52 protein-coding genes (1 of these 52 only partly in view) are annotated in these 56,658 nt (G+C 75.0%); 16 read left to right on the top strand and 36 right to left on the bottom strand.

Going from position 1 to position 56,658, the window contains the following annotated elements; all coding sequences use genetic code 11:
* Positions 1 to 603, top strand: a 603-nt coding sequence (locus WJX68_RS08650) for a hypothetical protein (RefSeq protein ID WP_340287808.1), incomplete at its 5' end; no start/stop codon positions are given.
* A gap of 12 nt (positions 604 to 615) precedes the next feature.
* Here the strand turns inward: WJX68_RS08650 and WJX68_RS08655 are convergent.
* Both WJX68_RS08655 and WJX68_RS08660 read right to left on the bottom strand, forming a co-directional pair.
* The gene (locus WJX68_RS08655; protein ID WP_340287810.1) at positions 616 to 1,167 is read right to left on the bottom strand and encodes a TetR/AcrR family transcriptional regulator; all 552 of its coding nucleotides are present in this window, start codon (positions 1,165 to 1,167) and stop codon (positions 616 to 618) included.
* A gap of 71 nt (positions 1,168 to 1,238) precedes the next feature.
* Positions 1,239 to 1,604 (bottom strand): SPW repeat domain-containing protein, encoded by a 366-nt coding sequence (locus WJX68_RS08660; protein WP_340287812.1) that lies wholly within the window; start codon positions 1,602 to 1,604, stop codon positions 1,239 to 1,241.
* A gap of 179 nt (positions 1,605 to 1,783) precedes the next feature.
* Between WJX68_RS08660 and WJX68_RS08665 the strand changes: the two genes are divergently transcribed.
* Positions 1,784 to 2,458, top strand: coding sequence for a hemerythrin domain-containing protein (locus WJX68_RS08665; protein WP_340287814.1), 675 nt, complete (start codon positions 1,784 to 1,786; stop codon positions 2,456 to 2,458).
* Here the strand turns inward: WJX68_RS08665 and WJX68_RS08670 are convergent.
* From WJX68_RS08670 to WJX68_RS08685, 4 genes are all read right to left on the bottom strand, one after another.
* A complete protein-coding gene (locus WJX68_RS08670; RefSeq protein ID WP_340287816.1) occupies positions 2,419 to 5,823 on the bottom strand; it encodes an ATP-binding protein in 3,405 nt (1,134 codons plus the stop codon). The two genes, WJX68_RS08665 and WJX68_RS08670, sit on opposite strands and share 40 nt — an antisense overlap.
* Positions 5,824 to 5,902: 79 nt before the next feature.
* Positions 5,903 to 7,345 (bottom strand): vWA domain-containing protein, encoded by a 1,443-nt coding sequence (locus tag WJX68_RS08675; protein WP_340287818.1) that lies wholly within the window; start codon positions 7,343 to 7,345, stop codon positions 5,903 to 5,905.
* Between the two features lie 145 nt (positions 7,346 to 7,490).
* Positions 7,491 to 8,381: a serine protease gene (locus tag WJX68_RS08680; RefSeq protein ID WP_340287820.1), complete on the bottom strand. Its 891-nt coding sequence runs from the start codon at positions 8,379 to 8,381 to the stop codon at positions 7,491 to 7,493.
* Positions 8,382 to 8,545: 164 nt separating this feature from the next.
* Complete coding sequence (locus tag WJX68_RS08685; protein ID WP_340287822.1) at positions 8,546 to 9,439, bottom strand: AAA family ATPase; 894 nt, start codon at positions 9,437 to 9,439, stop codon at positions 8,546 to 8,548.
* A 91-nt stretch (positions 9,440 to 9,530) separates the two neighbouring features.
* Here WJX68_RS08685 and WJX68_RS08690 point away from each other — a divergent pair, with 91 nt between their 5' ends.
* Positions 9,531 to 11,657: a RecQ family ATP-dependent DNA helicase gene (locus WJX68_RS08690; RefSeq protein WP_422785674.1), complete on the top strand. Its 2,127-nt coding sequence runs from the start codon at positions 9,531 to 9,533 to the stop codon at positions 11,655 to 11,657.
* Positions 11,658 to 11,718: 61 nt separating this feature from the next.
* A complete protein-coding gene (locus WJX68_RS08695; RefSeq protein ID WP_340287826.1) occupies positions 11,719 to 12,153 on the top strand; it encodes a nitroreductase/quinone reductase family protein in 435 nt (144 codons plus the stop codon).
* Between the two features lie 83 nt (positions 12,154 to 12,236).
* On the opposite strand, the gene WJX68_RS08700 is transcribed toward WJX68_RS08695, so the two are convergent.
* From WJX68_RS08700 to WJX68_RS08730, 7 genes are all read right to left on the bottom strand, one after another.
* Positions 12,237 to 13,475 (bottom strand): methyltransferase domain-containing protein, encoded by a 1,239-nt coding sequence (locus tag WJX68_RS08700; protein ID WP_340287828.1) that lies wholly within the window; start codon positions 13,473 to 13,475, stop codon positions 12,237 to 12,239.
* Positions 13,476 to 13,497: 22 nt separating this feature from the next.
* Positions 13,498 to 14,610, bottom strand: coding sequence for a glutamate 5-kinase (gene proB / locus WJX68_RS08705; protein ID WP_340287830.1), 1,113 nt, complete (start codon positions 14,608 to 14,610; stop codon positions 13,498 to 13,500).
* 7 nt (positions 14,611 to 14,617) lie between these two features.
* Positions 14,618 to 16,117, bottom strand: coding sequence for a GTPase ObgE (gene obgE / locus WJX68_RS08710; RefSeq protein WP_340287832.1), 1,500 nt, complete (start codon positions 16,115 to 16,117; stop codon positions 14,618 to 14,620).
* Between the two features lie 93 nt (positions 16,118 to 16,210).
* Complete coding sequence (gene rpmA / locus WJX68_RS08715) at positions 16,211 to 16,468, bottom strand: 50S ribosomal protein L27 (RefSeq protein WP_340287834.1); 258 nt, start codon at positions 16,466 to 16,468, stop codon at positions 16,211 to 16,213.
* Between the two features lie 12 nt (positions 16,469 to 16,480).
* Positions 16,481 to 16,786, bottom strand: coding sequence for a 50S ribosomal protein L21 (gene rplU / locus WJX68_RS08720; RefSeq protein ID WP_340287835.1), 306 nt, complete (start codon positions 16,784 to 16,786; stop codon positions 16,481 to 16,483).
* Positions 16,787 to 16,967: 181 nt separating this feature from the next.
* A complete protein-coding gene (locus tag WJX68_RS08725) occupies positions 16,968 to 20,291 on the bottom strand; it encodes a translation initiation factor IF-2 N-terminal domain-containing protein (protein WP_340287837.1) in 3,324 nt (1,107 codons plus the stop codon).
* Between the two features lie 170 nt (positions 20,292 to 20,461).
* Positions 20,462 to 21,280, bottom strand: coding sequence for a TIGR03936 family radical SAM-associated protein (locus WJX68_RS08730; protein WP_340287839.1), 819 nt, complete (start codon positions 21,278 to 21,280; stop codon positions 20,462 to 20,464).
* Positions 21,281 to 21,392: 112 nt separating this feature from the next.
* On the opposite strand from WJX68_RS08730, the gene WJX68_RS08735 reads away from it, so the two are divergent.
* Both WJX68_RS08735 and WJX68_RS08740 read left to right on the top strand, forming a co-directional pair.
* Positions 21,393 to 22,217 (top strand): class I SAM-dependent methyltransferase, encoded by an 825-nt coding sequence (locus tag WJX68_RS08735; RefSeq protein ID WP_340287841.1) that lies wholly within the window; start codon positions 21,393 to 21,395, stop codon positions 22,215 to 22,217.
* Positions 22,218 to 22,296: 79 nt separating this feature from the next.
* Entirely contained in the window at positions 22,297 to 22,791 is a 495-nt protein-coding gene (locus tag WJX68_RS08740) for an AfsR/SARP family transcriptional regulator (protein WP_340287843.1), read from the top strand.
* Here the strand turns inward: WJX68_RS08740 and WJX68_RS08745 are convergent.
* Positions 22,734 to 23,276 carry a GNAT family N-acetyltransferase gene (locus WJX68_RS08745; RefSeq protein WP_340287845.1) on the bottom strand — a complete coding sequence of 181 codons (543 nt, stop codon included), beginning with the start codon at positions 23,274 to 23,276 and terminating at the stop codon, positions 22,734 to 22,736. The genes WJX68_RS08740 and WJX68_RS08745 overlap by 58 nt on opposite strands.
* Positions 23,269 to 25,239, bottom strand: coding sequence for a TIGR03960 family B12-binding radical SAM protein (locus WJX68_RS08750; RefSeq protein ID WP_340287847.1), 1,971 nt, complete (start codon positions 25,237 to 25,239; stop codon positions 23,269 to 23,271). Before WJX68_RS08750 ends, WJX68_RS08745 begins: the two co-directional genes overlap by 8 nt.
* A gap of 42 nt (positions 25,240 to 25,281) precedes the next feature.
* On the opposite strand from WJX68_RS08750, the gene WJX68_RS08755 reads away from it, so the two are divergent.
* Complete coding sequence (locus WJX68_RS08755) at positions 25,282 to 26,181, top strand: alpha/beta fold hydrolase (protein WP_340287849.1); 900 nt, start codon at positions 25,282 to 25,284, stop codon at positions 26,179 to 26,181.
* Positions 26,182 to 26,185: 4 nt separating this feature from the next.
* Here the strand turns inward: WJX68_RS08755 and WJX68_RS08760 are convergent, their stop codons facing one another.
* Complete coding sequence (locus WJX68_RS08760) at positions 26,186 to 26,983, bottom strand: helix-turn-helix domain-containing protein (RefSeq protein WP_479692288.1); 798 nt, start codon at positions 26,981 to 26,983, stop codon at positions 26,186 to 26,188.
* 143 nt (positions 26,984 to 27,126) lie between these two features.
* On the opposite strand from WJX68_RS08760, the gene WJX68_RS08765 reads away from it, so the two are divergent.
* On the top strand, positions 27,127 to 27,504 hold the full coding sequence (locus WJX68_RS08765; RefSeq protein WP_340287851.1) for a nuclear transport factor 2 family protein: 378 nt from the start codon (positions 27,127 to 27,129) through the stop codon (positions 27,502 to 27,504).
* 10 nt (positions 27,505 to 27,514) lie between these two features.
* On the opposite strand, the gene WJX68_RS08770 is transcribed toward WJX68_RS08765, so the two are convergent.
* From WJX68_RS08770 to WJX68_RS08780, 3 genes are read right to left on the bottom strand one after another with little or no spacing between them, the layout of a single operon-like run.
* A complete protein-coding gene (locus tag WJX68_RS08770; protein WP_340287853.1) occupies positions 27,515 to 27,955 on the bottom strand; it encodes a hypothetical protein in 441 nt (146 codons plus the stop codon).
* Positions 27,956 to 28,012: 57 nt separating this feature from the next.
* Complete coding sequence (locus tag WJX68_RS08775; RefSeq protein ID WP_340287856.1) at positions 28,013 to 29,194, bottom strand: fatty acid desaturase family protein; 1,182 nt, start codon at positions 29,192 to 29,194, stop codon at positions 28,013 to 28,015.
* 29 nt (positions 29,195 to 29,223) lie between these two features.
* A complete protein-coding gene (locus WJX68_RS08780; protein ID WP_340287859.1) occupies positions 29,224 to 30,282 on the bottom strand; it encodes a ferredoxin reductase in 1,059 nt (352 codons plus the stop codon).
* Between the two features lie 87 nt (positions 30,283 to 30,369).
* Here WJX68_RS08780 and WJX68_RS08785 point away from each other — a divergent pair, with 87 nt between their 5' ends.
* Positions 30,370 to 31,191, top strand: a complete 822-nt coding sequence (locus WJX68_RS08785; protein WP_340287862.1) for a MerR family transcriptional regulator — start codon at positions 30,370 to 30,372, stop codon at positions 31,189 to 31,191.
* A gap of 19 nt (positions 31,192 to 31,210) precedes the next feature.
* On the opposite strand, the gene dapA is transcribed toward WJX68_RS08785, so the two are convergent.
* The 7 genes from dapA to WJX68_RS08820 form a co-directional block, all read right to left on the bottom strand.
* Positions 31,211 to 32,089, bottom strand: a complete 879-nt coding sequence (dapA, locus tag WJX68_RS08790; protein WP_340287865.1) for a 4-hydroxy-tetrahydrodipicolinate synthase — start codon at positions 32,087 to 32,089, stop codon at positions 31,211 to 31,213.
* A gap of 81 nt (positions 32,090 to 32,170) precedes the next feature.
* Positions 32,171 to 32,947 (bottom strand): hypothetical protein, encoded by a 777-nt coding sequence (locus tag WJX68_RS08795; protein WP_340287868.1) that lies wholly within the window; start codon positions 32,945 to 32,947, stop codon positions 32,171 to 32,173.
* Between the two features lie 107 nt (positions 32,948 to 33,054).
* Positions 33,055 to 33,579: a GNAT family N-acetyltransferase gene (locus tag WJX68_RS08800; RefSeq protein ID WP_340287871.1), complete on the bottom strand. Its 525-nt coding sequence runs from the start codon at positions 33,577 to 33,579 to the stop codon at positions 33,055 to 33,057.
* Positions 33,576 to 33,986 (bottom strand): nucleoside-diphosphate kinase, encoded by a 411-nt coding sequence (gene ndk / locus WJX68_RS08805; protein WP_340287874.1) that lies wholly within the window; start codon positions 33,984 to 33,986, stop codon positions 33,576 to 33,578. The genes WJX68_RS08800 and ndk overlap by 4 nt, the downstream gene beginning before the upstream one ends.
* Before the next feature lie 45 nt (positions 33,987 to 34,031).
* Positions 34,032 to 34,388 (bottom strand): DUF4233 domain-containing protein, encoded by a 357-nt coding sequence (locus tag WJX68_RS08810; RefSeq protein WP_340288544.1) that lies wholly within the window; start codon positions 34,386 to 34,388, stop codon positions 34,032 to 34,034.
* Between the two features lie 50 nt (positions 34,389 to 34,438).
* The gene (locus WJX68_RS08815) at positions 34,439 to 35,836 is read right to left on the bottom strand and encodes a bifunctional folylpolyglutamate synthase/dihydrofolate synthase (protein WP_422785685.1); all 1,398 of its coding nucleotides are present in this window, start codon (positions 35,834 to 35,836) and stop codon (positions 34,439 to 34,441) included.
* A gap of 283 nt (positions 35,837 to 36,119) precedes the next feature.
* The gene (locus tag WJX68_RS08820) at positions 36,120 to 38,756 is read right to left on the bottom strand and encodes a valine--tRNA ligase (RefSeq protein WP_340287877.1); all 2,637 of its coding nucleotides are present in this window, start codon (positions 38,754 to 38,756) and stop codon (positions 36,120 to 36,122) included.
* 106 nt (positions 38,757 to 38,862) lie between these two features.
* Here WJX68_RS08820 and WJX68_RS08825 point away from each other — a divergent pair, with 106 nt between their 5' ends.
* Complete coding sequence (locus tag WJX68_RS08825; protein ID WP_340287880.1) at positions 38,863 to 39,615, top strand: alpha/beta fold hydrolase; 753 nt, start codon at positions 38,863 to 38,865, stop codon at positions 39,613 to 39,615.
* Positions 39,616 to 39,631: 16 nt separating this feature from the next.
* Here the strand turns inward: WJX68_RS08825 and WJX68_RS08830 are convergent, their stop codons facing one another.
* Positions 39,632 to 40,180 (bottom strand): hypothetical protein, encoded by a 549-nt coding sequence (locus WJX68_RS08830; protein WP_340287883.1) that lies wholly within the window; start codon positions 40,178 to 40,180, stop codon positions 39,632 to 39,634.
* A 65-nt stretch (positions 40,181 to 40,245) separates the two neighbouring features.
* Here WJX68_RS08830 and WJX68_RS08835 point away from each other — a divergent pair, with 65 nt between their 5' ends.
* Positions 40,246 to 40,668: a PPOX class F420-dependent oxidoreductase gene (locus tag WJX68_RS08835; RefSeq protein ID WP_340287886.1), complete on the top strand. Its 423-nt coding sequence runs from the start codon at positions 40,246 to 40,248 to the stop codon at positions 40,666 to 40,668.
* A gap of 98 nt (positions 40,669 to 40,766) precedes the next feature.
* Positions 40,767 to 42,305, top strand: coding sequence for an MFS transporter (locus tag WJX68_RS08840; protein ID WP_340287889.1), 1,539 nt, complete (start codon positions 40,767 to 40,769; stop codon positions 42,303 to 42,305).
* Positions 42,306 to 42,606: 301 nt separating this feature from the next.
* Here WJX68_RS08840 and WJX68_RS08845 read toward each other — a convergent pair whose 3' ends face one another.
* The 8 genes from WJX68_RS08845 to WJX68_RS08880 form a co-directional block, all read right to left on the bottom strand.
* Positions 42,607 to 42,756, bottom strand: coding sequence for an MFS transporter small subunit (locus WJX68_RS08845; RefSeq protein WP_340288595.1), 150 nt, complete (start codon positions 42,754 to 42,756; stop codon positions 42,607 to 42,609).
* Complete coding sequence (locus WJX68_RS08850; protein WP_340287892.1) at positions 42,753 to 44,129, bottom strand: OFA family MFS transporter; 1,377 nt, start codon at positions 44,127 to 44,129, stop codon at positions 42,753 to 42,755. The genes WJX68_RS08845 and WJX68_RS08850 overlap by 4 nt, the downstream gene beginning before the upstream one ends.
* A gap of 132 nt (positions 44,130 to 44,261) precedes the next feature.
* Entirely contained in the window at positions 44,262 to 45,551 is a 1,290-nt protein-coding gene (gene clpX / locus WJX68_RS08855) for an ATP-dependent Clp protease ATP-binding subunit ClpX (protein ID WP_340287895.1), read from the bottom strand.
* 170 nt (positions 45,552 to 45,721) lie between these two features.
* Positions 45,722 to 46,375: an ATP-dependent Clp protease proteolytic subunit gene (locus tag WJX68_RS08860; RefSeq protein WP_340288550.1), complete on the bottom strand. Its 654-nt coding sequence runs from the start codon at positions 46,373 to 46,375 to the stop codon at positions 45,722 to 45,724.
* Between the two features lie 38 nt (positions 46,376 to 46,413).
* Complete coding sequence (locus tag WJX68_RS08865; RefSeq protein WP_340288553.1) at positions 46,414 to 47,013, bottom strand: ATP-dependent Clp protease proteolytic subunit; 600 nt, start codon at positions 47,011 to 47,013, stop codon at positions 46,414 to 46,416.
* A 297-nt stretch (positions 47,014 to 47,310) separates the two neighbouring features.
* The gene (gene tig, locus WJX68_RS08870) at positions 47,311 to 48,738 is read right to left on the bottom strand and encodes a trigger factor (protein WP_340287898.1); all 1,428 of its coding nucleotides are present in this window, start codon (positions 48,736 to 48,738) and stop codon (positions 47,311 to 47,313) included.
* 210 nt (positions 48,739 to 48,948) lie between these two features.
* Positions 48,949 to 49,284, bottom strand: a complete 336-nt coding sequence (locus tag WJX68_RS08875) for a hypothetical protein (RefSeq protein WP_340287901.1) — start codon at positions 49,282 to 49,284, stop codon at positions 48,949 to 48,951.
* Between the two features lie 85 nt (positions 49,285 to 49,369).
* Positions 49,370 to 49,543, bottom strand: coding sequence for a CsbD family protein (locus WJX68_RS08880; RefSeq protein ID WP_340287903.1), 174 nt, complete (start codon positions 49,541 to 49,543; stop codon positions 49,370 to 49,372).
* Between the two features lie 115 nt (positions 49,544 to 49,658).
* Between WJX68_RS08880 and WJX68_RS08885 the strand changes: the two genes are divergently transcribed.
* Genes WJX68_RS08885 through WJX68_RS08895 form a run of 3 tightly spaced genes read left to right on the top strand, consistent with a single transcriptional unit; the run spans position 49,659 to position 51,210 of the window.
* Positions 49,659 to 50,291: an RNA polymerase sigma factor gene (locus WJX68_RS08885; RefSeq protein WP_340287906.1), complete on the top strand. Its 633-nt coding sequence runs from the start codon at positions 49,659 to 49,661 to the stop codon at positions 50,289 to 50,291.
* Positions 50,282 to 50,851 (top strand): Asp23/Gls24 family envelope stress response protein, encoded by a 570-nt coding sequence (locus WJX68_RS08890; protein ID WP_340287909.1) that lies wholly within the window; start codon positions 50,282 to 50,284, stop codon positions 50,849 to 50,851. The genes WJX68_RS08885 and WJX68_RS08890 overlap by 10 nt, the downstream gene beginning before the upstream one ends.
* On the top strand, positions 50,848 to 51,210 hold the full coding sequence (locus WJX68_RS08895; protein ID WP_340287912.1) for an Asp23/Gls24 family envelope stress response protein: 363 nt from the start codon (positions 50,848 to 50,850) through the stop codon (positions 51,208 to 51,210). The genes WJX68_RS08890 and WJX68_RS08895 overlap by 4 nt, the downstream gene beginning before the upstream one ends.
* 24 nt (positions 51,211 to 51,234) lie before the next feature.
* Here WJX68_RS08895 and WJX68_RS08900 read toward each other — a convergent pair whose 3' ends face one another.
* Entirely contained in the window at positions 51,235 to 51,987 is a 753-nt protein-coding gene (locus WJX68_RS08900; RefSeq protein WP_340287915.1) for a (2Fe-2S)-binding protein, read from the bottom strand.
* 673 nt (positions 51,988 to 52,660) lie between these two features.
* Between WJX68_RS08900 and gltB the strand changes: the two genes are divergently transcribed.
* Positions 52,661 to 56,658, top strand: partial view of a glutamate synthase large subunit gene (gene gltB, locus WJX68_RS08905; protein WP_422785675.1) — the 5' portion only. The gene runs 487 nt beyond the window's last position; only the first 3,998 of its 4,485 coding nucleotides appear in the window; its start codon is at positions 52,661 to 52,663; its stop codon lies off the right edge, out of view.

A 56,658-nucleotide genomic window follows, 5' to 3' on the forward strand; every position in this document is an offset into this window, starting at 1 on the left:
GCCACCGCCGGCGGTGCGTGGCCCACGGTGCGGCCGCCCTCGACCCGCGCGGTGGTGCTCGGGCGGATCGGCGCCGGAGTCGCCCTCGCCTGGTTCGGGGTCGTCTACTCGATCACCACCGACGTGCACGCCCGGGCCGACCACCTGCTCGCCGCGATCGTCACCGGCGGGGTGCTGAGCCTGGTCGGCGTGGTGCTGCTCTGGCTGTCGGCGTCGCGCGTCCCGACCCGGGTGGCGCCGGCGCGCGGACCGGAGATGGGCCTGGTCGCCGACCGCGCCGCCGCCCGCCGGGTGCTGCGCTCCGGCGGCACCCCCGACGGCGAGCAGCGCCGCCTGATCGCCGTCGACGTCCTGGCCGACGCCCGGGTCCCGCAGGTCGCCGGCGCGGTCTTCGCGCTGCTCGGCCCGCTGGTCACCGCCGCGGTCAACGCCAGCGGCCCGCTCGGCTGGGCCGGACCGGCGACGGCGGCGCTGATCGTCGTCGTGCTGGCGCTGGTGGGGTGGCGGACCTGGGCGGCGCACGCGCTGCACCGTGCCGCGGACCGCCGCCACACCGTCCCGCGGTTCGAGCACACCGGCACCCCGTGGCGCCCCTGGCCGTGACCGGCCCGCCGCTCAGAGGCCGTCGGCCACGAACGCGAGCTCGGCCTCCATGTCGGCGGGCGCGTCGTCGGCGTGGCGGGCCAGCGCGTGCCGGTGCCCGATGGCCGCGGCCAGCAGCCGCGCCGCGCCGCGGACGCGCCCGGGGGCCCCGCCGCCGGTCGTGAGGACCTCGTGCACCGCGTCCTCCAGCTCGCCGGTGCGCCGCTGCAGCGCGGCCCGCACGGCGGGGTGGGTGTCGGCCTCGCGCCAGAGCAGGTGCGACAGGACGGCCGAGCCGTCCAGCGCCCGGTCGAGCGCCGTGACCAGGGCCCGCAGCCCGGCCAGGACGTCGCCGGCCACGGCCACGTCCGCCCCGCGCACCGGGTGCGGCAGCCGCTCGACCAGCGCCTCCAGCAGGTCCGGCTTGCGGCGGAAGTAGTAGTGCACGAGCCCCTTGGGCACCCCGGCCAGACCGGCGATCCGCGAGGTCGGGGTGGCGTCGAAGCCGTGTGCGGCGAACAGCTGCTCGGCCGCGTCGAGGATGCGCTCGCGGGCGGGCACGTCCGGGTCGGGGGGTGCTGCCACGGCCCGATCCTCCCCCGGTCGGGGCGGGGGCCGCGACCCCGCCGGGTCGCGGCCCCCGTCCGTACCGGTGCTCAGCGTGCGGCGAGGGTGCGGTGCTCCGCGTTCGCCGCGGGCAGTGCCGAGACCGCCACGACGGCCGCGAGCACGCCCGCCACCCAGGACGTCCACGACGCCCCGGCCAGCGCGCTGTAGCCCATCACCCAGGGGGCGAGGAACAGCAGCACGCCGAGCACGCCGTGCACCCACTCGCTCGCGACCGAGCCCGGTACCGCGAGCGACCAGAGCGACGCGGCGGCGAGCACCACGCCCAGTACGACCATCGTCCACGCGGCGGCGGCGTCCGTCGTCGTCACGAGGGGCGACAGCGCCGTCAGCACTCCGATCACGAGAGCGGCCCAGTCCTGCCACCGCTGCCACGTCCGAGACGTCCCAGCCATCGTCGGTCACCTTCTCCTGTCGATTCCCTGTGGGGGACACCTCCGGTCTACGCTTGACTGGCCGGCCGGTCAAGGCCGTTCGGCCCGGGGGTCAAGCGAGGTGCAAGTGACCCGTCGGCGGACCGGCGCACGGTGGCCACCGTCCGAGTCCGACCCCGTACGACCCCCTGGAGCACCCGGTGGCCACCGCCCGCGACACCCGCACCGCCGACCTCGTCGGCATCACCCTCGCCCACCGCGTCATGCGGACCGATCTGCACCGGCTCACCGACGCCGCCCGCGCCGTCGCCGGCGGCGTCCCCTGCCCGGACCGCCGGGCCCGTGCGCTGCAGGTGTGGCTGGGACACCTGGAGCACGAGATCCACGGCCACCACACGGCCGAGGACGACATCGCCTGGCCGGTGATCGCCCGCCACGCCGGGCACGCGGTCGACCTGGACGAGCTGAGCGACGACCACGGCCGCCTCGACCCGCTGCTGGCCGGGGTCCGCACGGCCGCGGCCGCGGTCGTCGCCGCACCGGAGGGGGCCGGCCGGCGCGCGGCGGCCGCGGTGCTGGGCGACCGGCTCGCGACCGTCCGCGACGAGATCGACGAGCACCTCGACGCCGAGGAGCGCGACCTGTTCCCGGTGATCGAGCGCCACGTGCCCGCCGCGGAGTGGGACGCCGTCGTCGCGCAGGTCCAGAAGTCCGGGCCCGGCCTGCGGTTCATGCTGCCGCGCATCATCGAGGTGACCACACCCGAGGAGTGGGCGGGGATGCGCCGCGAGGCCGGCCCGATGATCGGGCTGATGGAGCGGGTGCTGCGCAGCGGCTACCGGCGCCGCTGCGCGCTGGTGTTCGGGACCCCCTGACCGGCGGCGCGCCGGGCGCGCTCGTACCAGTGCGGTGCGCCCAGCTCCGCGGCGACGCGGGCGGCCTCGCGCAGGTGGTCCTCCCGCGCGCCGCCGTCGTGCTCGAGCAGCCCCTCCAGCTCGGCGAGGACCAGGTCGGTGGGCCCGAGTGCGATCGTGCCCGACGACAGCCCGGCCACCGACCCCGTCCAGGGCCGCAGCGCGTCGCGGCAGTCCGCCGCGACCGCCCGGTCGCCCAGCCCGACGGCGACCTGCGCGCGCACGCACGTCCAGATCAGCCAGTAGTAGCTGCGGGCCAGCTCCGCGTCCGGCGCCCACACCGCGCGGGCCCGCTCCGGGTCACCGGCGTGCAGGTGCGCCAGCGCGAGGAAGTCACCGAAGGTCGGCGGCAGCTGCGGGGCGAGCGCGTCGAGCTCCGGGGCGAGCTCGCCGAGACGGCCCTGGGCGTGCCGGACGGCGAAGCGTCCGAGCAGCCCCATCAGCGCGCCGTTGACCTGCCCGGCGCCGGCCAGCCGGGTGGCGAGCGCGGTGTAGCGGGCCTCCGCGGTGTCCAGCTCGCCCGCGACGAGCGCCCGCAGCGCGGAGAAGATCTCGGCCCAGCCGAGCGTGAACTCCAGCTGCCCGCCCGGCGCCCCGGCGACCGCGGCCTCCGCGTGCCGCGACGCGGCGTCGAGGTCGTGCGCGCCGGCGGCGACCATCAGCTGCAGGTGGTGGGCCTGGGTGCGGTAGCCGGCGTGCCCGGCGCGCGCGCCCAGCTCGGCCAGCTCCGCCCCCACCGCCGCGAGCTCGTGCCACAGGTCCGGGGCGAGGACGGCGAAGAAGCGTCCGTTGAGCGCGCGGCAGCGCAGCAGCGGGTCGGCCGCACCGGCCGTGCCGGGCGCGGTCAGTGCCATCGCCTCGGCCGAGGCGGAGCGGACGCGCTCGTCGTCGTGGCCCTCGACCTCGAGCACCAGGGCGACGAGCAGCCGAACCCGGTGCGCGGTGTCCCCGGGCGGGGTGGCGGCCAGCTCGGCCTCCAGCAGTCCGATCAGCTCGGCGTCGATGTTCTGGCCGGGCCGGATGGTCCAGCTGACCGGTGCGTCCAGGCTGGTCAGTGCGGCGCCGAGCCGGTGCGGGGCGACGGCGAGGGCCCGCGCGACGGCCGCGGAGCGCTCGGTCAGGGCGGTGCTGCCGTCGCCACCGCGGATCAGCTCGGCGACGAGCGCGCACCGCAGGTCGAGCTCGTCGCCGGGCCCCGCACCGGCACGCTCGGCGAGCGCGACGGCGCCCGCGTACAGGCGGGCGGCCTCCCGGTGGGCGCCGAACCCGGCGGCCGCGGCGGCGGCGTCGCGCACCGGGCCGAGGGCACGAGCCGGCTCGACCGCCGAACCGGCGGCGAGCGCGTGGTGGGCCAGCGGGACCGGGTCGTCGGGGCGGCGGCGGGCGAGGATCTCCCAGGCCGCGGCGTGCAGGCGGGCGCGGCGCAGCCGGGGCACGTCGCCGTAGAGGGTGTCGCGGACCAGGTCGTGGGAGAAGCGCAGCCGGCCCGGCGCGGGTTCGACGAGCATCCCGCCGAGCACCGCGGGCTCCAGCGCGTCGAGCGGGTCGGGGCCGTCGGGGGTGGTGGCGAGGTCGAGGGCGTCGTCGGTGTCGAGGTCGCGGCCGAGCACCGAGATGCGGGCCAGCGCGGTACGGGTGGTGGCGGGCAGCCGCGACAGCCGTCGGCGCAGTACCTCGCGCACCCCGGCGGGGACGGCGTCGTCGGCGGCGGAGGGGCCCTCGGCCGCGACGAGACGAGCCAGCTCCCGCACGAACAGCGGGTTCCCGCCGGTCCGTTCGGCGACCCGCGCGACGAGCTCGGGCGCCGCCGCGGGCACGCCGTGGCGGGCGAGCAGGCCCGCGACGTCGGCGACGGCCAGCGGGGCGAGCTCGACCCGGTCCGCGGTCGGCTCGGCCAGCGCGGCGAGCGCCGCCGCCTGCTCCGGGCCGGTCTCGGCCGGACGCAGCCCGGCCGCGACCAGCACCGGCAGCCGGGCCGCCCCGGCGACGACCGCACGCAGCAGGGCGAGGGTTTCGGACTCGGCGCGGTGCAGGTCGTCGAGCACCAGCAGCAGCGGGCGTGCCGCGGCGACCATCAGCTCCACCACGGCGCGGGCCAGCCAGAACGTGGCCTCCGCGTCGCCCGGGCCGGCCGGGGAGCGCAGCGGGCCCAGCTGCTCGCGGACCTCCGCGGGCGGGTCGTGCACGGCGAGCAGCCCGTCGACGACCTCCCGCCACGCCCAGGCGGGCGGGGCGCCGTCGATCTCCGGGCAGCGGCCGGTGACGGCCGTCCAGCCGTCGGCGGCGAGGTCCGCGGCGAACGCCGCGAGCAGCGCGGACTTGCCCGCGCCCGCGTCGCCGGAGACCAGGACGAGCTGCGCGCCGGAGCGGGCGCGGGCCGCGGCGGCGGCGAGCCGGTCCCGCTCCGCGGCGCGGCCGAACAGTGGCGGGGCGGCCGGGACCGGGGAGGCGGCGGCACCGCCCGTCGTGGGTCCGGCCGGCGCGGGCACGGCGGGCGGCGCAGCCGGATGCGGGTGTGCCGGGGGCGCGTCGGGGGCCCGGACGGCGGGGGCGAGGGGCGCGGCCGTGCCGCCGGGATCGCGGTGGGCCAGCACGTCGGCCTCGATCGCACGCAGCCCCGGCCCCGGGTCGACGCCCAGCTCGGAGGCGAGCCGCCGCCGGGTGCGGGCCACGACCGCGAGCGCCTCGGCCTGGCGCCCGCAGCGGTACAGGGCGACGGCGAGCAGCCCGACCGCGTCCTCGCGCAGCGGGTGCTCCGCCACCACCGTCTGCAGGTCGGGGACGACGGCGTCGGCCCGCCCCTGCGCCAGCCGCGCCCTGGCCCGCCGCTCGACGGCGAGCCGGCGCAGTTCGTGCAGCCGCGTGGCCTCGGCGCGGGCCCAGCCGGCGTCGGCGAACTCGGCGTAGGCGGGGCCGTCCCAGAGCGCGAGTGCCCGGCCCAGCAGTGTGTCGGCGCCCGCCGGGTCCGCGGCGGCCGCCCGGTCCAGCAGGGCGGTGAAGGCGCGGGCGTCCAGGTCGTCCGGGGGCAGCGCGAGCGCGTACCCGGGCGGGGCGCTGACCAGCACCGTCGGCGCGGACCGTGGCGGGCGGTCCGGCTCCAGGACCCGGCGCAGCCGGGAGACGTGCACCTGCAGACCCCCGTGCGCCTGCGCGGGCGGGGCACCCTGCCAGAGGTCCTCGACCAGGGTGTCGACGGCGACGACCTCGCCGCCGGCCGCGGCGAGGCGGGCCAGCAGCGCACGGCGGCGGCCCGACCCGACCTCGACGGCGGCGCCGCCTGCCGTCACGCGGAGCGGGCCGAGGACCCGGACCGTGACCTCACGCATCCTGGCAATCTAGAACGTCCCGGCCACCGCAGTCAGCCGTCCGTGCCCGCGGCGCGGACCGGCCGGCGTCATCCGCGGTTCAGACCGGCAGCAGCGCCTGCACCACGTCGGCGAGCTGGGCGGCGGTGCGGCACTCGTGCATCGGGAGCACCCCGCCGTAGCGGACGGCGGCGGAGTCGCCCGAGCCCCAGCTGCGACGCGGCTCGGGGTTGAGCCAGTGCGCGTTGCGGACCCGGCCGGCCATCATGCCCAGCGCACGCAGGTTCGGGTCGCGGTAGTTGGTGCGGCCGTCGCCCAGCACGAGCAGCGACGCCTTCGGGGTGAGCGCGTCGCCGTGGTGCTCGAGGAAGTCGCCGAACGCGCTGCCGTAGTCGGAGTGCCCGTCGAAGGCGGTGAGCCGGGCCTCGCGCAGCACCCGCGCCATCACCCCGGACAGCTCCGCGCCGGGCTCGAACAGGTGCGTGACCTCGTCGGTGCGCTCGATGAACGCGAACACCCGGACCCGGGAGAACTGCTCGCGCAGCGCCTGCACGAGCAGCAGCGTGAAGTGGCTGAACCCGGCGACCGAGCCGGAGACGTCGCAGAGCACGACCAGCTCGGGGCGCCCGGGACGCCGGACGCGGTGGGCCGGGTCCATCGGCACCCCGCCGGTGGACATCGACCGGCGCAGCGTGCGGCGCAGGTCCAGCCGCCCCCGGTTCGCGCGGCGGCGCCGGGCGGCCAGCCGCGCCGCGAGCCGGCGCGCCAGCGGCTGCACCGTGCGGCGCAGGTCGGCGAGCTGGGCGGCGTTCGCGGTGAGGAAGTCGACCCGGTCGGTCTGGGTCGGCGTGGTGGACCGGGCGACCTGCTCGCGGCCGCGCTGCTCGGCGGTGCGGCGGCGCACCTCCTCCCGGACGACGTCGCGGAAGCGGGCGATCCGGTCGCGGATCTCGCGGCGGCGGACCTCGGAGACGAAGTCGGTGTCGCCCTCCTGGCGGAGCCCGTCGAGGATCCGGGCCAGCAGCGTCTCCGGCGACAGCGCGTTGAGCGCCTGGTAGGCCGACCAGTTCGGGCGCGCGGTCTGCCCGCGCACACCCTGCCCGGCCGCCCCCGAGGTGCCGATCGCGTCGACGGCGGCGCGCGCGAGCTCGCGCAGGGTCTCCTCGTCGCCGTCGCGCAGCAGGTCCGCGAGGATCTCGCGCAGCGCGTCGACGTCGACCGGCCCGGTGCCCTCGCCCGACTCGTCGTCGATGCGGGGGACGTCGACGTCGGACACCCCGGCGCCGAGCGCGGGCGGGAACCACAGGTCGAACAGGGCGTCGAAGGTGTCTCGCTGGCCGGACCGGCGCAGCAGCGCCGCCGCGAGCCCCTCGCGGAGCTGGTCGCGGTGCAGCAGGTCCAGCGCGCCCAGCACGCGGGCCGCGTCGACGGTCTCCCCCGGGCCGACCGCGACCTCGTGGCGGCGCAGCGCCGCGACGAAGTCGACGAGGTGCCCGGGCAGGCCGTGCTCGGGGGCCAGTGCGGCGGCGGGCGGGGTGCTCACCGGACCATCATGCGCGACGGGGGGCGCTGCGGCCCACCCCGCGCGACGCCCCGACGACGACGGCGGCGTCCCGGTCGTGCCGCCGAGCCGCGACCGGGACGCCGTCGATCACCGCGGTCCCACACCGCGGGGGTTTCGGGCCGGGTCAGGCACCCGGGTCGAGCGGAACGAGGTTCGGGGTGAACGGCCGGTCGCCGGTGACCAGGCGCAGCGCGCCGTCGTAGCCGCCGGGGCCGTTCGCGTAGTCCAGGACGTGGCGCAGGTCCGACACCCCGTTGGTGCCCGCGGCGGGCAGCAGGTTCAGCGTGGACAGCAGGCCCAGCGCGCGCCCGTCGGCGGACAGGTAGCCCGAGCCGGAGTCGCCCGGGATGCCCGGGGTGACGGTCGCGACCAGGTGCGTCCAGCCGTTGCCCTGGGTGCCGGTGGTGGTGCCGGTCTTGGGCTTCAGCGCGCGCACGCCCTGGCGCAGCGAGGAGTTGCCGTAGCCGAACACGACCTCGCCGGCGCCGACGCCGTCCGGGTCGACACCGGTCGGGCCGCCGTGGAACGGCACCGAGGGGTTGGTCCGCGCGACGTCCGCGGGCGAGAGCTCCACCAGGGCGAAGTCGTTGTACTGGCAGGCGTCCGGGTCGGTCTCGCCGCGCTCCTGCATGGTCAGCCAGGACGAGTACACGAGCCGGCCCGGGTTCTGCGCGCCCTCGACGTCGACCGGGGTGCCCAGCGGCAGCGACCCGGCCTCGCAGCCGTTCACCTCGGTCGACCCGCCGGTGCCGGCGCAGTGCGCGGCCTGCCCGAGGAACACCGCGCCGCCGTCGGTGAAGACGAAGTTCGCGGTGCACTGGCCGCCGTCGGTCTCGGTCATGACGCCCGGGTGCACGGTCGCGGTGTCCGCCGGGGCGAACCCGGGGCCGTCCTGCGCGGCGGCGGTGCCGGTCGCGGCGAGACCGAGCGTCAGCACGGCGGCGCCGGCGAGTCCCGCGCGCAGCAGGCCGCGGCGCAGACGGGGGGTCCGGTCGGTGTCCGGGACGGCGGTCATCGGCGTCGGCCTCCGGGGAGCGGGGGGTCGCGTGGCGCGACCTCGGTCATCGGGATCAACTCGCGAGTGGGCCCGGTGGTTACGCCGGGTACCGGAGTCGATCCGATCTTCACTCCATCGGGGCGTGTTGCTTGACGCCCGGTCGGCCGATCGGGCACGACCGTTCAGTTCAGTCGCAGCTCCGCGGCGGCCTTGTCGGCGTCGCTGCGGTGCTTCAGCACGACGCCCAGGGTGGCGCGCACGGCGTCGTCGTCGAGGGTGTCGAGCCCGAGTGCGAGCAGCGTGCGGCCCCAGTCGATCGTCTCGGCGACGCTGGGGGCCTTGCGCAGCTCCATCGCGCGCAGCACCCGCACCGTGCGCACCAGCGCGTCGGTGAGCTGCTCGGTCAGCTCCGGCACCCGGGTCAGCACGATGCGGCGTTCGAGGTCGGCGTCGGGGAAGTCCAGGTGCAGGAACAGGCAGCGCCGCTTGAGCGCCTCGGACAGCTCGCGGGTGGAGTTCGAGGTCAGCAGCACGAACGGGCGGCGGACCGCCGTGACGGTGCCGAGCTCGGGGATGGAGACCTGGTAGTCCGACAGCACCTCCAGCAGCAGCCCCTCCACCTCGACGTCGGCCTTGTCGATCTCGTCGATGAGCAGCACCGTCGGGTCGGTGCGCCGGATCGCGGTCAGCAGCGGGCGCGGGAGCAGGAACTCCTCGGAGAAGACGTCGTCGCGGGTCGCGTCCCAGTTCTCCTGGCCCTGGCCCGCGGTGATGCGCAGCAGCTGCTTGGCGTGGTTCCACTCATAGAGGGCGCGGGCCTCGTCGATGCCCTCGTAGCACTGCAGGCGGACGAGACCGGCCGCGGCGGCCTGCGCGACGGCCTTGGCCAGCTCGGTCTTCCCGACCCCGGCCGGGCCCTCCACGAGCAGCGGCTTGCCGAGCCGGTCGGCGAGGAACACCGTCGTCGCGACGGCGGTGGAGGCCAGGTAGCCGGCGTCGCCGAGGCGTGCGGTGACGTCCGCGACGGAGCCGAAGACGGGCTGGTGGGCGGCGTTCTCCGGGGACACGGCGATCATCCTGCCCTCCGGAGCTGCCGCGCGTGGGACGGGTGGCCCGGGTCACAGCCGGCCGACCCGCGTCGCGGGACTGTCGGGGGTCGGGTCCACCATGGCTCCCATGACCACCGCCGCCCGGCCCGACTCGTCGACCACCGGCCTGCGCGAGCGCGCCGAGACCGTCCTGCAGCAGCTGGCCGGCGAGGGCGCGCGGCTGCGCGAGGACCAGTGGACCGCCATCGAGGCGCTCGTCGCCGGGCACCGCCGCGCGCTGGTCGTGCAGCGCACCGGCTGGGGCAAGTCGGCGGTGTACTTCGTCGCCACGGCGCTGCTGCGCGAGCAGGGCGCCGGGCCGACGGTCATCGTGTCGCCGCTGCTGGCCCTGATGCGCAACCAGATCGACGCCGCGATCCGCTCGGGCATCGTCGCGGTCACGGTGAACTCGGCCAACGCCGACGAGTGGGACGCGGTCTACGCCGACATCGCGAACGGCGACGTCGACGTCCTGCTCGTCTCCCCCGAGCGGCTCAACAACCCCGACTTCCGCGACCGGGTGCTGCCGCGGCTCGCCGCGTCCGCGGGGATGCTCGTGGTCGACGAGGCGCACTGCGTGTCGGACTGGGGCCACGACTTCCGGCCCGACTACCGGCGGCTGCGCACGCTGATCGCCGAGCTGCCGCCGGGGATCCCGGTACTGGCCACGACGGCGACGGCGAACGACCGCGTCGTCACCGACGTCTCCGAGCAGCTGGGCATGGGGCGCGACCAGCAGGACACGCTGGTGCTGCGCGGGTCGCTGGACCGCGAGTCGCTGCGCCTGGCCGTGGTGTCGCTGCCGACCCCGGCGCGACGCCTGGCCTGGCTCGCGGCCAAGCTCGACGAGCTGCCCGGCGCCGGGATCGTCTACACGCTGACCGTGCAGGCGGCCGAGGAGGTGGCCGCGTTCCTGCGCGAGCGCGGGTTCGCGGTGCGGTCCTACTCGGGCAGGACCGACCCGGAGGAGCGGCTGGCCGCCGAGTCCGACCTGCTGGAGAACCGGGTGAAGGCGCTGGTGGCGACGTCCGCGCTGGGCATGGGCTTCGACAAGCCCGACCTGGGCTTCGTCGTGCACCTGGGGGCGCCCGCCTCCCCGGTGGCCTACTACCAGCAGATCGGCCGGGCCGGGCGCGCGCTGGAGCGGGCGGAGGTCGTGCTGCTGCCCGGCCGCGAGGACCGCGACATCTGGGCCTACTTCGCCTCGCTCGCGTTCCCGCCCGAGCCGCTGGTCCGCCAGACCCTGGCCGTGCTGTCGGACCGTCCGCAGTCCACCGCGTCGATCGAGACGCGGGTCGACCTGTCCCGCACCCGGCTGGAGATGCTGCTCAAGGTCCTCGACGCCGACGGCGCGGCGAAGCGGGTCAAGGGCGGCTGGGTCGCGACCGGGCAGGAGTGGGTCTACGACACCGAGCGCCACGAGCGGGTGAACGAGGCCCGCCGCTCCGAGCAGCAGGCGATGCTCGACTACATCGCGACCACCGAGTGCCGGCTGGTGTTCCTGCGCCGCCTGCTCGACGACCCGGACCCCACCCCGTGCGGGCGCTGCGACACCTGCACCGGCACCGTCTGGTCCGCCGAGGTGTCCGGCGACGGCGAGGCGGCCGCCGCCGAGCGCCTCGCCCGCCCCGGGGTCGAGGTCGCGCCGCGCAAGATGTGGCCGTCGGGGATGAAGGACATCGGGGTCCCGCTGTCCGGTCGCATCGCCCCCGGCGAGCAGGCCGCGTCCGGGCGCGCCGTCGGGCGGCTGTCCGACATCGGGTGGGGCACCCGGCTGCGCGAGCTGCTGGGCGGCGAGGACGCGCCGGTCGGCTCCGACCTGCTCGACGCGGTCGTGCGGGTGCTGGCCGGCTGGGAGTGGGAGACGCGCCCGGCCGGGGTCGTCGGCATCGGGTCGCGCACCCGCCCGCACCAGCTCGAGCACCTGGCGCGGCGGATCGCCGAGATCGGGCGGCTGCCGCTGCTGGGCACCGTCCCCCCGGCCGGGGAGCGCCCCGCGGCCCGGGAGAACTCCGCCCAGCGCCTCGCCGCGGTGTACGCCTCGCTCGACACCGACGCGCTGCCCGACCTGTCCGGGGTCGGCGGCCCGGTCCTGCTGGTCGACGACGTCGTGGACACCGGCTGGACGATGACCGTCGCGGCCCGGGCGGTACGGCGGGCCGGGGCGCCGTCGGTGCTGCCGCTCGTGCTGGCCGTCGCGGGCTGAGGGTCGCGACCGCCGGCGCGCGGGCCTGGGCGATCGAGGTTACCGCGGGTAAGTTGTGGGCATGAACCCTCCCGATCTCGCCCTGAAGGCCATGAACGCCGGGCACCGGCTGCTGATCCGGCTCACCGGCGGCCGGGTCGGCCACTCGGCGATGGGCATGCCGGTGGTCGAGCTGACGACGGTCGGGCGCCGCTCCGGCGAACCCCGCACGGTGCTGCTCACCGCGCCGCTGCACGGCGACGGCAGCTACGTCGTGGTCGCGTCGCGGGGTGGCGACGACAAGCACCCCGCCTGGTTCCTGAACCTGCGCGCCCACCCCGACGTCGAGGTCGCCGTCCAGGGCGGCCCCCGCACCCCCATGCGCGCGCGGATCGCCGACCCCGAGGAACGCGCCCGGCTCTGGCCGCAGGTGACCGACCGCTACCGCAACTACGCCGGCTACCAGCGCAGCACGACCCGCGAGATCCCCCTGGTGCACCTGGAACCGCGCGACTGACGCGACGCTGGTCCCGTCCGGCGGCACCGCGGTGCGGGGCGGGCTGGTGGACGTCGACGTCGAGCAGGTCCGAGCCGACGGGCTCAGCCGGGCTCCCACCGCACCGCCAGCCGCGTCCCCGCGGTGTCGACCAGCTCCGTCCCGGCGGTGGCGACCAGCTCCGCCGCGGCGGCGTCGGCCGTCGGGGCGAGCGACGGGACCACCGCCTCGATCCGCAGGTCGGCGGCGTGCGGCCGGCCCGCCGCCACCCAGCCCTCGACGAGCGCGGTCAGCCGCGCGGCGGCGGTGCCGCCGTCCGGGCCGCAGGAGCGGACGGTCGCGGGCGGGTCGGCGAGCAGCAGGGCGCACCCCTCGCCCGCGACCAACCCGAGCCCGGCGCGGGCGCGGCCCAGGTCGAACAGCGCCGGCCCCGGTCCGGTGGCCGGGCCGAACAGCCGCACCGTGCCGGGGTCGGCGAGCGCGCACCAGAGCCCGAGCCCGTCCCACAGGTCGGCCCCCGAGCCCGCGGCCGCCGCGGGCCGGTCGGTCCCCTCCCCCGCGACCGCGCGGACGAGCACGGCCGCGGTGCCGTCGGTGCCGTCGGTGCCGTCGTCCGGGCCACCGTCGGGGCAGGCGGGCTGGACCCGCCAGCCGTCGCCGGGCAGCGCGATCTCCGCGCCCGGGTCGGCGCCGGCGCCGCGCAGCCGCACGAACGCGCAGCTGCGCACCGACCGCGACGACAGCCGTCCCGGTGCGGTGTGGTCGAACGCGACCGACAGCTGGCTGCCGCGGACGGTGAGCGGCAGCAGCAGCCGTCCGCCGGGGGCGAGCTGCTCCACCCACTCCGGCCGGATCCCGGTCGACCCGACGGTCAGCTCGATCCGGTCGTAGGGCGCCGCGGGCGGGTACCCGAGCGCCCCGTCCCCGGTCACCACCGTGACGTGGTCGTACCCGGCCGCGGCCAGGTTCGCGCGGGCGCCGGCGACGAGGTCGTCGTCGATGTCCAGCGTGGTCACCGCGCCGTCCGGGCCGACCAGGCGGGCGAGCAGTGCCGCGTTCCAGCCCGCGCCCGCGCCGACCTCCAGCACGTGCTGTCCCGGCCCGGCCTCCAGCTGCTCGAGCATGATCGCGACCATCGACGGCTGCGACACCGAGCTGACCGTCACGCCGTCGTCGACCTTGATCGGGACGGCGGCGTCGTCGTAGGCGCGCCCGTGGCTCAGCCCGGGCAGGAAGAGGTGGCGCGGCACCGTCTCCAGTGCCGCGCGGACCGCGGGGCTGCGTACCCGGCCGTCGCGGACCAGGGACGCGACCAGTGCGGACCGGGCGCGGTCGGCCGACATGCGGGCATTGTGCCGCGTCCGTCTAGAGCAGTACGAGGTCGTCGGCGTGGACCAGCTCGCGACGCTGCTCGGGCGGCAGGTCGCGGGTCCGGCGGCCGATCATGTGGGGCAGCTCGCTGCTGTCGTAGGAGACGACGCCGCGCGCGACGGGCCGCCCGCCGGGGGCGAGCAGCTCGACGACGTCGCCGGCGTCGAAGTCCCCGGAGACGCCGTGCACCCCGGCCGCGAGCAGCGAACGGCGCCGCCTGCGCACGGCCTCGACGGCGCCGGCGTCGAGGTCCAGGGCGCCGCGCACGTCGGCGGCGTGGCGCAGCCAGAAGCGTCGCGCGCTCATCCGGGTGCCGGCGGCGCGGAACGCGGTGCCGACCTTCGGACCGTCCTCGGTGGACACCAGCGCGTCGGCGATCCGCTCGGCGGAGGTCAGCAGCACCGGGATCCCGGCCGCCGACGCCGTCGCCGCCGCCGTGACCTTCGTGGCCATGCCGCCGGTGCCCAGGCCCGACCCGGGCCGGGTGACGCTCACCCCCGCCAGCTCGGCCGGGTCGTCCACCTCGGTGATCATCGAGGTGCCGGGGTCGCGCGGGTGGCCGTCGTAGAGGCCGTCGACGTCGGAGAGCAGCACCAGCGCGTCCGCGCCGACGATGTGCGCGACCAGCGCGGCGAGCCGGTCGTTGTCGCCGACCCGGATCTCGGCGGTCGCGACGGTGTCGTTCTCGTTGACCACCGGCAGCGACCCGAGCTGCAGCAGCCGCTCCAGGGTGCGCTGGGCGTTGCGGTAGTTCGAGCGGCGGATCATGTCGTCGGCGGTGAGCAGGACCTGCCCGATGCCCTGGCCGTGCCGGGCGAACGACGCCGAGTACGCGTGCGCGAGCAGCAGCTGCCCCACCGACGCCGCGGCCTGCTGGGTCGCGAGGTCCCGCGGGCGCCGGCGCAGCTGCAGCGGGGCGAGCCCGGCCGCGATGGCCCCGGAGGAGACGAGCACGACCTGCGCGCCGACCTCGCGGCGCGTCATCAGGGCGTCGACGAGCGCGTCGAGGCGGGCCGGGTCGAGCCCGCCGGTGAGGCTGGTCAGCGACGACGAGCCGACCTTGACCACGATCCGCTTCGCCGCACCGAGTGCGGCGCGGGTGCTCACGCCCGTCTCACTCCTCGATCTCGTGGTCCGAGGAGTAGCGGGCACCGGCCGCGAGCTCGGCGTCGGACAGGTGCTCACGGCGTGCGCCGCGGGCGCGCTTGCGCTCGGCCGCACCGACGCGCTCGTGGTTCTCCAGGCGGACGTCGGTACCGCGGCCGGTGAGCAGCGCCGCGATCCCGGCCGGGGTGGACGGCTCCCAGTCGAAGGTGACGTCGCCGATGGTGACCGGGCAGCCGGGGAGCGCCCCGGCCTTGGCCAGCGCCTCCTCGACACCGAGGCGGGCGAGCCGGTCGGCGAGGTAGCCGACGGCCTCGTCGTTGTCGAAGCTGGTCTGGCGGATCCACCGCTCGGGCCGCTCGCCGCGCACGACGAAACCGCCCTCGATCTGCGGGTCCGCGCCGATGGTGAACCCGGAGTCGTCGACGGCGCGCGGGCGCAGCACGATCCGGCTCGGCTCGGCCTCCGGACGGGCGGCGCGGGCCGCCGCGACCCGCTCGGCCATCGCGAAGCCGAGCTCCCGCAGCCCGGCGCGGGAGGCGGTGGAGATCGCGAACACCGGCCAGCCGAACCGTTCGGCGATCTCGTCGCGGACGATGTCGACGAGGTCCGCCGCGTCCGGGACGTCGACCTTGTTCAGTGCGACGAGCCGGGGCCGCTGGTCGATCCGCTCCCCCAGCGCGCTGGTGCCCAGCGCCTCGGCGTAGTGGGCGAGCTCGGCCTCGAGCGCCTCGATGTCGGACACCGGGTCGCGCTCGGTCTCGAACGTCGCGCAGTCCACGACGTGCACCAGCACCGAGCAGCGCTCGATGTGCCGCAGGAACTCCAGGCCCAGGCCGCGTCCCTCGGCGGCGCCCGGGATCAGCCCGGGGACGTCGGCGACGGTGAAGGTGTCGTCGCCGGCGCTGACCACGCCGAGCTGGGGCACGAGCGTCGTGAACGGGTAGTCGGCGATCTTCGGGCGGGCCGCGGACATGGCCGCGACCAGCGAGGACTTGCCGGCGCTGGGGAACCCGACGAGGCCGACGTCGGCCAGGCTGCGCAGCTCCAGGGTCAGCTCGACCTCGTCGCCGGGCTCGCCGAGCAGGGCGAAGCCGGGCGCCTTGCGGGCCGCCGACGCGAGCGCGGCGTTGCCGAGCCCGCCGCGGCCGCCCTCGGCCGCGACGTAGCGGGTGCCGGGCCCGACCAGGTCGGCGACGACCTCGCCGCGCCGGTCGAGCACGACGGTGCCGTCCGGGACGCGCAGCTCCAGGTCGGGGGCGTTGGCGCCCTGCTTGAACGCGCCCTGGCCCTGCGTGCCGCTCTTCGCGACGGCGCGCGGCCGGTGGTGGTAGTCGAGCAGGGTGTGCACGCCCGGGTCGACGACGAGCACGACCGACCCGCCCCGGCCGCCGTTGCCGCCGTCGGGGCCGCCGAGCGGCTTGAACTTCTCGCGGTGCACCGAGGCGCAGCCGTTGCCCCCGGCTCCCGCGGTCGCGTGCAGCACGACGCGGTCCACGAACCGGGACATGACGGTGCTCCTCTCGGGTGGTGACACGACGAACGGCGGGCCCCCCGGTTACCGGGGTGACCCGCCGTCGGCGTCGCTGTGCTGGCGGGTCGCTCAGACCTCGGCCGGCACGATGTTGACGGTCTTGCGGCCGCGCTTGGAACCGAACTCGACGGTCCCGGCGGCGAGGGCGAACAGCGTGTCGTCCTTACCGCGCCCGACGTTCACACCCGGGTGGGTGCTGGTGCCGCGCTGGCGGATGAGGATCTCGCCGGCCTTGACGGTCTGGCCGCCGAAGCGCTTCACGCCCAGGTACTGGGGGTTCGAGTCGCGACCGTTGCGGGAGCTGGACGCACCCTTCTTGTGTGCCATGACGCAGGCTCCTTACTTGCCGATCGCGGTGACCTGGACCTTCGTCAGCGGCTGACGGTGCCCCTGACGCTTGTGGTACCCGGTCTTGTTCTTGAACTTGTGGATCCGGATCTTCGGACCCTTGGTGTGCTCGACGACGGTGGCGGTCACCGCGGAGGTGAGGCCGCTGACGTCGGTGGTCACCTGGTCGCCGTCGACGAGCAGCACGGCGGGCAGGCTGATCTCGGCGCCGGGCTCACCGTCGATCTTCTCGACGGTGACCACGTCGTCGACGGCCACCTTGTACTGCTTGCCGCCGGTCTTGACGATCGCGTACATCGCTGACGCACGACTCCTGAACATCGGGGGCGCACCGGGTGCGCTCGGGTCTTCACAGCTCGCGCCGGTCCCGGCGCGCACACCACTACCCAGTATCGACTCGCACGAGACGCGCGGGGCCGTGGCTTCTGTCGGTCAAGGGTACGCGACCCCGCCGGAGGTCCTCCGACGGGGGTCGCGCTCACCCCCCGTCCTGGGGCGGGCCCGCCGGGCGGGACGCCGCCCGGCGCGGACGGCGGGTTCGGGTGACGACCGCACCGGGTTCCGGCTGCGCGGGCACGGCCGTGGCCGCCCCCGCCCCGGCCGGTTCCGTCGCGGGCGTCTCCGGCACGGAGCCGGTCGTGATGACCACCGGGTCGCCCCCGCGGACGGGGGCGCCGGCGGAGCGGCTGACCCGGCGACGGCGCGGCGCCGGACCGGCGTCGTCCGTCACGGGGGTCTCCGCGGTCTGCGGGGTCTCCGCGGCCGGTGCGGCCGCCGGCTCGGCGGTCTCCGCGGCGGGGGCCGGGGCGTCCACGGGGTCCACGGCGTCCGGGGACTCCGGGACCGTGCGGGTCGCCTCGGCCACCGGGGCCGACGAGCCGGTCAGCGCGCCCCGGGGCTCGGCGACGACGGTGTCGTCGTCGGCCGGCTCGGGGGCGGGTGCGGCGTCGGTGACGGTCGTGTCGGCCGTGGCGGGCACGGACACACCGGTGTCCCCCGCGGCCGCGCCGTCGTCGCCGGGGGCACCGCGGCGCGCGGCGACGGCCGCGACGCCCGCGGCGGCCGACGCGGTGTCCACCGCGCGCTCGCCGCCGCTGCCGGAGTCCTCGGCCGGGCCGCTGCCACCGCCGGACCCGTTGCCGGGGTTCCCGTTGCCGGAGCCGTTGCCGGAGCCGTTGCCCGCGTCGGCGTTGCCGCCGCCACCGCGACGGCGCCGGCGGCGTCCGCCGCCCTCGCCGTCACCGTTCTGGGAGCCGTTCGGGGACCCGTTCTGCGACGCGCCGGCGTGGGAGCCGTTCCGGTCCCCGTTCGGCGACCCGTCCTTCGCGCCGTCCTTCGAGCCGTCCTTGGAGCCGTTGCCGTTGCGGCCGCCGTGCTGGTGCTCGCCCGCCGGCTCGGTGGACACGATCACCCCGCGTCCGCGGCAGTGCTCGCAGGTGGTGGAGAAGTGCTCCAGCAGCCCGCCGCCGACCCGCTTGCGGGTCATCTGGACCAGGCCGAGCGAGGTCACCTCGGCGACCTGGTGCCGGGTGCGGTCCCGGGCCAGGCACTCGGTGAGGCGGCGCAGCACCAGGTCCCGGTTCGCCTCCAGCACCATGTCGATGAAGTCGACGACGATGATCCCGCCGATGTCGCGCAGCCGGAGCTGGCGGACGATCTCCTCGGCCGCCTCCAGGTTGTTGCGGGTGACGGTCTCCTCGAGGTTCCCGCCGGACCCGGTGAACTTGCCGGTGTTGACGTCGACGACGGTCATCGCCTCGGTCCGGTCGATCACCAGCGTGCCGCCCGAGGGCAGCCACACCTTGCGGTCGAGCGCCTTGAGCAGCTGCTCGTCGATGCGGTGGTCGGTGAAGACGTCGGTCGGGCCGGTGTGGCGGTGCATCCGGTCGGTCAGCTCCGGCGCGACGTGGGACACGTAGCCGGAGACGGTGTCCCAGGCGTCGGAGCCGGACACGATCAGCGTCGAGAAGTCCTCGTTGAACTGGTCGCGCACGACCTTGACCAGCATGTCCGGCTCCTCGTAGAGGAGCGTGGGTGCCTTGGGCGCGCCGGGGCCGGTCTTGGCGGCCTTCTCCCTGACGACCTCCCACTGCGCCTGCAGGCGGCGGACGTCGCGCTCCAGGGCGTCGTGCGAGACGCCCTCCGACGCCGTCCGGATGATCACCCCGGCGTCGGCCGGGACGATCTCCTTGAGCATCTCCTTGAGGCGCTTGCGCTCGGTGTCGGGCAGCTTGCGCGAGATGCCCGCGGCGCCGCCGGAGGGCACGTAGACCAGGAAGCGGCCGGCGAGGGAGATCTGCGTGGTCAGCCGGGCGCCCTTGTGCCCGACCGGGTCCTTGGTGACCTGGACGAGCACCTGGTCGCCGGAGGACAGCGCCTGCTCGATCTTGCGGGCCTTGCCGTTGAGCCCGGCGGCGTCCCAGTCGACCTCGCCGGCGTAGAGCACGGCGTTGCGGCCGCGGCCGATGTCGACGAACGCGGCCTCCATCGACGGCAGCACGTTCTGCACGCGGCCGAGGTAGACGTTGCCGACCATGCTCGGGCCGGCCGCGCCGGAGCCGGTGATGAAGTGCTCGACGAGGATGCCGTCCTCGAGCACGCCGATCTCGGTGCGGTCGGACCGCTGCCGGATGACCATCTGGCGGTCCACCGACTCGCGGCGGGCCAGGAACTCCGACTCCGACAGGATCGGCGGGCGACGGCGGCCGGCGTCGCGGCCGTCGCGGCGGCGCTGGCGCTTGGCCTCGAGCCGGGTGGAGCCACGGACACCCTGGACCTGGTCGTCGGACGACGGGCCGGAGTCGCTGCGCGCCTCGCGCACCCGGGTGACGGTGTTCGGCGGGTCGTCCTCGGAGCGGTCCTCGACGTCGGACCCCCCGCGGCGACGGCGGCGGCGCCGGCGGCGGGACCCGCCGCCGGACTGGTCGTCGGAGTCCGACGCCTCGCCCGCGTCGTCGGCGGAGTCCTGCTCGTCGTCGCCGTCGGTGCCCGCGGCGTCGGCGGACCCGTCGGTGGCCTCGTCGCCGGACTCGTCGGTGCCGTCGTCGGTGCCGTCCTCGCCGCCCTTGCCGCGGCCGCGGCCGCGACGGCCCCGGCGACGGCGGCGGCGGTTGCCGTCGTCGTCACCGTCGTCGTCCCCGGTGTCGGCCCCGGTGTCGGCACGGTCGGCGCCGTCGGACCCGTCCTGCGCGTCGGACCCGGCGTCACCGGACCCGCCGGTGGTGTCGGACGCCGCGGCGTCGGCGGGCTCCGCGTCACGGTCCTTGCGACGGCGCCCGCGACGGCCCTTGCGGCCCTCGCCGTCGGACGCCTCGGAGCCGTCCGCCCCGTCGGTGCCCTCGGCGGCCGGGGCGCCGGTCGCGCCGGGGGCCTGGAACATCGGGACCGCGAAGACCGGGGCGAGGGCCGGGGCGGCCTCCCGCCCGGCGGGGGCGCTCCCGAACGCCGCGGCCGGGGCGTCGGCGGCGGGGTCGGCGGAGGGGTCGATCTCGAGCACGGCGAGCGCCTCGGTCACCGCCGGGTCGGCCGCGGCCGGCTCGGCGGGGATCTCGGCCGCACCGCCCGCGCTGCCCGCGCCGTCGGCACCGCCGGGTGCCGGGCGCAGCGCGGCGACGACCTGCTCGGCCGTCACGCGGGTGATGCTCGACTGGACGCTGCGGACCTCCTGGCCCAGGTCGGCCAGTGCCTGCAGGACCTCGCGGCTCGCGGTGCCCAGCAGCTTGGCCAGGGCGTGCACCCGCATCTTCTCCGGCAGGTCGGAGAGCCCGCCGGTGTCACCGGCGGGCGTGTCGTTCACGGACATTCAGCTCCTTCGCCCCCGGGCGCCTCGCGTCGGAGGCGGCCGCGCAGGGACCTTGCGCGTTCTGTTTCCGCAGCTCGCGCGGGTTGCGCGGTGCGGCACATCTGGTGTCGCTCCCCGGGCGTCCGGGGCTGGTGCTCGACGCCGGACCGGAGGCGTGCGTGCCGTCCGGGTCAGGATCCGTCCGGCCGGGCCCGGGTCGCCGGGACCGCACCGAGCGGGTCCACCAGGTCGCCCCCGTCGTCGAGCAGGCCCTGCGCCAACCGGGTGGCCGTCACCGGTACCGGCGGCGCCAGGTCTGCGACGACGGTGAGCGCGCCCAGTACGTCATCGGGTCGGACGGTCGGTGTCGTCAGCCGTACGACCGCCGTCAGTATCGCACAGTCGGTGACCGGGACCGGGTGACCCGCCGACCCGGACGGGTCGTGATCGCCGGGAGTGGCGTTCACCTGCGGTTCGACGGACAGAGTGACGACGGCCGCACGGACGTCGATCTCCTTGCGCCCGGACGGCGTGACCCGGGTCACGACGACGGACTCCTCCGCGAGGAACCGCTCGACCGCCGCGGCGACCTCGGCCGCGGGCACGCCGCGGACCTCCAGGCGCCACCGGCCGGCGTCGATCCGGTCGGCGAGCGCGGGCGGCGCCGCGGTGACGGCGGCGACGACGTCGAGCCCGTCGGGCAGCGCGCGGTCCATCGCGGCCCGGACCAGCTCCGGGTCGACCTCGCGGGTCAGGCCCATCTCGACGTACTCGGCCTCGCTGGCCGCGCCGGTCGGGGCGGCCCCCACCCAGGACAGCCGCGGGTGCGGGCTGAACCCGTGCGAGTGCGCGACCGGGACGCCGGCGCGCCGCACCGCGCGCTCGAAGCTGCGGGCCACGTCGCGGTGGGACAGGAACCGCAGCCGGCCGCGCTTGGCGAAGCGCAGGCGGACCCGCTGCACCGTCGGGGGTGCCGGGTTCGCCGCCGCTCCTGCCTTCACGCGTGCCATGGCCGGTGAGTCTAGAAGGGCGCGGCCCGCCCGCTGCCGCCGCCGTGCACACGCACCGGCACACGCACTGCGGGCACCGTGGCGCGGTCCCGCCCGCCGAGAGGAGCCCGCCATGTCATCCGCCGGTACCGCACCCGACCCGACCGCCCTGCGCCCGGCCCACCGCGCCGTGTGGGCCTCCGGGGACTACGCGGCCGTCGCCGCCACGCTGATCCCCGGGCTCGGCGCCGAGCTGGTCGAGGCGACCGGCGTCGCCGCGGGCGAGCAGGTGCTCGACGTCGCCGCGGGCACCGGCAACGCGGCGGTCCCGGCGGCGCTGCGCGGCGCGGACGTGATCGCCGCCGACCTCACCCCCGAGCTGCTCGCGGCGGGCGCCCGGGCGGCCGCCGATCGGGGCGCCGAGCTGGAGTGGGTCGAGGCCGACGCGCACGACCTGCCGTTCCCCGACGCCGCGTTCGACGTCGTGCTGTCCTGCGTGGGCGTGATGTTCGCGCCCTACCACGAGCGGGCGGCCGCGGAGCTGCTGCGCGTCTGCCGGCCGGGCGGGCGGATCGGCCTGCTCAACTGGACGCCCGAGGGCTTCGTCGGCGGACTGTTCGCCACGCTGGGCCCGTTCGTCCCCGCCCCGCCGCCCGGCGCGACGCCCGGGGTGCGCTGGGGCACCGAGGAGCACCTCGCCCGGCTGTTCGGCGACGGGGTGCGGGACCTGCGGGCCCGGCGCGCCACCGTCCGGTTCGACGTGGTCGCCGACCCCGCCGGGTTCCGCGACTGGTGGAAGCAGAACTACGGCCCGGTCGTCACCGCCTACGCCCGCCTCGCCGACGACCCGGAGCGCACCGCCGAGCTCGACGAGGCGTTCGCCGCCTACCTGGACCGGACCCGCGCGGGCGACCACTGGGACGCGGAGTACCTGCTCGCCACGGCCGTGCGGACCTGACTGCAGGGGCCGAACGGCCGGTCCCCGACCGGCGGTGACGGTGGGATCCTGACCCCTCCGTGTGGGAGGGGGCGCCGCCATGACCGTCGTGCGGCTGCTCGGCCCGCCCCGCACCCTGGTCGCGGAGCCGGTGCGGGGCCGCAAGCCGTGGGCCCTGCTGGCCCTGCTGCTCTGCACGGCGGGCCCGGTTCCCCGCTGCCGTGCCGTGGGGATGCTGTTCCCCGACGCCGAGGACCCGGCGGCCGCGCTGCGCTGGACGCTGAGCCGGGCGCGCCGCGCCGCCGGCGGCACGATCCGGATCGGCGGGGACCCGCTGCGCGTCGAGCCGGTGCCGGGCACCGTCGTCGACGTGCTCGACGTCCTGGCCGGGCGCCGCCCGGCCGGCTGGCCGCTCGACGAGGCGACCCTGCCGCTCCTGGAGGGCTGCGAGCCCGACGTGCCGGAGTTCGCGGCGTGGCTGCACGGCCGCCGTCTCGACCTGGCCCGGGCCGGGCTGCGGCTGCAGGAGGCCGGGTCCTACTGCTCGAGCACCAGCAGCGCGTCGCCCGCCGGGCGGAACCCGGCCCGGCGGTAGAACGCGGCGCTGCCCGGCGTCGGCGCCAGCATGAGCCGCCGGTAGCCGCGGGCCCGGGCGTGCGCGACGACGGCGGACAGCAGCGCCCGCGGCACCCCCGCCTCGGCGAACGCGGCCAGCACGAACGCGTTGCCGACCTGGCCGGTCCGCCCGCCGCGCCCGCCGGGGCGCGGCATCTGCACGGTCTCCAGCACGTTGACCGACCCGACCGGGGTCCAGCCGGCGCGGTCGCTGCCGGCCTCGGCGACCCAGAACGCGCGCCGCGGCTGCTCGACCCGCCACCAGGCGGCGAAGGCCTCCTCGAAGGCCGGGTCGTCGACCGGGCGGCCCGCACGCTCCTCGAGCCACTGGCGGCGCAGCCGGGCCAGGCCGGCGACGTCGCGCTCGTCGGCGACCCGCACCCGCAGGCGCCGCCCGCCGTACTCCCAGGTCGAGGTGTCGGCGACGGCCGGGTCCGGGATGGAGGACAGTCCGTTCTCAGTCACCCGGGTGTGCGCCCCCGAGCGCCCCCGCGGACGCCGTCGGGTTGACCACGGTGAGCGGCAGCAGGGTCGTCCCGCTGGGGCCGACCTCGATGTCGGTGCCGGTGGACGGGCAGACACCGCAGTCGAAGCACGGCGTCCAGCGGCAGTCGTCCTGCTCGCGGCCGTCCAGAGCGTCCTGCCAGTCCTCCCAGAGCCAGTCCCGCTCCAGCCCGGAGTCGAGGTGGTCCCACGGCAGGATCTCCTCGGCGTCGCGCTCGCGGGTGGTGAACCAGTCCAGCGACACCCCCTGCGGCTCCAGCGCCTGCGCGGCGGAGTCGACCCAGCGGCGGTAGGAGAAGTGCTCGGACCAGCCGTCGAACCGGCCGCCGTCGCGCCAGACCTTCTCGATGACGGCGCCGACCCGCCGGTCGCCCCGGGCGAGCAGTCCCTCGATCAGCGACGGCTCGCCGTCGTGGTAGCGCATGCCGATGTTGCGCCCGATCCGCCGGTCGGAGTTCACCGCCTCGCGCAGCTTGCGCAGCCGGGAGTCGACGACCTCGGGGTGGCACTGCGCGGCCCACTGGAACGGGGTGTGCGGCTTGGGCACGAACCCGCCGATGGAGATGGTGCAGCGCACGTCGTTGCGCCCGGACGCCTCCCGGCCCGCCTTGATGACGCGGTGCGCCATGCCCGCGATCTCCAGCACGTCCTCGTCGGTCTCGGTGGGCAGCCCGCACATGAAGTAGAGCTTCACCTGCCGCCAGCCCTGGGAGAACGCCTCGGCGCAGGTCCGGATCAGGTCGTCCTCGGAGACCATCTTGTTGATCACCCGGCGGATGCGCTCGGACCCGCCCTCGGGGGCGAAGGTCAGCCCGGAGCGGCGGCCGTTGCGGGAGATCTCGTTGGCGAGGTCGATGTTGAACGCGTCGACGCGCGTGCTCGGCAGCGACAGCGAGGTGTTGGTGCCCTCGTAGCGGTCGGCGAGGCCCTTGGTGATCTCGGCGATCTCGGAGTGGTCGGCGCTGGACAGCGACAGCAGGCCGACCTCGTCGAAGCCCGAGGCGCGCACGGCCGCGTCGACCATCTCGCCGACCCCCTGCAGCGACCGCTCCCGCACCGGGCGGGTGATCATGCCCGCCTGGCAGAACCGGCAGCCGCGGGTGCAGCCGCGGAAGATCTCCACGCTGGCCCGCTCGTGGACGGTCTCGGCCAGCGGGACCAGCGGCTTCTTCGGGTACGGCCACTCGTCGAGCTCGATGGTGGTGCGCTTCTGCACGGTGGCCGGGACGCGCTCGTCGGCCGGGGTGACGGCGTCGATGTGGCCGTCGGGCCGGTAGGTCACGTCGTAGAGGGAGGGCACGTAGCAGCCGGGCGTCGCGGACAGGCGCAGCAGCAGCTCGCGCCGCCCGCCCGGGCGCCCCTGCGCCTTCCAGTCGCGCACCACGTCGGTGATGTCGCCGACGACCTCCTCGCCGTCGCCCAGCGCGGCGACGTCGACGAAGTCCGCGACCGGCTCCGGGTTGAACGCGGCGTGCCCGCCCGCGACGACCACCGGGTGGCTCTCGTCGCGCCCGGACGCGTGCAGCGGGATGCCCGCCAGGTCCAGCGTGGTGAGCAGGTTGGTGTAGCCCAGCTCGGTGGAGAACGAGACGCCGAGGACGTCGAAGTCGCCGACGGCGTGGTGGGCGTCGACGGTGAACGCGGGGACACCCGACTCGCGCATCAGGGCCTCGAGGTCGGGCCAGACCGCGTAGCAGCGCTCGGCCAGTGCGTCGGCCCGCTCGTTGAGGACCTCGTAGAGGATCTGGACGCCCTGGTTGGGCAGGCCGACCTCGTAGGCGTCCGGGTAGAGCAGTGCCCAGCGGACGGCCGCGGAGTCCCACGGCTTGACCTGCGAGTTCCCCTCACCGCCGACGTACTGCACCGGCTTGGCGACGCGGGGCAGGATCGGTTCCAGGGCGGGGAAGACGGAGGTGGGTGCCACGCTGAACCAGGGTAGCCACGTCCGATCCGGGCGAACCGGCGGGTGGTGTACGACCGAACCCCGGCCGTGGAACCCGAGGAGTACACCGACGTCGGCGCGGTCCGGCTGTGCCACCAGTCCTTCGGGGACCCGGCCGACCCGGCGGTGCTGCTCGTCATGGGGCTGGGCCTGTCGATGGACTGGTGGCGCGACGGGTTCTGCACCGGGCTGGCCGGGCGCGGGTTCCACGTCGTGCGGTTCGACAACCGCGACGTCGGCCGCTCCACCCATCTGTCCGGCCCGGGCATCTCGGCCTGGGGGTTCCTGACCCGGCGGGCCCGGCCCGTCTACACCCTCGCCGACATGGCCGACGACGCCGGCGGGCTGATCGCGCGCATCGCGCCCGGCGGTGCGCACGTGGTCGGCGCCTCGCTGGGGGCCTCGATCGCGCAGGAGACCGCGATCCGCCACCCCGGCCTGGTCCGCTCGCTCGTCTCCGTGATGGGCCGCCCCGGCGACGGGACGGGCCGCACCGCCCCGCGGATGGTGCCGGAGTTCCTGCGCCCACCCCCGCCGGACCCGGTGGAGGGCATGGTGCGCTCGTTCCGCCGGATCGGCTCGGCCGGGCGGACCGCCGGCGACGACGAGGACGTCCGCGTCACCGTCCGCCGCGCGCTGGCGCGCGAGACCGGGGACGGCAGCGGGGCCGGGCGTCAGCTCGCCGCGATCGTCGCCGAGCGGGACCGGACCGCGGACCTGGCCGCGCTGCGGTGCCCGGCGCTGGTGCTGCACGGTGCCGCGGACCGGATCATCCGACCCGACGGCGGACGGGCCACCGCCGCGGCGATCCCCGGCGCCGAGCTGGTCGAGGTCGCCGGAATGGGGCACGACCTGCCGCGGTGGGTGTGGCCGCAGCTGCTCGACGGGATCGCGCGGACCGCGGCGCGGGCGCACGCCCGCTGACCGGTCAGGACCGGCGCAGCGCGGCCCGGGTCGCGTCGTCGGCCGGGAGGAAGGTCTCCAGTGCCAGCTCCGCGAGCGTCACGTCGTGCGGCGCGCCGAAGGTCGACACCACCGAGTGGAACCGCAGCGTCGCGCCCGCGGCGTCGAGCACCAGCGGGAGCAGCACGTCCGACCCCGGCGAGGGGAGCGCGGACTCCGCCGGCGCGGGGTAGCCGCGGCACTCGGCGAGCAGGGCGACCAGCCGCGGGTCGGCGGTCATCCGGACCTGCCGTTCCAGCCGGTGCAGCAGGTGCCCGCGCCACTGGGCGAGGTTGCGGATGCGCGGGGCGAGCCCGCCGGGGTGCAGGCAGGCGCGGTGCACGTTGAGCGGCGGCCCGGCCGCCTCCGGCGCGAGGTCCGCGACGAGCGCGCCCGCGGCGCGGTTGGCGAGCAGCACGTCGCCCCAACGGTCGACGACCAGCGCCGGGAACGGGTCGTGCGCCGCGACCAGGCGGTCCAGCGCGTCGCGGACGGGCGCGAGGTCCGGGTCGTCGAGCGGGCGCTCGGCGTAGGCCGGGGCGTACCCGGCGGCGAGCAGCAGGGCGTTGCGCTCGCGCAGCGGGATCTCCAGCGCCTCGGCCAGCGCGCCCAGCAGCTCGCGGCTCGCGCCCGAGCGGCCGGTCTCGACGAAGCTCAGGTGCCGGGTCGAGACGCCGGCGGCGAGCGCGGTGTCCATCTGGCTGCGGCGGCGCCGGGCCCGCCAGAACCGCAGCATCTCCCCCGGTCCCGCGGTGCGGGCGGGACGGGCGTCGGCTCCGGTCACGCCGCCGACGCTAGCCGGGCGCGCGCACCGCGACGACTACCCCGCAGGTAACGGACCTCCGTTACCCAGGAGGTCATCGCCGCCGGTACCCGGTCCGGCGCAGGCTCGGAACCGTCCACGACGGACCCGACCAGGGAGACCCGATGACCGACTACACCGCCCTCGCCGAGCGCTACGTCGCCGCGTTCAACGAGACCGACCCGGCCGCGCGCCGGGCCCGCGTCGCCGAGCTGTTCACCGACGACGCCCGCTACACCGACCCGCTCGCCGACGTCGCCGGCCACGACGGCGTCGACGGCTTCCTCGCCGCGGCCCAGCAGAAGCTGGCGGGGTGGGAGTTCCGGCTGCTCGGCGACGTCGACGCCCACCACGACCGGGCGCGGTTCCGCTGGCAGGCCGCGCCCCCGGAGGTCCACGCGGCCGGGTCGGAGGCGCCGGTCGTCGGGTTCGACGTCGTCGTCACCGACGGCGAGGGCCGCATCGCGCAGGTGCACGGCTTCCTGGACCGCTTCCCGGCGTGACCGGGACGGCTCAGTGGACGACCGGGCCCGCGGACGGGCCCGGCGTCCCCTGCGCCCACGGCGGCGGCGGACCGGTCCGGGTCCGCCGCCGCGGCACGACGAACGCCGCGACGGCCAGCAGACCGGCGAGCAGCGCCCCGTACTGCAGGCTCAGCAGGTAGCCGAGACCACGGCCCAGCGCGAACGGCGCCTGCGGGTCGAACAGCGTCGCGGCCGTGGCGAGGGCGAGCAGCACCGCCCCGGTCAGCGGCGCCGCCGGGGAGTGGCGCCCGGCCAGGACCACACCGCCCAGCAGCACCCCGCCGACGGCCAGCAGGCCCGTGCCGGCGGGGACCCGGTCCAGGTCCATGCGCATCATCGACTCGTAGGCGATGCCCATCCCGCGCCCGGCGACGACGAGCGCCGCCCCCGTCCCCACGAGCCCGACCAGGATCCCCACGATGTGCCGCACGACCGCCCCCGCTGCGCCGATCCGCCGATCCGGATGGATCGGGCGAACCGGACGCTATCAGCGCTTCCCGCCGGGCAGGGCCAGTCGGTTGATCGTGCCCAGGACCTGCATGTACTGCGTCCACAGCGGCCCGCTCGTGTACTCCAGGCCGTACTCGCGGCAGAGCTCGCGCACCTCGGGCGCGATCTCGGCGTAGCGGTTGCTGGGCAGGTCCGGGAACAGGTGGTGCTCGATCTGGAAGCTCAGCTGGCCGGTCATCAGGTGGAAGAACCGGCCGCCGTCGAGGTTCGCCGAGCCCAGGAGCTGGCGGACGTACCACTCGCCGCGGCTCTCGTCCTCCAGCTGCTCCTCGGTGAACTGCACCGCACCGGTCGGGAAGTGCCCGCAGAAGATGACCGCGTGCGACCAGACGTTGCGCACCAGGTTCGCGGTGAGGTTGCCGGCGAGGACGGGCAGGAAGAACGGTCCGGCCAGGGCCGGGAAGGCGACGTAGTCCTTCAGGATCTGGCGGCCGGTCTTGCGCCCGATCGACTTGATCTGCTGCCACACCCGGCTCAGCGGCTTCTCCCCCGCCACGACCTTCTCGACCTCGAGATCGTGCAGCGCCACGCCGTACTCGAAGAACAGGCTGAGCAGCAGGTTGTAGACCGGATTGCCCAGGTAGTACGGGGTCCACCGCTGCTCCTCGGACAGGCGCAGGATCCCGTACCCCACGTCGCGGTCCTTGCCGACGACGTTGGTGTAGGTGTGGTGCATGTAGTTGTGGGAGTGCTTCCACTCGGCCGAGGACGAGACGTTGTCCCACTCCCAGGTCGACGAGTGGATCTTCGGGTCACGCATCCAGTCCCACTGGCCGTGCATGACGTTGTGCCCGATCTCCATGTTCTCGAGGATCTTGGCGATCGAGAGCAGGGCGGTGCCGGCGATCCAGGCCGGCGGCAGGACACCGGCGAACAGCAGCGCGCGGCCGCCGATCTCGCAGGCCCGCTGCTTGCGGATGACGCCGCGGATGTACTCGGCGTCCGAGGCGCCGCGCTCGGCGAGCACACGGTCGCGGATCGCGTCGAGGCGGCGGCCGAGCTCCTCGATCTGCTCGGCGGTCAGGTCGGTGGTCGCGGCCACGTCCTCGCGGCGCGAGGACGGCACGAGCTCCAGCACCGGGCGCTGCGGGTGCTGCTCGCGGCCGGTCTCCTCCGGGCCGGGCTCGGCGTGCGCGGGGTTCTCCAGGACGGCGGTCATGGTGACCTCCTTCGGTCGGAGTCGGTGGGTCAGGGAAGGTCGATGCGGGCGGGGCCGCACGCGGAGTTGATGCAGGTCTGGACCAGGTCGCCGGGCTCGCCGTGCGCCTCGCCGGTGCGCAGGTCGCGCACCCGGCCCTCGCGCAGCGGCAGCACGCAGCCGAAGCAGATGCCCATCCGGCAGCCGCTGGGCATGAGCTTCCCGGCGGCCTCACCGGCCTCCAGCAGGCTCTGCCCGGGCTCGACCTCGACGGTGTCGCCGCCGAGGTCGACGGTGCCGCCGGTGCCCTCGGCCGCCCGGGCGGGCGGGGTGAAGCGCTCGGTGACGACGCCCTCCCAGCTCTGCTCGACGGCGTCGAGCAGGCCCTCGGGGCCGCAGGCGTACACCGCGCGCCCGGCCCGGTCGGGGACCAGGGCGTCGACGGCGTCCGGGTCGAGCCGGCCGGAGACGGCGCTGTGGTGCAGCACCACCCGCAGCGACGGGTGCCGCGCGGCCAGGCCGGCCAGCTCGGAGCGGAAGATGGTGTCCTCGGCGGTGCGGGCGGCGTGGACGAGCACGACGTCGGGCATCGTGCCGGCGCGGTCCAGCGTGCGCAGCATGCCCATGACCGGGGTGATGCCGCTGCCCGCGGTGACGAACAGCAGCCGGTCCGGCAGCGACCCGGGCAGGGTGAACTCCCCCGCCGCCTGCTCCAGCTCGACGATCGTGCCGATGGGCAGGTCCCGGACCAGGATCGGCGACACCGCGCCGCCCTCGACCTCCTGCACCGTGACGGTGAGGTGGTCGGCACCCTCGGGGCCGGACAGGGAGTAGCTGCGCTGCAGCCGGACGCCGTCGACCTCGACACCGATGCCGACGTACTGGCCGGCGCGGTGGCCGGCCCAGGCCCGGCCGGGCTCGATGGTCACCGAGACGGCACGGCCGGTCTCACGGCGGCGGGCGACGACCCGGCCGCGCAGCGACGTCGTCGACCACAGCGGGTCGACCAGGGTCAGGAAGTCCTCGGGCAGCAGCGGCGTGGTCAGTGCGCCCGCGGCGGCCAGCAGGCCCCGGCGGCGCGACGTCGTGCCAGGAGCGGATCGGAACATGACATCGACTGTGCCCACTCTGATGTCACATTGCAAGCCAGCTTCTCTGATTCCTGTGTCACATGATCGCCTGCTAGGCTTTGTGTCATGGTCGAGGACCCCGAGCTGGAGGGCTGGAGCACCATCGACGAGCTGGCGCGGTCCAGCGGCGTGACGGTGCGCAACATCCGGGCGTACCAGTCGCGCGGACTGCTGCCCCCGCCGCAGGTCAAGGCCCGGACCGGCTACTACGGCCCGGGCCACGCCGCGCGGCTGGAGCTGATCAAGGACCTCCAGGACGAGGGCGTCAAGCTCGACACCATCAAGAAGCTCCTCGACACCACCGGCGGTTCGACCGAGCAGGTCGTGCAGTTCATCCGCACCGTCCGCGAGCTCTTCGCCCCCGAGGACCGGCAGATGGTCCACCTCGCCGAGCTCGCCCAGCGCTACGAGACGACCGACACCACGCTGGCCCGGCGCGGGGTGAGGATGGGCCTGCTGCGCGAGGTCGGCGAGGACACCTTCGAGGAGATCAGCCCGCGGCTGATGAACGCCGCGGCCGAGCTGACCGGGCTGGGCATCCCGATCAACCGCTCGCTCGACGTGGTGGAGCAGCTGCGCAAGCACGCCGACGCCGTCGCCAAGCTCTACGTCGACCTGTTCCTCGGCGAGATCTGGCAGCCCTTCGACGCCGAGGGCCGGCCCGACGACCAGTGGCCGCGCGTCTACGAGACGATCGAGCGGATGCGCCGCATCTCCGGCGAGGTGATGATCGCGGTGCTGGAGCTCGCCGTCGCCGAGCGGGTGGACGTCACGTTCGGACGCGACATCGTGCGCAACGTGCGCACGAGCAGCGCGTCGGCCGCCCCCGCCGAGCCCGCCCCCGCCGAGCCCGCCGACGGCGACGCGGCGACGGACCCGTCCGCCTGAGCCGCCGCGGCGGCCGCGGTCAGCTCAGCAGGCCCGCGGTCCGCAGCGCCGCGCGGACGTCCTCGTGGTGCCACTCGTCCAGCGGCACCAGCGGCAGCCGGATGCCGCCCGGCATCAGGCCCAGCTCGGCCAGCGCCCACTTCACCGGGATCGGGTTGGGCTCGGAGAACAGGGCCGCGTGCAGGCCGGCGAGGTCGGCGTCGAGAGCGGACGCGGTCTCGGCGTCCCCCGCGACGGCGGCCTTGCACATCCGGGCCATCGTCTCGGGGGCGACGTTCGCGGTCACCGAGATGTCGCCGTGGAACCCGGCGAGCATCGAGGCGCGGGCCGTGCCGTCGTCGCCGGAGTAGAGCGCGAAGTCCTCCAGGCCGAGCGCGACGAGCTCGCGGACCCGGTCGAGGTCCCCCGCGGCCTCCTTGAGCCCGACGATGTTCGGGATCTCGGCGAGCCGCGCGACCGTGGAGGGCAGCATGTCGCAGGCGGTGCGGCCGGGGACGTTGTAGAGGTACTGCGGGATGTCGACGGTCTCGGCGATCCGCTTGAAGTGCTGGTAGAGCCCCTCCTGCGGGGGCTTGTTGTAGTACGGCGTGACGAGCAGCGCGCCGTCGGCGCCGGCCGCGCGGGCGGCCCGGGTGAGGTGGATCGCCTCGTCGGTGGAGTTGGCGCCGGTGCCGGCGATCACCGGGACGCGGCCGTTCGCGACCTCGATGGTGCGGCGCATGACCTCGGTGTGCTCGAGCACCGACAGCGTCGAGGACTCCCCGGTCGTGCCGACCGAGACGATCGCGGCCGTCCCGGCGTCGATCTGGCGCTCGACCAGCTCGCCGAGGGCCGTGTGGTCGACGTCGCCGCTGTCGTGCATCGGGGTCACGATCGCGACGATGCTTCCGGTGATCATGCCGGGCCTCCCTGGTACCGCTGCTCCTGCCGGTGGCGACGGTAGCAAGCGGGAGCGGGTCCGCCGGTGCCGGTTTTCCGCTCAGCCCAGGGCGACTCGGACCGGCTGCACCGCGCGTGCGGTGCGGCGCACCGCCTGGACCAGGATCAGCGCGGCCGCGACCAGGGCGACCGCCGCGATCACCAGCGGGCGGTCGTTGACGCTGATCGCGACCAGCGCCCAGCACAGCGCCGCGGCGAACCCGGCGAAGCCCGCGGTGGACCCGATGACCGACAGGGCGACCGCGGTGAGCACCACGAGCAGCAGGATCCCGGCGACCTGGGGCAGCGCCCCGTCCGGGGGCAGCCCGACCGCGACCCCGGCGACCATGACGGCGATGACCGTCGCGGCGCTGACCCAGCCGAGGTAGAGGGCCAGCGGCAGCCGCATCGCCAGCCGGTCGCCCCAGCCGTCGGCGACGGTGTGCGACAGGCGTGCGTGGACCACGGCCAGCACGACCAGCAGCCCGACCAGCACGACCTGGGCGGTCACCACCCAGCCCTGGGTGAAGGCGAGGATCCAGAGCGGGTTGAGCACGGCCGACGCCGCCACCCACCAGCCGATGCGCCGGTGCACGGAGCGCCCGCGCTGCCCGGGCAGCAGGGCGTAGCCGGCGTACACGAGCACGCCCAGGTAGATGAGACCCCAGATCGAGAACGCGTACCCCGCGGCGTTGATCGGGGTCGGGAACTCCCCGGCCACGGCACCGATCGACGACGACCCGACGGCCGAGACGAGCACCTGCAGGATCGCCAGCACGGCCACGACGACACCCCGGACGAGGTCCGCGGTCGTCGGGCGCGGGGTGAGCACGGTCATGGCCCACATGGTGGCCCGCCCCGGCGGGCTCTGCCATCCGGCCGACGGGGGTATCCGATCTTGGCGTGATCCCCTCGCCGGACGCGACGGCCCGCACCGGGACGGCGTCAGTCCAGGGGCAGGTGGAACAGGTGCACGTCGCGCGGGTCGCCCGGGGCGACCCGCACCCCGTCGGGGAGGCGGCCGTACTCGACGAAGCCGCGGGCCGCGTAGAACGCGGGCAGCGGTGTGCCGCCGCGCGCGCCGAGGGTGAGCACCGCGACACCGGCCGCGCGGGCCTCGGCGACGGCCGCGTCGAGCAGCACGGTGCCCAGCCCGCGTCCCTGCAGGTCGGGGCGGACCATCAGTCGCTGGACGTCGGCGCGGTGGGCCGCGATGCCGGTGTTCGGCACCAGGAAGACCGTCCCGAGCGGGGCCGTCTCCTCCCCCGCCACGAGCATGCGCGACGACCCGGCGCGGACGGACTCGATCGTCTCGGCCGCGAGGGCGCGGATCTCGTCCTGGTCCCAGCCGGGCACGAAGTCCACGGCGCCGCCGGCCTCGGTGACGGCGATCCACAGATCACCGAGCGCGGCGGCGGCGCCGGGACGGGGGTCGACGACCCGGCGGACGGCCGGGACGTCGCGGGTCACAGGTTCGGGAACCAGAGCTTGATCTCCCGGTCGGCCGACTCCGGGGAGTCCGAGCCGTGCACGAGGTTCGAGCCGGTCTCCAGGGCGAGGTCGCCGCGGATGCTGCCGGGGGTGGCCTTCTCCACCGGGTCGGTGCCGCCGGCGACCTGGCGCCACGCGGCGATGGCCCGCGGGCCCTCGACGACGGCGGCCAGCACGGGCCCGGAGGTGATGAAGGAGAGCAGCTCCTCGAAGAAGGGCTTGCCGTCGTGCTCGGCGTAGTGCTGGGCGGCCAGCTCGCGGTCGACGGTGCGCAGGTCCAGGGCGACCAGGTCGAGGCCCTTGCGCTCGATCCGCGAGACGACCTCGCCGACGAGCTTGCGCGCGACGCCGTCGGGCTTGACCAGGACGAGAGTGCGTTCAGTCACGCGCGACAGGGTAGCGACGGCGGTGTGACGGCCCCGCACCCACCGTCACTCCTGCTGCTGCGACGGCAGCGTCCCGGCCGCCATCCGGCGCGCCACCTCGCGGCGCATCCAGACCAGCACCGCCCACACCAGGATGAACACCACCGCCACGACGACCAGCGACGACAGGAACACCACCGCCGCCACCAGCAGCAGCACCTGCAGCGCGAGCGCGGCGCCGAGCCCCCACGGCCGTCGCTGCAGGCCGGAGGCCACGATCATCGCCACCGCGATCCCCGCGACCACGCCGAAGCCGAGCGCGGTGGAGCCGCTGCCGAAGCGCGGGAGCACCAGCAGCGCGAGCAGCACGACGATCGCCTCGAGGACCAGCGTCGCGGCGAACACCCCGCGGGCGCCCTTCATCGGGTCCGTCGGCGGGGGCCGCACCCCCTCGGGCACGCCCGGGATCCCGCTCACTCCGGCTCCTTCCCCAGCAGCGTCCGCGCCTCGCCGACGGTGACCACGGACCCGGTGACGACGACGCCGACCCCGGACCCGCCCGCCTCCTCGGCGATCTCGCGGGCCTGCTCGACCGCCGCGGCGAGCGACGGCTCGACGCTGACCCGGTCGGCCCCGAAGACCTCGGCCGCCAGCGCGCCCAGCTCGTCGGGGTCCATCGCCCGCGGCGACGAGTTCGTGGTCACCACGACCTCGTGCAGGGCGGGCTCGAGCCCCTCCAGGATGCCCCGCGCGTCCTTGCCGCGCAGCACGCCGACCACGCCGACCAGGCGGGTGAAGCGGAACTCCGCGCCGAGCGCGGTGGCCAGCGCCTGCGCACCGGCCGGGTTGTGCGCGGCGTCGAGCAGCACGGTGGGGCGGTCCGGACCGCCCTCGACCGGTTCGAGCCGGCCCGGCGAGCGGACCGAGGCGAACGCGGCGCGCACCGCGTCGGGGTCGAGCGGCTGTGCGGTGCCCGCCCCGACGAGCGCCTCGGCGGCGGCCAGCGCGACCGCCGCGTTCGACGCCTGGTGCTCGCCGTGCAGCGGCAGGAAGACGTCGTCGTAGCGGCCGGACAGGCCCTGCAGCTCCAGGCGCTGCCCGCCGACGGCGACCTCGCGCTCGACGACGCCGAACTCCGCGCCCTCGCGGGCGACCTGCGCCCCGACCTCGGCGCAGCGCTCGATGAGGATCTCGGCGACCTTGCGGTCCTGCGCGGCGAGGACGGCGACCGAGCCCTCCTTGATGATCCCGGCCTTCTCCCGGGCGATGTCGAGCACGTCGTCGCCGAGGTACTCGGCGTGGTCGACGCCGATCGGCAGGATGACGGCCACGGCGGCGTCGGCGACGTTCGTCGCGTCCCACCGGCCCCCGAGCCCGACCTCGACGACCGCGGCCTCGACCGGGGCGTCGGAGAACGCCGCGAACGCCATCGCGGTGAGCACCTCGAACTTGCTCAGTGCGGGCGCCTCGCCGCGCTGCGCGTCGACGAGCTCGACCAGCGGCTCGACCTCGCGGTAGGCCGCGACGTAGCGCTCGGGAGTCACCGGGCGGTTGTCCAGGTTGATCCGCTCGGTGGCGCGCTGCAGGTGCGGGCTGGTGTAGCGCCCGGTCCGCAGGCCGACCTCGCTGAGCAGCGCGTCGACCATCCGCGACGTCGACGTCTTACCGTTGGTGCCGGTCAGGTGCACCACCGGGTAGCCGTGCTGGGGGTCGCCGAGGGCGTCGCACAGCGCCTGCATGCGCTCCAGCGACGGCTCCATCACCGACTCCGGCCAGCGCCGGTCCAGTGCCGCGTCCACGGCGAGGAACTCGGCGTAGCCGGTGACGGTCGACTGGGCCGGGACGACGTCGGGGTCGCCCCCGCCGCGGATCTCGTCCAGCACGGCCGCGATCACGGCCTCCTGGGCGTCGCGCTCCGGCGCCTCCGCGGCCCCGTCGCGGGCCGCGGCGTCGGAGCGGTCCCCGTCGCTGTCGTCGCCGTCCCTGTCGTCGCCGTCGTCGTCGCCGTCGTCGGTCCCGGCGGGCGCCGGGGTGGCGCCGTCGGACTCCCCGAAGCCGCCCTCGGCCCACCGGTCCCCGCCGTAGACGGGCGAGTCCTCCTCGGTGAAGTCGTTCCCGAGGTCGTGCTCGTCGTACTCCCTGGCCACGGCGGGATCAGGCCTCCGGGAGCGCGGCGAGCCGCGCGGTGATGCGGTCGATGTCGGCGACGGCGGTGGCGTGCCGGGCACGGATGCCGTCGACGACCTCGGCCGGGGCCTTCTCGGTGAACTTCGGGTTGCCCAGCTTCCGGTCCGCCTGGTCGCGTTCCTTCTCCGCCGCGGCCAGGTCCTTGCCGAGGCGGGCCCGCTCGGCGGCGACGTCGATCGCCCCGGAGGTGTCCAGCTCGACGGTGACCGGGCCACCGGCCGTCGCGACCTCGAAGCTCGCGGTCGCGGCGAAGTCGTCACCGGCCGGGTCGAGCCGGTTGAGGAAGCGCAGCGACCGCTCGTGCGCGGCCAGCCCGGCGGCGTCGAGACCGGTGAGCCGGGCCGCGACGGCCTTGCGGTCGGGCAGCCCCTGCTCGGTGCGGAACCGGCGGACCTCGGTGATGACCTTCTGCGCGTCGGCGACCCGGGCCGCGGCGGCCGCGTCGACCGGCGCGCCGGTACCCCCGGCCGTGGGCCAGGCCGCGGTCACGACGGTCTCGCCGCCGGTCAGCGCGGTCCACAGGGCCTCGGTGACGAACGGCGCGATCGGGTGCAGCATCCGCAGCAGCGCGTCGAGGACGTGGCCGAGCACCGCGCGGGTGCCGGGCTCGGTCGCCGGGTCGTCGAGCTGGGTCTTGCACAGCTCGACGTACCAGTCGGCCAGCTCGTCCCATGCGAAGTGGTAGAGCCCCTCGGTGGCCTTGGCGAACTGGTAGCCGTCGAGCAGCTCGTCGGTCTGCGCGCGGACCTCGGCGAGGCGGCCCAGGATCCAGCGGTCGGCGTCGGTGCGCAGCTCCGCGGCGGGCAGCGGCAGGGCCGGGTCCGCCCCCTTCGCCAGCGCGAACCGGGTGATGTTCCACAGCTTGGTGGTGAAGTTGCGCGACCCCGCGACCCACTCCTCCGACAGCGACATGTCGGTGCCCGGGTTCGAGCCGCGGGCGATGGTGAACCGCAGCGCGTCCGCGCCGTAGTCCTCGATCAGCGCCAGCGGGTCGATGACGTTGCCCTTGGACTTCGACATCTTCTTGCCGTGCTCGTCGCGGATGAGCCCGTGCAGGTAGACGTCGCGGAACGGCGCCTTCCCCATCACGTAGGTGCCGAACATCATCATCCGGACGACCCAGAAGAACAGGATGTCGTAGCCGGTGACCAGCACCGAGTTCGGGTAGTAGCGCTCCAGGTCCGGGGTCTCGTCCGGCCAGCCGAGCGTGGAGAACGGCCACAGCCCGGAGGAGAACCAGGTGTCGAGGACGTCCGGGTCCTGGCGCCAGCCCTCGCCCGACGGCGGTTCCTCGTCCGGTCCGACGCAGACGACCTCGCCGTCCGGGCCGTACCAGACCGGGATGCGGTGCCCCCACCACAGCTGACGGCTGATGGTCCAGTCGTGCATGTTGTCGACCCAGTCGAAGTACCGCTTGGCCTGCTCCTTCGGGTGCAGGACGGTCTCGCCGGAGCGGACGGCCTCCCCCGCCGAGCGGGCCAGCGGCTCGACGTGCACGAACCACTGCAGGCTCAGCCGCGGCTCGACCGGGACGCCGGTGCGCGAGCAGTGCCCGACCGAGTGCAGGTAGGGCCGCTTCTCGGCGACGATGCGGCCCTGCGCGCGCAGCTCCTCGCGGATCGCGGTGCGCGCCTCGAAGCGGTCCATGCCGTCGAAGCGGGTGCCGGTCCCGGTGATGGTGCCGGTCTCGTCCATGATCGTCGGCATCGGCAGGTCGTGGCGACGGCCGACCTCGAAGTCGTTCGGGTCGTGCGCCGGGGTGATCTTGACCGCGCCGGAGCCGAACTCGGGGTCGACGTAGTCGTCGGCGACGACCGGGATCATCCGCCCGGTGATCGGCATCTCGATCTCGGTGCCGACCAGCGCGGCGTAGCGCGCGTCGCCGGGGTGCACGGCGACCGCGGTGTCGCCCAGCATCGTCTCGATCCGGGTGGTCGCGACGACGACTGAGGCGTCGCCGTCGCCGTAGCGCATGGAGACGAGCTCGCCCTCGGTCTCGATGTGGTCGACCTCGATGTCCGAGATCGCCGAGCGCAGCGCCGGGGACCAGTTGACCAGGCGCTCGGCCCGGTAGATCAGGCCGTCGTCGAACATCTTCTTGAAGACGGTCGCGACCGCGCGCGAGAGGCCCTCGTCGAGGGTGAAGCGCTCGCGCGACCAGTCCACGCCGTCGCCCAGGCGCTCCATCTGCCCGAGGATCGAGCCCCCGGACTCGGCCTTCCACTCCCAGACCTTCTCGACGAACGCCGCGCGGCCGATCGCGTGCCGGTCCGGCTCGCCCGCGGCGGCCATCCGCCGCTCGACGACCGACTGCGTCGCGATGCCGGCGTGGTCCATGCCGGGCAGCCACAGCGCGTCGTGGCCCTGCATCCGGGCGCGGCGGGTCAGCACGTCGATGAGCGTGTGGTCCATCGCGTGGCCCAGGTGCAGGCTGCCGGTGACGTTCGGCGGCGGGATGACGATGCAGAACGGGTCCTTGCCCGACGACGGGTCGGCCCGGAAGTACCCGGCGTCGACCCAGCGGCGGTACATGTCGCCCTCTACCTCGCCCGGGGTCCACTTCGCGGGCAGGTCGGCGGTACGCGCTGGCAGGGTCTCGGTCACATGTCAAGTCTACGAGTCGGCGGCGACACGATTCCGCGCCCCCGCTCAGTTCCCGGCGGCCCGGCGGTCCACCCCCCGTACGGACCGGCGAACCCGCGGAGGACCCGTGACCACGCTCGCACTGCACCACGAGATCCACGGTTCCGGCGGTGTCCCGCTGCTGCTGGTGCACGGCGGCGCGGGCACCGTCGGCACGAACTGGCACGCGGTGATCCCGGACCTGTCGCGCGACCGCGCCGTCGTCGGCGTCGAGCTGCAGGGGCACGGGCACACCCCGCACGCCGACCGGCCCTACACCTTCGCGAACTCCGCGGCGGACCTCGCGCGGCTCGTCGCCGGGCTCGGGACCGGCCCGGTCGACGTGATGGGGTTCAGCAACGGCGGGCCGACCGTCCTGGAGCTCGCGCTGGGCCGGCCGGGCCTGGTCCGGCGGATCGTCGTCGCGTCCGGGTTCACCCGCCGCGACGGCATGGTCGACGGCTTCTGGGACGCCTTCGACGCCCCCGACATCGCGCAGCTGCCCGCCCCGCTGGCCGCGGCCTACCGGGAGATCAACCCCGATCCGGCGGACCTGCGGCGGATGTTCGACCTCGACATCGCGCTGATGCGCGGGTTCCGCGACCTGCCCGACGACCGGCTGGCCGCCCTGGCCGCGCCGGCGCTGTTCGTCGGGGGCGACCGCGACGTCGTCCGCCCCGAGCACACCGTGGCGACGGCGGCCGCCGTCGGGCACGGCCGGGCCCTCGTGCTGCCGGCCGGGCACGGCGACTACCTCGGCATGGCCGGCCTCGAGGAGCCCGACCCGGCCACCACCGCCGCGTGCCTCGCCGTCGTGCGCCGGTTCCTCGACCGGCCGTGACGGCGCCGCGACCGGCTCAGGGCAGCAGCACGCACCAGGCCCGCGGCCAGCGCAGGACCCGGGCGACGGCGTCGTCGTCGCCGGCCCGCAGCAGCCGCGGGTGCAGCGGGCGCACCCGCCCCGACCCCGGCTCGTAGACCGACCAGGTGCCGTCCGCCCCGGCGCCGGTGACGAGCACCCAGTGCCGGGGCAGGAACCGGGACCCGACGAGCAGCGGGACCGGCCCGGAGCCCGGGACCCGGCGCAGGACGGCGGCGGTCGCCGGCCGGACCCGGAACGGCCCGGCGGCCGGGGCGTGGCGGCGCAGCCAGGCCCGCATCCCCCACGGGGTCGTCCCGAGGGCGCGCGGCCAGACCCGGTTGGCCTGACGGTGCGCGGTGCGCTGGGCCGCGGCGAACCGCCCGGCGAGCGCACCGGGCCACCCCGATCCGGTCAGCGCCGCGGTCACCACCAGCACCGCGGGACCGCAGGAGACGCCGTCCACCTGGCTGCCGAGCAGGGTCCCGACGGCGGGCGCGCCGCCGTCCGTGCCGCCGGTGCCGTCCACGCCGCGGGTGTCGTCCACGGCCCGAGCCTGCCCGGCCGCGGCACCGGCCGCACCACGACCGGGGGCGGCCCTACCCTCGCGCCATGACCGCACTCACGCCCGAGGTCGCCGAGTTCCTCTCCCACGGCACCCGCACCGGCATGCTCGGCTGGACCGCCCGGGACGGCCGCCCGCTCGTCGCGCCCGTCTGGTTCCTGGTGGAGGACGACGCCATCGTGTTCAACACCGGCGCCGACACCGCGAAGGGGAAGGCGATCGTCCGTGACCCGCGGCTGGTGCTGACCGCCGACCTGCCTGCGCCGCCGTACGCGTTCGTGCAGGTCCAGGGGGTCGCCGAGACCAGCGAGGACCCCGCGGAGCTGCTCCGCACCGCGACCGCGCTGGGCGGCCGCTACATGGGGCCGGACCGCGCCGAGGAGTTCGGGCGGCGCAACGGCGTCCCGGGCGAGCTCGTCGTGCGGATCCGCCCGACGAAGGTGATCGCCCACCTCGACATGACGGCCTGACCCGGCACCCCGCCGGCCGGTCCGGCACGCGGTGTCCGGTTCCGGGCGATGAGTCCCGGTCCTCCCACCGGTCCCCCCTCCCGAGAGGACGGTGGACCATGACTCAGCTCGACCTCCGGCACGGCGGCGGGCGGGTGTTCGCGCACCTGCTGGTGAGCACCCTGGTGGTGTCGGTCGTGAACTTCACGGTGTGGTTCGCCGTGACGTTCTGGGTCTTCCTGGAGACCGGGTCGGTCGCGGCGACGGGGATCATCGCCGGGATCTTCCTGGTGGCGACGGCGCTCACCGGCATCCCGTTCGGCGGGATCGTGGACCGGTTCGGCAAGCGCGCGGTCATGCAGGCCTCGGCCGCGGTGTCGGCGCTGGTCTACGCGGGCTGCCTGGCACTGCTGCTGCTGGCGCCCGCCCAGGAGTTCCGGGACCCGACGAGCCCGGTGCTGTGGGCGCTGGTCGTCGCGCTGATGCTCGGCGTGATCGCCGGGAACCTGCGCACGATCGCGCTCCCGACGCTGGTGACGCTGCTCGTGCCGGCGGGGGTGCGGGACCGCGCCAACGGCCTGGTCGGCACGGCCACCGGCGTCTCGTTCCTGCTCACCTCCGTCGCCTCGGGGCTGCTCGTGGCCGTCGACGGGATGCGCACGGTGCTCGTCGCCGCGCTCGTCGTGCTGGTGCTGTCGCTGGCACACCTGGCCCGCGTCCGGCTGCCCGACGGGCCGGTGCCCGCCGCACCGTCCGGCGGGACCGGGCGCGAGGGCCTCGACCTGCGGGGCACCGTCCGGGTCGTCGCGGCTGTGCCGGGGCTGCCCGCGCTGGTCGTGTTCTCGTGTGTGAACAACCTGCTCGGCGGGGCCTTCATGGCGCTGATGGACCCCTACGGCCTGTCGATGATGTCGGTCGCGGCCTGGGGCCTGCTGTGGGGCGTGCTGTCGGCCGGGGTGATCGTCGGCGGGCTGCTCGTCGCCCGGGTCGGGCTGGGCAGCCGCCCGGTCCGGACGCTGCTGCTGGTGAACGCGACGCTGTGGGCGTCGACGATGCTGTTCCCGCTGCAGGCCTCGGTCGTGCTGCTGACGCTCGGCATGGCGGTGTTCATGCTGCTCATGCCGTTCGCGGAGGCCGCCGAGCAGACCGTGCTGCAGCGCGTCGTGCCCTACGGGCGTCAGGGCCGGGTGTTCGGGTTCGCGCAGAGCGTCGAGCAGGCCGCGTCACCGCTGACCGCGTTCCTGCTCGCCCCGTTCACCGAGCTCGTGGTCGTCCCCTTCATGAGCGACGGCGGCGCCGGTGCGGCCGCGATCGGACCCTGGTTCGGCACCGGGACGGCCCGCGCGATCGCCCTGGTGTTCGTGGTCTGCGGCACCCTGGGCGTGGTGCTGACCCTCGCCGCCCTGGCGAGCCGCCCCTACCGTCGGCTGTCCGCGGCCTACGCGACGGCGCCCGCCTCCCCCGCCGCGCCTGTCGCCGCAGACCCGGAGCCCGACAGGGCTGCGGGCACGGCCGCAGCGCGGGTCACCCCGACCGCCGTTCCCACGAGCCCGGCCGCGGTCCCCGCGACACCTGCCGCCGTCGTCGTGACCGCTGCACCCGGCCCCGCCGTCGCGGACCGGCCTCCCGCGGCGCCGGGGGTCGCACCCCGACCGTGACCCGGGCACGGCCCGGTCCCGGGGAGCGGACCGTTCACCAGAGCAGGTCGGGGCGCCGCAGCGGGCCCGGGGCCGGAGCCGCGTCCCGGCGGGTTCCCGCGACGCCGCCGCGGCGGCCTCACCGGCGCGACAGCGCGGGGCGCGACGACGGTGGCACCGGGCAGGGCGGGTGCCGCGGCGCCGGCGGGACCACCGGCGGCCGCGACATCGAACAGGGGGCGTCCGAAGACGACCACGCCCGCCGTTCCCACCCGGACGGGTGCGACCGAACCGGCCCCGCGGGTGAGCTGCGGGCGAGGGCTCAGCCGAACAGCGCCGGGATCTTCAGGACGAGCTCGTAGAGGCCGTAGGCGAACGGCACCCCGACCCAGATCCAGGCCAGGACCGCTCCGAGCCACTGTGCGGGCCCCCAGGTCGACGACGACCCGGCGGCCTCCGGAACGCTGCTCACGCGGTCTCCTTCTGCTGCTCGGCCGCCTCGGCGGCGGGCTCGTGGTACGTGCCGTCGACCGGCTTGATGAGCTCGTTGCAGACGAACGCGATCACCAGCAGCACGATCATGATGACGAACGCCGTCGTGTAGCGGGCCGGGCCCTGCACGCCCGCCTCGATCCGGGCGTCGGCGATCGCGTTGACGATCAGCGGGCCGAGCACGCCCGCCGTCGACCACGCGGTCAGCAGCCGGCCGTGGATCGCGCCCACCTGGTAGGTGCCGAACAGGTCGCGCAGGTAGGCCGGGACGGTGGCGAACCCGGCGCCGTAGAACGACAGGATCAGCACCGCCGCGACGATGAACAGCACCCGCGACGAGTTCGGGATCAGCGTGATCAGCAGGTAGAGCAGCGCGCCGACACCGAGGTAGATCCGGTACATGTTCTTGCGGCCCAGCACGTCCGACAGCGACGACCACGCGATGCGCCCGGCCGAGTTCGCCAGCGACAGGATCGCGACGAAGCCGCCGGCCGCGGCCGCGAGCGTCGCCGCCGCACCGTTCTCGGCGAAGAAGTCCTGGAAGATCGGCGAGGCCCGCTCCAGGATGCCGATGCCGGCGGTGACGTTGAAGCAGAGCACCACCCACAGCAGCCAGAACTGCGGCGTCTTCATGGCGTTGGCGACCGACACGTTGCCGGTCGAGATCATGCCGCTCTTCTTGGCCGTCGAGGGGTCCCAGCCCGGCGGGCTCCAGCCCGGCGCGGGCACCCGGATCAGGATCCAGCCGACCGACATGAAGACCAGGTAGATCAGGCCCATGGTGAGGAACGTGGAGCCGATGCCCGACGCCGTCGCGTTCTCCCCGGAGCCGCCGAACGCCGAGAGCAGCGAGTTGGTCAGCGGGGTCGCGATGAGCGCGCCGCCGCCGAAGCCCATGATCGCCAGGCCGGTGGACAGGCCCGGACGGTCCGGGAACCACTTGATCAGCGTCGACACCGGCGAGATGTAGCCGATGCCGAGACCGATGCCGCCGACGAAGCCGTAGCCGAGCACGACCAGCCAGTACTGGCCGGCGTAGAGCCCGAGCCCGGAGATCAGGAACCCGGCGACGAAGCAGCTCGTCGCGACGACCATCGCCCAGCGCGGGCCGTTGCTGTCGACCTTCGTCCCGAACAGCGCCGAGGACAGGCCGAGCATGATGATGCCGAGCGTGAACGGCAGCGCGGTCGCGACGCCGGACAGGTCCAGCGCGTTCGCGAGCGGGGTCTTGAACACGCTCCAGGCGTAGACCTGGCCGATCGCGAGATGGATGGACAGGGCCGCCGGTGGGACCAGCCACCGGCTCCATCCGGGTGGAGCGACGATCCGCTCCCGCGTGAGAAATCCGGACATGACGTCCCTCCGTCGATCGTTGACGGAGCAACGCTAAGTAGTCCGGAAAGGGGCGGCAACCCGGGCGGGTCTCGATACGACAACGCCGGTCCCGCGGACGGGACCGGCGTCGTGGCCGGTGCGGTGCGCGGCTCAGGCCGAGCGGTCGCGGCGCTCCCGGCGCTGCGGCTGGCGCGGGACGATCGTCGGGTTGACGTTGTCGCGCACCGTCTGTGCCGTCACGACGACCTTCGCCACGTCGTCGCGGCTCGGGATGTCGTACATGACCGGGAGGAGGACCTCCTCCATGATCGCGCGCAGGCCGCGGGCGCCGGTGCCGCGCAGGATCGCCTGGTCGGCGACGGCCTCCAGGGCGTCCTCGGCGAAGTCGAGCTCGACGCCGTCCATCTCGAAGAGCTTGCGGTACTGCTTCACGAGCGCGTTGCGCGGCTCGGTGAGGATCTTGACCAGGGCGTCCTTGTCGAGCGAGGTCACCGAGGCCACGATCGGCAGCCGGCCGATGAACTCCGGGATCAGGCCGAACTTGATCAGGTCCTCGGGCAGCGTCTCGGCGAACCGCTCCGCGGAGTCGAGGTCCTTCTTCGAGCGGATGTCGGCGCCGAAGCCGATGCCGGACTGCCCGACCCGCTCGCCGATGATGCGCTCCAGCCCGGCGAACGCGCCGGCCACGATGAACAGCACGTTCGTCGTGTCGATCTGGATGAACTCCTGGTGCGGGTGCTTGCGGCCGCCCTGCGGCGGGACGCTCGCGGTGGTGCCCTCCAGGATCTTCAGCAGCGCCTGCTGCACGCCCTCGCCGGAGACGTCGCGGGTGATCGACGGGTTCTCCGACTTCCGCGCGATCTTGTCGACCTCGTCGATGTAGATGATGCCGGTCTCGGCGCGCTTCACGTCGTAGTCGGCGGCCTGGATCAGCTTCAGCAGGATGTTCTCGACGTCCTCGCCGACGTAGCCCGCCTCGGTGAGCGCGGTGGCGTCGGCGATGGCGAACGGGACGTTGAGCATCTTGGCCAGCGTCTGCGCCAGGTAGGTCTTGCCGCACCCGGTGGGGCCGAGCATCAGGATGTTCGACTTGGCGATCTCGATGCCGTCGGAGGAGTCGCCACCCGCGGCCCGGCTGCGCTCGCCCGCCTGGATGCGCTTGTAGTGGTTGTAGACCGCCACCGACAGCGTCCGCTTGGTGGTGGCCTGACCGACGACGTACTGGTCGAGGAAGTCGTGGATCTCGGTGGGCTTGGGGAGCTCGTCGAGCTTCACCTCACCGGCCTCGGCCAGCTCCTCCTCGATGATCTCGTTGCAGAGATCGATGCACTCGTCGCAGATGTAGACGCCGGGGCCGGCGATGAGCTTCTTGACCTGCTTCTGGCTCTTCCCGCAGAACGAGCACTTCAGCAGGTCCCCGCCGTCGCCGATGCGTGCCATAGGTGTCGATCCCCAGTCCTGGTCCGGCGTTCTCGCGTCGTGCCCGTCGCCCCGTGGGGGATGACGGTACCTGCCCGCTCGCCTGCTCGGGGACCGGAAACGGTGTCCGGTTCCCGGCGGGTCGCCGGGCGGTCACCGGCGGCCGGGACCGGCCGCCGGTGACCCGGGTGTCACTTGCCGCCGGCGGTACCGGACAGCTTGCGGCTCTGCACGATCTCGTCGACCAGGCCGTAGTCCTTGGCCTCCTGGGCCGTCAGGATCTTGTCGCGGTCGATGTCCTCGCGCACCTGCTCCGCGGAACGGTTCGAGTGCCGCGCGATGACCTCCTCCATCCGCTTGCGGATGCGGGAGATCTCCGCCGCCTGGATCTCCAGGTCCGACACCTGGCCGTACACGCCCTGGGTGGCCGGCTGGTGGATCAGGATGCGGGCGTTCTCGACCGCCATCCGGCGGCCGGGGGTGCCCGCGCAGAGCAGCACCGCCGCGGCCGACGCCGCCTGCCCGAGGCAGACGGTCTGGATGTCGGGGCGGATGAACTGCATCGTGTCGTAGATCGCCATCAGCGACGTGAACGACCCGCCCGGCGAGTTGATGTAGAGCGAGATCTCGCGGTCCGGGTCCAGCGACTCGAGGACCAGGAGCTGGGCCATCGTGTCGTTCGCCGAGGTGTCGTTGATCTGCTCGCCGAGGAAGATGATGCGCTCCTCGAACAGCTTGTTGTACGGGTTCGACTCCTTGACCCCGTAGCTCGTGCGCTCCACGTAGGACGGGAGGACGTAGCGCGAGCGGGCCGGGTCCGGAGCCCAACCACCGGGGCCGCGCAGGTCGGCGACCGACTCGGGGTGGCGGGGGTCGAAGGTGCTCACTGGGCGCTCCCGTTCTGCGACTCGCCGATGCGACCGGCGTGCGTCACGACGTGGTCCACGAAGCCGTAGTCCTTGGCCTCCTGGGCCGAGAACCAGCGGTCGCGGTCCGAGTCGCGCTCGATGGTCTCCACCGACTGCCCGGTGTGCTGGGCGATCAGCTCGGCCATCTCCCGCTTCGTCCGGCGGAACTGCTCGGCCTGGATCGTGATGTCGGCCTCGGTGCCGCCGACCCCGGCGGACGGCTGGTGCATCATGATCCGCGCGTGCGGCAGCGCCGAGCGCTTGCCCGGGGTGCCCGCCGAGAGCAGGAACTGCCCCATCGACGCGGCCATGCCCATCGCCGTGGTCGCCACGTCGCACGGGATCAGGTTCATCGTGTCGAAGATGGCCATGCCGTCGGTGACCGAGCCACCGGGCGAGTTGATGTAGAGCTCGATGTCCTTGTCCGGGTCCTCGGCCGCGAGCAGCAGCATCTGCGCCGCGATGCGGTTCGAGATCTCCGCGTCCACCTGCTGGCCGAGCACGATGATGCGCTGCTGGAGCAGGCGGTCGTACACGGAGTCGGACAGCGACATCGCGCTGATGCCGGACCGCATCTGCGGCCCGGTGCCGCGGCCCGCGGACGGGCCGGTGTCCTGCTGGCTCACTTCACCCTGCTTTCCGAAGTCGGGCCCTCCCCCGCGGCGCGTGCGCCGCGGGGGACGGTCCCGGAGTCTTCCTCTGGATCGCTCTCGGTTCTCCGGTGTCGGGTCTTGCGAACCCGCATCCGCGTCCCGCGTGGGGAGGCGGTTCGGAGCCGACCCTACGCGGAGCAGGAGCCCCGCGTAGGGAACGACGCCCGTTGTTCGCCGACAGCGCACCGCGCGTCGGACGAGGCCGGGTGACGGGCCGGATCAGGCCTTCGCGTCGGCCGTGTCGGCGGCCGTGTCGGCCGCCTCGTCGCCGGTGGCGGCCTCGTCCGCGTCGGCCGGGACCTCCTCGACGGTGGTCTCGTCGTCGTCGGAGCCGAGCAGGTCCGACAGGTCGACGGGCTCGCCGCCCGGGAGGGTGACGGTCGCCGCGCGGACCGCGGTGATGAGCGCCTTGGAGCGGCGGACGTCCTGGTAGATCACGCCGAGCTGACCGGCCTGCTGGATCTGCTGGACGAACTGCTCGGGCGCCATGCCGTACTGCTGGGCCTGGTAGACGATCCGCTCGGTCAGCTCCTGGTCCCCGACCGAGATCTCCTCGCGGTCGGCCAGGGTGTCGAGCACGAGGCGGTAGCGGACGGCCTTCTCGGCCTCCTCGCGCGTCTCGGTGTCGAACTGCTCGCGGGTCTTGTCCTGCGTGGACAGGAACTCGGCGAACTTGTCCTCGTCGTGGTCGAAGGCGTGCACCGCGTCGTGGGTGCGCGTCTCGATCTCGGCGGCGACGACCGACTCCGGCAGCGGGACCTCGGCGCCCTCGACCAGCGCGTCGAGCAGGCGGTCGCGGGCCTGCGCGGCCTGCTCCATCCGCTTCGACCGGCCGAGCCGCTCGCGCAGGTTCTCGGTGAGCTCGTCGAGGGTGTCGAACTCCGAGGCCAGCTGGGCGAACTCGTCGTCGGCGTCGGGGAGGTGACGCTCCTTGACGGTGGTCACCTTGACGGTGATCTCGGCGTCGGAGTCGGCGTGCTCGCCGGCGACCAGCTTCGAGGTGAAGGTCTTCTCCTCGTCGGCCGACATGCCCTCGAGGGCCTCGTCGATGCCGTCGATGAGACCGCCCTGGCCGACCTCGTAGGAGAAGCCGGTGGTGGTGGCCTCCTCGACGGGCTCGCCGTCGACGGCCGCGGACAGGTCGATCTGGACGTAGTCGCCCTTCTGCGCCGGGCGCTCGACGCCGGCGAGGGTCCCGAAGCGGGCCCGCAGCTGGTCGAGCTGCTCGGTGACCTCGTCCTCGGTCACCTCGGTCTCGTCGACCTCGACGGCCAGCCCGTCCAGCTCCGGCAGCGTGATCTCCGGGCGGACGTCGACCTCGGCGGTGAACGTGAGGCGCTCGCCGTCGGCGATCTCGGTGACCTCGATGTCCGGCCGGCCGATCGGGGTGACGTCCTCGGACGTCACCACGGCCTCCTGGTACTTCGCCGGGATCGCGTTGTTCACGACCTCGTCGAGCACCGGGGCGCGCCCGATGCGGGCCTCCAGGATCCGCGCCGGGACCTTGCCCTTGCGGAAGCCCGGGATGTTGACCTGCTGGGCGATGGTCTTGTACGCGCGGTCGAAGTCGGGCTTGAGCTCGTCGAACGGCACCTCGACGTTGATCCGGACGCGCGTCGGGCTGAGGTGCTCGACGGTGCTCTTCACGGTGGAACTCCTTGGGCGGTACGAGTGCTGCAACGGGCCGCGGCTCGCGCGGCCCCCGGTCATGTGGCCCCGCCCGCCGGCGCCGGACGGTCCCGCTGCGAACGCGGAGGTCCCTGCCACCGGCCGCCGGGTGCGCGAACGCGCCCGGTGACGGCGGGGCTCGCGCGAGTCTAGGCGAGCCCGGTACCGGCGCGGCGGCCCGGGCGCGGGTCAGGCCCCGGCGGACCCGGCGGGAGGCACCTCGCCGGCCTCGCCGGCGGCCCCCACGTCGGCCACGGTGACGTCCACGGCCAGCGTGTCGTCACCGAGCACGGCGCGGACCCGGTCGGCGATCTCGCCGGCGACGTCGGCGAACGGGCGGCCCAGCCGCAGCACCACGGCGATCTCCACCGGGTCCGACAGCCGTACGCCCTGCACCCGGCGCCCCGGCAGGTACGAGGCGATCGAGCCGAAGGGGCCGCCGTCGAGCCGCAGCACCGACGGGTGGGCCAGCACGGCGTCGGCGACGGCCTGCGGCCCGGGTCCGGGGCTCGCGAACTCTGCCATGCGCCGACCCTAGCGATGCGCGGCCCGCACACGACGGCGGCGGCGCCCCGGGCCTGCCGGGACGCCGCCGCCGTCGTGCTGCGGGTCAGCTCTTGAAGGTGTCCTTGAGCTTCTCGCCGGCCTGCTTGAGGTTGCCGCTGGCCTGGTCGGCCTTGCCCTCGGCCTGCAGGTCCTTGTCGTCGGTGGCCTTGCCGGTGGCCTCCTTGGCCTTGCCACCGAGCTCCTCGGCCTTGTTGCTGATCTTGTCCCCGAGACCCATGACTCTCCCTGCATCCCGTGCGTGTCCGGCGGGCGCGTGCCCGGGCCGGTCGCTACCGTCGCTGACGACGGGGACTACCCGACCCAGGGTCCCTCCACACCCCGACGAGACGGACATGACGAACGCGCAGGTCAGCGGCCGGTCGGCCACCGGCGCCGGGTCGCCGCGGGCGGCCCGTGCCGCGCACGCCCCGAGCCGGGCGACGCTCGACGAGGCGACCCTGGTCGTCCGCGCCCAGGACGGGGACGCCGGCGCCTTCGAGGAGCTGGCCCGCCGCCACCAGGAGACGCTGTTCCGCGTGGCCGTCCGGGTGCTCGGCGAGCGCGCCGACGCCGAGGACGCCCTGCAGGAGGCGCTGATCGACGCCTGGCGGCGGATCGGCACGTTCCGCGGCGACGCGGCCTTCTCGACGTGGATGTACCGGATCGTGGTCAACCGGTGCACCGCGCTGGCCCGGCGCGCCCGGCGCACCGAGCCGCTGCCCCCCGACGACGGCCCCGGCGCGCCGCCCGACGACGGCCGCCGCTCGCCCGAGCGGGTCGCCGAGGTCGACGCGGAGATGGCCGCGCTGTCGCGGGCCGTCGCGTCGCTGCCCGAGGAGCAGCGCACGGCCTGGGTGCTGCGTGAGCTGGAGGGCCTGGGCTACACCGAGATCTCGCAGATCACCGGGGCGGGCGAGACCGCGGTGCGCGGCCGGATCCACCGGGCACGCGGCGCGCTGGCGGAGAGGATGCGGGCATGGCGCTAGAGGGGACCGACCGGGTCGAGCCGCTGGCCTGCGGCCGCGACGCCGCGGACGTCTGGGACCACGCCGAGGCCGGCACGCTCGACGAGCACGAGCGGACCTGTCCGCACTGCGTGCGCGCCCGCGCCGACCACGACCGGCTCGGCGGGCTGGTCGCGCGGATGGCCGCCGAGCCGCTGCGCCCGCCGCCGTCGGTGCTGGAGCAGGTCATGGGGGCCGTGGTCGCCGACCTGCGCCCGCACGAGCTGCTGCACCTCGGCCCGGACGCGTGGCTCGGCCGGCCCACCGCGGAGGCCGCGCTGCGCCACGTCGTCGACACCATGGACGGGCTGCGGGCCCGGCGCTGCCGGATCGAGCAGGACCGCGTCCCCGACGGCGTCGGCGGGGTCGGCGCCGCGCCGGTGTGGGTGCGGATGACCGTCGCCGCCCGGTTCGGGGTGGACCTCGCCTCGGTCACCGCGCGGGTCCGCCAGATGCTGATCTCGGCGGGCGACCGCACGCTGGGCGTCCCGATCACCGGGGTGGACATCCTGGTCGAGGACCTGTGGGAGGAGCCGGCATGACCGGACCGACGACCGTCACCGTCTCCGACCTGGCGGTCGCGCGGGTGGCCGCCCGCCGGGCCCGGGCGGTGCCCGGCGTCGCGGTGCTGATGGGCGACGTGACCCAGACGCTGCTCGGCCTGGCCGCGGACTGGCTGCCCCGCGACCCGGTGCCCGAGGAGCTGCGGCTGCACGGCCTGGTCGCGTCGGTGCAGGACGGCCGCGCCGAGATCCGGGTGACCGTCGGGGTCCGGTTCGGCGTCCAGTGCGCCGAGCTGGCGGAGCAGGTCCGACGCGAGGTCGCCGAGGAGGTCGCGCGGGTGTGCGGGCTCCCGGCGCGGGTGCGGGTCACCGTCGCCGACATCGTCCTGCCCGGCTGAGCGGCGCCGGACCGGCGGCACCGGTCAGCGGCGCCCGGCCAGCACGCAGTCCCCGCACAGGCCGCCGCCCGGCACCCGTACGTAGAGGCAGCACGAGCGCCGCCGGACCGCCCACTCGGTGTCGGGGTCGGCGTCGTCGAGACGCAGCACCCGCCCGGTCGCACCGGCCGGCAGCGGGCCGCGCAGCGCCGGGTGCCCGGTGAGGGCGTCGAGCACGGCCAGGTAGCGGGGCCGGGCCGGGCGGCGCATCGCCTCCAGCACCCGCGCGGCCCCCGCGACCGCGGAGACGACGTTGCCCCGCAGCACCCGCGGCGAGACCGCGACCCGGGCGGCGACGGCGTCGTACAGCGGCTCCAGGTGGGTCGCGAGCTCGCGCGCCAGCAGGTCGGCGGCGCCCCGCGGGTCGGTGCCCGCGTCCGGGACGGCGACGGCCGCCGGCGCGGCGGGCAGCGCGGGCGCCCAGGGATCGGCCGCGGCCGGGTCGCGGCGCAGCCCGCCGAGCCGCGGGAGCACCCCGTGCAGCGCGACCGCCGCGTACGGCGGCGAGACCAGTCGCGCGGCCAGGCCCTGCACCGCGACCGAGGCCGCGACCCGGCGGTCCCCGCCGAGCGCCGCGGCGACCTCGTCGATCCGGCGGCCGAGCGGGTCGTCGCCCCCGGGCGCGGCGTACAGCGCGTCCCACCGCACGGCGCCCGGCGGGGCGGGCACCGTCACGGCGAACCACGGCCCGATCGTCGCGAGGTCGGCGAGCACGGCACCGACCCGTCCGTCGGGCACCCGATCGGGTGACGTCGGACCGGGGCCGGGTGTGGCCGGAGGGGTCTCGGGTACGTCCATCGCGGCCCAGTGTGACCGGGCCGGCCGGGTCCCGTCCCGGCGGCCGCGGCCGACGCCGCGTAACGGTGCGCGCGGGGGCGACGATCCCATGGGACGAGAGGCCGCTCCCGACGGATGGTCACGCCTCGCTCACCGTCCGGACACGGGACGGCAACGTTGGCCTGCTCGGATGCCCAGCGATCCACATCACGGGACGGGTGCCCCGTCATCGGTAGCGCACCACGGTTGCGACGTGCGACTCTGTGCACTCGCCAGACCGCACTCGCCGGGGTGTGCGGTCGAACCGTGCCGCAGGAATGGCCGGGTACTGACAACCAGCGCCCGGCCGCTCGGCGTGCCCGGAGGAGGATTCCGTCCGCCGGTCACCCACCCGGCGGCACGGTGCACCTGAACGGCCCTCGTCGCACGTCCCGCTCGGGCTGCGCGCTGTATTCTGAGAAACCTTTTTCGGACCGCAGCGAGCTGCCGGATTCCGGGTCGTCCGATGCGGGTGGCTTCGGGTGCACCGAGACGACAGGAGGAGCAGTTGGCCGCGATCAGTGACCAGACGCGTCGCCCCTCGCCCGGTGGGCTGTACGCCGCCGATCACGAGCACGACGCCTGCGGTGTGGCCATGTTGGCCGACGTCACCGGCAAGCGCAGCCACGCCATCGTGCAGAAGGCCATCGAGGCCCTGCTGCGCCTGGAACACCGCGGTGCGCGTGGCGCCGAGTACAACACCGGCGACGGTGCCGGGATCCTGATCCAGGTCCCGGACGCGTTCTACCGCGAGGTCACCGGCTTCGACCTGCCCGCGGAGGGCGCCTACGCGACCGGCATCGCCATGCTGCCGCGCGACGAGGCCGCCGCCGCCGAGGCGGTCGAGCGGATCGGTGCACTCGCCGCCGAGGAGGGCCTGACGGTCCTCGGCTGGCGCGAGCTGCCGACCGACCCCGACGCCGCGGACCTGGGCTCCATCGCCCTGGACGCGATGCCCGGGTTCCGTCAGCTGTTCGTCGGCGGCGTCGAGCTGACCGGGGACTCCCCCGCCGACGCCCCGGCCGGCATCGAGCTGGAGCGCCGCGCGTTCTGCTTCCGCAAGCGGGTCGAGCACGACACCGACACCTACTTCCCGTCGCTGTCGCCGCGCACGATCATCTACAAGGGCATGCTCGCCGAGCCCCAGGTCGCGGCGTTCTACCCGGACCTGAACGACGAGCGCGTCACCTCGGCGCTGGCGATCGTGCACTCGCGGTTCTCCACGAACACGTTCCCGGCGTGGCCGCTGGCGCACCCGTTCCGCTACGTCGCGCACAACGGTGAGATCAACACCCTGCGCGGCAACCGGAACTGGATGGCGGCGCGCGAGTCGCTGCTGCAGTCCGCGAACCTGCCCGGCGACCTGTCGCGGCTGACCCCGATCGTCACCCCGGACGCGTCGGACTCGGCCACCTTCGACGAGGTCCTCGAGCTGCTCCACCTCGGCGGGCGCAGCCTGCCGCACGCGGTGCTGATGATGATCCCGGAGGCCTGGGAGCACAACACCGAGATGGACCCCGCCCGGCGGGCGTTCTACGAGTACCACTCCACCCTGATGGAGCCGTGGGACGGCCCGGCCCTGGTCGCGTTCACCGACGGCACCCAGATCGGCGCGGTGCTCGACCGCAACGGCCTGCGCCCGGCGCGCTACTGGGTGACCGAGGACGGCCTGGTCGTGCTCGCCTCCGAGGTCGGCGTCCTCGACGTCGCGCCGGAGAAGGTCGTCCGCAAGGGCCGCCTCGAGCCCGGTCGGATGTTCCTCATCGACACCGAGCGCGGCAAGATCGTCGACGACGACGAGATCAAGGGCGCCCTGGCCGTCGAGCACCCGTACGCCGACTGGCTGCACGCCGGGCTCATCCGGCTCGACGACCTGCCCGCGCGCACCCGCGAGACGCCCACCCACGAGACGCTGAACCTGCGCCAGCAGGCCCTGGGCTACACCGAGGAGGAGCTCAACGTCCTGCTCCGTCCGATGGCGGTCGCCGGGGCGGAGCCGATCGGCTCGATGGGCAACGACGCGCCGCTCGCCGCGATCTCCGAGCGCCCGCGCCAGCTCTACGACTACTTCATCCAGCTGTTCGCCCAGGTCACCAACCCGCCGCTGGACGCGATCCGCGAGGAGCTCGTCACCTCGCTGTTCAGCCAGCTCGGGCCGGAGCAGAACCTGCTCGACGCGACGCCGGCGCACTGCCGCACGATCGTCGTGCCGTTCCCGGTGCTGACCAACGACGACCTGGCGAAGATCGTCCACATCAACGACGACGGGGAGTTCCCCGGCTTCGCCTCGCACGTCGTGCGCGGCACGTTCCTGGCCCGCGACGGCGGCAAGGGCATGCTGTCGCGGCTGGCCGAGATCAAGCAGGAGGTGTCCCGCGCGATCGAGAACGGGGCGCGCCTGATCGTGCTGTCCCAGCGCGGGGTGGACGCCGAGCACGCGCCGATCCCGTCGCTGCTGCTGACCGGCACCGTGCACCACCACCTCGTCCGGGAGCGCTCGCGCACCCGGGTCGGGCTGGTCGTGGAGTCCGCCGACGCCCGCGAGGTGCACCACATCGCGCTGCTGCTGGGCTACGGCGCGTCCGCGGTGAACCCGTACCTGGCCATGGCCACGGTCGAGGACCTCGCCGAGCGCGGCGACGTCCCGGGCGTCGACGGCCGAACCGCGGCGAAGAACCTGGTCAAGGCGCTCGGCAAGGGCGTCCGCAAGACCATGTCGAAGATGGGCGTCTCGACGGTCGCCTCCTACACCGGCGCGCAGATCTTCGAGGCCGTCGGCCTCGGGTCCGAGGTCATCGACTCGGCGTTCCGCGGCACCGCGTCGCGGATCGGCGGGGTCGGCTTCGACGTGCTGGCCGAGGAGGTCCTGGCCCACCACCGCCGCGCCTACCCGGCCGACGAGGTGCGCGCGTCGCACCGCGCGCTGCCGGTCGGCGGCGAGTACCAGTGGCGCCGCGAGGGCGAGCTGCACCTGTTCAACCCGCAGACGGTGTTCAAGCTGCAGCACTCCACCCGGGCCGGGAAGTACGACGTCTTCAAGGAGTACTCGAAGGCCGTCGACGAGCAGGCGCGGCGGCTGATGACCCTGCGCGGGCTGTTCGCCTTCAAGGAGGGCCTGCGCGAGCCGGTCGACATCGACGAGGTCGAGCCGATCGAGTCGATCATGACCCGGTTCGCGACCGGCGCGATCTCCTACGGCTCCATCTCCCAGGAGATGCACGAGACCCTGGCGATCGCGATGAACCGCATCGGCGGCCGGTCGAACACCGGCGAGGGCGGCGAGGACCCGGACCGCTTCACCGCGGACCCCAACGGCGACTCGCGGCGCAGCGCGGTCAAGCAGGCCGCCTCCGGCCGGTTCGGTGTGACCAGCGAGTACCTGGTCAACGCCGACGACATCCAGATCAAGATCGCCCAGGGCGCCAAGCCCGGTGAGGGCGGCCAGCTGCCCGGCGGCAAGGTCTACCCGTGGATCGCGACCACCCGGTACTCCACGCCGGGTGTCGGCCTCATCTCGCCGCCGCCGCACCACGACATCTACTCGATCGAGGACATCAAGCAGCTCATCCACGACCTGAAGAACGCCAACCCCCGGGCCCGCATCCACGTGAAGCTGGTGTCCCAGGTCGGCGTCGGGACCGTGGCGGCCGGCGTGTCCAAGGCGCACTCCGACGTCGTGCTCATCTCGGGTCACGACGGCGGCACCGGCGCCTCGCCGCTGTCCTCGATCAAGCACGCGGGCGGCCCCTGGGAGCTCGGCCTGGCCGAGACCCAGCAGACGCTGATGGCCAACGGGCTGCGCGACCGGATCACGGTGCAGGCCGACGGCCAGCTCAAGACCGGCCGTGACGTCGTCATCGCGGCGCTGCTCGGCGCCGAGGAGTACGGCTTCGCGACGGCGCCGCTGGTGGTGTCGGGCTGCATCATGATGCGCGTCTGTCACCTGGACACCTGTCCGGTCGGCGTCGCGACGCAGAACCCGGAGCTGCGCAAGAAGTTCAACGGCAAGGCCGAGTACGTCGTGAACTTCATGCAGTTCGTGGCGCAGGAGGTGCGCGAGCACCTGGCCGCGCTCGGCTTCCGCTCGCTGGACGAGGCGATCGGCCGGGCCGACGTGCTCGACGTCGACACCGCGGCCCAGCACTGGAAGTCGCGCCACCTCGACCTCTCGCCGATCTTCCGGCTCGCGGACGTGCCCGAGGACGCGCCGCGCAAGCGGACCCGCGAGCAGGACCACGGCCTGGACAAGGCGCTGGACAACACGATGATCCAGCTGGCCGAGGGCGCGCTGCGCAACGGCGACCGGGTCACCCTGGACCTGCCGGTGCGCAACGTGAACCGCACCGTCGGCACGATGCTCGGGTCCGAGCTGACCCGGGCGCACGGCGGCAAGGGCCTGCCCGACGACACGATCGACGTCACGCTCACCGGCGCGGCCGGGCAGAGCTTCGGCGCGTTCGTGCCCAAGGGCATCACGCTGCGGCTGGTCGGCGACACGAACGACTACTTCGGCAAGGGCCTGTCCGGTGGCCGGCTGACGCTGCGGCCCGACCCGTCGGCGCCGTTCACCGCCGAGGAGAACGTCATCGCCGG

Source organism: Pseudonocardia spirodelae, from assembly GCF_037727765.1.
In the GTDB taxonomy this organism is placed as follows: Bacteria; Actinomycetota; Actinomycetes; order Mycobacteriales; family Pseudonocardiaceae; genus Pseudonocardia; species Pseudonocardia spirodelae.

Excerpts from the sequence above, each read along its gene's own strand:
- WJX68_RS08885 (WP_340287906.1), top strand. The coding sequence starts at position 49,659 with ATGACGAACGCGCAGGTCAGCGGCCGGTCGGCCACCGGCGCCGGGTCG.
- WJX68_RS08670 (WP_340287816.1), bottom strand. The coding sequence starts at position 5,823 with ATGCGTGAGGTCACGGTCCGGGTCCTCGGCCCGCTCCGCGTGACGGCA.
- WJX68_RS08850 (WP_340287892.1), bottom strand. The coding sequence starts at position 44,129 with ATGTCCGGATTTCTCACGCGGGAGCGGATCGTCGCTCCACCCGGATGG.
- WJX68_RS08730 (WP_340287839.1), bottom strand. The coding sequence starts at position 21,280 with ATGGCACGCGTGAAGGCAGGAGCGGCGGCGAACCCGGCACCCCCGACG.
- WJX68_RS08660 (WP_340287812.1), bottom strand. The coding sequence starts at position 1,604 with ATGGCTGGGACGTCTCGGACGTGGCAGCGGTGGCAGGACTGGGCCGCT.
- WJX68_RS08695 (WP_340287826.1), top strand. The coding sequence starts at position 11,719 with ATGAACCCTCCCGATCTCGCCCTGAAGGCCATGAACGCCGGGCACCGG.
- WJX68_RS08765 (WP_340287851.1), top strand. The coding sequence starts at position 27,127 with ATGACCGACTACACCGCCCTCGCCGAGCGCTACGTCGCCGCGTTCAAC.
- WJX68_RS08880 (WP_340287903.1), bottom strand. The coding sequence starts at position 49,543 with ATGGGTCTCGGGGACAAGATCAGCAACAAGGCCGAGGAGCTCGGTGGC.
- WJX68_RS08840 (WP_340287889.1), top strand. The coding sequence starts at position 40,767 with ATGACTCAGCTCGACCTCCGGCACGGCGGCGGGCGGGTGTTCGCGCAC.
- rplU (WP_340287835.1), bottom strand. The coding sequence starts at position 16,786 with ATGTACGCGATCGTCAAGACCGGCGGCAAGCAGTACAAGGTGGCCGTC.
- WJX68_RS08735 (WP_340287841.1), top strand. The coding sequence starts at position 21,393 with ATGTCATCCGCCGGTACCGCACCCGACCCGACCGCCCTGCGCCCGGCC.
- WJX68_RS08810 (WP_340288544.1), bottom strand. The coding sequence starts at position 34,388 with ATGAAGGGCGCCCGCGGGGTGTTCGCCGCGACGCTGGTCCTCGAGGCG.
- WJX68_RS08895 (WP_340287912.1), top strand. The coding sequence starts at position 50,848 with ATGACCGGACCGACGACCGTCACCGTCTCCGACCTGGCGGTCGCGCGG.
- WJX68_RS08775 (WP_340287856.1), bottom strand. The coding sequence starts at position 29,194 with ATGACCGCCGTCCTGGAGAACCCCGCGCACGCCGAGCCCGGCCCGGAG.
- WJX68_RS08700 (WP_340287828.1), bottom strand. The coding sequence starts at position 13,475 with ATGTCGGCCGACCGCGCCCGGTCCGCACTGGTCGCGTCCCTGGTCCGC.
- obgE (WP_340287832.1), bottom strand. The coding sequence starts at position 16,117 with ATGTCCCGGTTCGTGGACCGCGTCGTGCTGCACGCGACCGCGGGAGCC.
- clpX (WP_340287895.1), bottom strand. The coding sequence starts at position 45,551 with ATGGCACGCATCGGCGACGGCGGGGACCTGCTGAAGTGCTCGTTCTGC.
- WJX68_RS08785 (WP_340287862.1), top strand. The coding sequence starts at position 30,370 with ATGGTCGAGGACCCCGAGCTGGAGGGCTGGAGCACCATCGACGAGCTG.
- WJX68_RS08835 (WP_340287886.1), top strand. The coding sequence starts at position 40,246 with ATGACCGCACTCACGCCCGAGGTCGCCGAGTTCCTCTCCCACGGCACC.
- WJX68_RS08865 (WP_340288553.1), bottom strand. The coding sequence starts at position 47,013 with ATGCGGTCCGGCATCAGCGCGATGTCGCTGTCCGACTCCGTGTACGAC.
- WJX68_RS08875 (WP_340287901.1), bottom strand. The coding sequence starts at position 49,284 with ATGGCAGAGTTCGCGAGCCCCGGACCCGGGCCGCAGGCCGTCGCCGAC.
- WJX68_RS08780 (WP_340287859.1), bottom strand. The coding sequence starts at position 30,282 with ATGTTCCGATCCGCTCCTGGCACGACGTCGCGCCGCCGGGGCCTGCTG.
- WJX68_RS08740 (WP_340287843.1), top strand. The coding sequence starts at position 22,297 with ATGACCGTCGTGCGGCTGCTCGGCCCGCCCCGCACCCTGGTCGCGGAG.
- WJX68_RS08690 (WP_422785674.1), top strand. The coding sequence starts at position 9,531 with ATGGCTCCCATGACCACCGCCGCCCGGCCCGACTCGTCGACCACCGGC.
- dapA (WP_340287865.1), bottom strand. The coding sequence starts at position 32,089 with ATGATCACCGGAAGCATCGTCGCGATCGTGACCCCGATGCACGACAGC.
- WJX68_RS08685 (WP_340287822.1), bottom strand. The coding sequence starts at position 9,439 with ATGATCGCCGTGTCCCCGGAGAACGCCGCCCACCAGCCCGTCTTCGGC.
- WJX68_RS08680 (WP_340287820.1), bottom strand. The coding sequence starts at position 8,381 with ATGACCGCCGTCCCGGACACCGACCGGACCCCCCGTCTGCGCCGCGGC.
- WJX68_RS08795 (WP_340287868.1), bottom strand. The coding sequence starts at position 32,947 with ATGACCGTGCTCACCCCGCGCCCGACGACCGCGGACCTCGTCCGGGGT.
- WJX68_RS08725 (WP_340287837.1), bottom strand. The coding sequence starts at position 20,291 with ATGTCCGTGAACGACACGCCCGCCGGTGACACCGGCGGGCTCTCCGAC.
- rpmA (WP_340287834.1), bottom strand. The coding sequence starts at position 16,468 with ATGGCACACAAGAAGGGTGCGTCCAGCTCCCGCAACGGTCGCGACTCG.
- WJX68_RS08890 (WP_340287909.1), top strand. The coding sequence starts at position 50,282 with ATGGCGCTAGAGGGGACCGACCGGGTCGAGCCGCTGGCCTGCGGCCGC.